46 protein-coding genes, 2 tRNA genes and 1 pseudogene (1 of these 49 running past the window's edge) are annotated in these 57,671 nt (G+C 70.6%); 33 read left to right on the forward strand and 16 right to left on the reverse strand.

Annotated elements, in window-relative coordinates; genetic code table 11:
• Nucleotides 1-275 precede the first annotated feature (275 nt).
• Both QP090_RS17470 and QP090_RS17475 read right to left on the reverse strand, forming a co-directional pair.
• Nucleotides 276-959, reverse strand: a complete 684-nt coding sequence (locus tag QP090_RS17470) for a response regulator (protein ID WP_285939976.1) — start codon at nt 957-959, stop codon at nt 276-278.
• Nucleotides 956-2,101 carry a sensor histidine kinase gene (locus QP090_RS17475; RefSeq protein WP_285939977.1) on the reverse strand — a complete coding sequence of 382 codons (1,146 nt, stop codon included), beginning with the start codon at nt 2,099-2,101 and terminating at the stop codon, nt 956-958. Before QP090_RS17475 ends, QP090_RS17470 begins: the two co-directional genes overlap by 4 nt.
• A 193-nt stretch (nt 2,102-2,294) precedes the next feature.
• On the opposite strand from QP090_RS17475, the gene QP090_RS17480 reads away from it, so the two are divergent.
• Together QP090_RS17480 and QP090_RS17485 are read left to right on the forward strand one after the other, a co-directional pair.
• Nucleotides 2,295-3,041 (forward strand): ABC transporter ATP-binding protein, encoded by a 747-nt coding sequence (locus QP090_RS17480; protein WP_285939978.1) that lies wholly within the window; start codon nt 2,295-2,297, stop codon nt 3,039-3,041.
• A gap of 145 nt (nt 3,042-3,186) precedes the next feature.
• Nucleotides 3,187-5,529 carry an ABC transporter permease gene (locus QP090_RS17485; RefSeq protein WP_285939979.1) on the forward strand — a complete coding sequence of 781 codons (2,343 nt, stop codon included), beginning with the start codon at nt 3,187-3,189 and terminating at the stop codon, nt 5,527-5,529.
• A 198-nt stretch (nt 5,530-5,727) separates the two neighbouring features.
• On the opposite strand, the gene QP090_RS17490 is transcribed toward QP090_RS17485, so the two are convergent.
• On the reverse strand, nt 5,728-6,201 hold the full coding sequence (locus QP090_RS17490) for a hypothetical protein (protein WP_285939980.1): 474 nt from the start codon (nt 6,199-6,201) through the stop codon (nt 5,728-5,730).
• Nucleotides 6,202-6,401: 200 nt separating this feature from the next.
• Between QP090_RS17490 and QP090_RS17495 the strand changes: the two genes are divergently transcribed.
• From QP090_RS17495 to QP090_RS17505, 3 genes are all read left to right on the forward strand, one after another.
• Nucleotides 6,402-7,040, forward strand: coding sequence for a hypothetical protein (locus QP090_RS17495; protein WP_285939981.1), 639 nt, complete (start codon nt 6,402-6,404; stop codon nt 7,038-7,040).
• Between the two features lie 1,135 nt (nt 7,041-8,175).
• On the forward strand, nt 8,176-10,308 hold the full coding sequence (locus QP090_RS17500) for a hypothetical protein (RefSeq protein ID WP_285939982.1): 2,133 nt from the start codon (nt 8,176-8,178) through the stop codon (nt 10,306-10,308).
• Nucleotides 10,309-10,386: 78 nt separating this feature from the next.
• A complete protein-coding gene (locus tag QP090_RS17505) occupies nt 10,387-11,538 on the forward strand; it encodes a glycosyltransferase family 4 protein (protein ID WP_285939983.1) in 1,152 nt (383 codons plus the stop codon).
• A 944-nt stretch (nt 11,539-12,482) separates the two neighbouring features.
• Here the strand turns inward: QP090_RS17505 and QP090_RS17510 are convergent.
• Nucleotides 12,483-12,713: pseudogene (locus tag QP090_RS17510) on the reverse strand (IS110 family transposase); the annotation flags it as partial.
• Nucleotides 12,714-12,773: 60 nt separating this feature from the next.
• On the opposite strand from QP090_RS17510, the gene QP090_RS17515 reads away from it, so the two are divergent.
• Nucleotides 12,774-14,558, forward strand: a complete 1,785-nt coding sequence (locus tag QP090_RS17515; protein WP_285939984.1) for a protein kinase family protein — start codon at nt 12,774-12,776, stop codon at nt 14,556-14,558.
• Here the strand turns inward: QP090_RS17515 and QP090_RS17520 are convergent.
• Nucleotides 14,542-15,291: an FkbM family methyltransferase gene (locus QP090_RS17520; protein ID WP_285939985.1), complete on the reverse strand. Its 750-nt coding sequence runs from the start codon at nt 15,289-15,291 to the stop codon at nt 14,542-14,544. The two genes, QP090_RS17515 and QP090_RS17520, sit on opposite strands and share 17 nt — an antisense overlap.
• Nucleotides 15,292-15,577: 286 nt before the next feature.
• On the opposite strand from QP090_RS17520, the gene QP090_RS17525 reads away from it, so the two are divergent.
• Nucleotides 15,578-17,875, forward strand: coding sequence for an NACHT domain-containing protein (locus QP090_RS17525; RefSeq protein WP_285939986.1), 2,298 nt, complete (start codon nt 15,578-15,580; stop codon nt 17,873-17,875).
• A 243-nt stretch (nt 17,876-18,118) separates the two neighbouring features.
• Here QP090_RS17525 and QP090_RS17530 read toward each other — a convergent pair whose 3' ends face one another.
• Nucleotides 18,119-18,352, reverse strand: a complete 234-nt coding sequence (locus QP090_RS17530; RefSeq protein WP_285939987.1) for a DUF397 domain-containing protein — start codon at nt 18,350-18,352, stop codon at nt 18,119-18,121.
• A 174-nt stretch (nt 18,353-18,526) separates the two neighbouring features.
• A tRNA-Leu gene (locus QP090_RS17535) sits at nt 18,527-18,612 on the reverse strand.
• An 82-nt stretch (nt 18,613-18,694) separates the two neighbouring features.
• Here QP090_RS17535 and QP090_RS17540 point away from each other — a divergent pair.
• The 3 genes from QP090_RS17540 to QP090_RS17550 all read left to right on the forward strand — a co-directional run bounded on the left by QP090_RS17540 (nt 18,695) and on the right by QP090_RS17550 (nt 22,543).
• Entirely contained in the window at nt 18,695-20,032 is a 1,338-nt protein-coding gene (locus QP090_RS17540) for a M20/M25/M40 family metallo-hydrolase (RefSeq protein WP_285939988.1), read from the forward strand.
• Nucleotides 20,033-20,160: 128 nt separating this feature from the next.
• Nucleotides 20,161-20,898, forward strand: a complete 738-nt coding sequence (locus QP090_RS17545; protein WP_285939989.1) for a hypothetical protein — start codon at nt 20,161-20,163, stop codon at nt 20,896-20,898.
• Between the two features lie 157 nt (nt 20,899-21,055).
• Entirely contained in the window at nt 21,056-22,543 is a 1,488-nt protein-coding gene (locus QP090_RS17550) for a chaplin family protein (protein ID WP_285939990.1), read from the forward strand.
• 250 nt (nt 22,544-22,793) lie between these two features.
• Here QP090_RS17550 and QP090_RS17555 read toward each other — a convergent pair whose 3' ends face one another.
• Nucleotides 22,794-22,979, reverse strand: a complete 186-nt coding sequence (locus tag QP090_RS17555; RefSeq protein WP_285939991.1) for a DUF5703 family protein — start codon at nt 22,977-22,979, stop codon at nt 22,794-22,796.
• Between the two features lie 221 nt (nt 22,980-23,200).
• On the opposite strand from QP090_RS17555, the gene topA reads away from it, so the two are divergent.
• The 9 genes from topA (at nt 23,201) to QP090_RS17600 (ending at nt 35,548) form a co-directional block, all read left to right on the forward strand.
• Nucleotides 23,201-25,933 carry a type I DNA topoisomerase gene (topA, locus tag QP090_RS17560; protein ID WP_285939992.1) on the forward strand — a complete coding sequence of 911 codons (2,733 nt, stop codon included), beginning with the start codon at nt 23,201-23,203 and terminating at the stop codon, nt 25,931-25,933.
• Nucleotides 25,934-25,961: 28 nt separating this feature from the next.
• Nucleotides 25,962-28,037, forward strand: coding sequence for a dTMP kinase (gene tmk / locus QP090_RS17565; protein ID WP_285939993.1), 2,076 nt, complete (start codon nt 25,962-25,964; stop codon nt 28,035-28,037).
• Between the two features lie 116 nt (nt 28,038-28,153).
• A complete protein-coding gene (locus QP090_RS17570; RefSeq protein ID WP_285939994.1) occupies nt 28,154-29,338 on the forward strand; it encodes a DNA polymerase III subunit delta' in 1,185 nt (394 codons plus the stop codon).
• 237 nt (nt 29,339-29,575) lie between these two features.
• Nucleotides 29,576-31,294, forward strand: a complete 1,719-nt coding sequence (locus QP090_RS17575) for a S8 family peptidase (RefSeq protein ID WP_285939995.1) — start codon at nt 29,576-29,578, stop codon at nt 31,292-31,294.
• Between the two features lie 183 nt (nt 31,295-31,477).
• A complete protein-coding gene (locus tag QP090_RS17580; protein ID WP_285939996.1) occupies nt 31,478-31,957 on the forward strand; it encodes a low molecular weight protein-tyrosine-phosphatase in 480 nt (159 codons plus the stop codon).
• 3 nt (nt 31,958-31,960) lie between these two features.
• Nucleotides 31,961-32,848: a fructosamine kinase family protein gene (locus QP090_RS17585; RefSeq protein ID WP_285939997.1), complete on the forward strand. Its 888-nt coding sequence runs from the start codon at nt 31,961-31,963 to the stop codon at nt 32,846-32,848.
• A 202-nt stretch (nt 32,849-33,050) separates the two neighbouring features.
• Nucleotides 33,051-34,073, forward strand: a complete 1,023-nt coding sequence (locus QP090_RS17590; RefSeq protein WP_285939998.1) for a hypothetical protein — start codon at nt 33,051-33,053, stop codon at nt 34,071-34,073.
• A 78-nt stretch (nt 34,074-34,151) separates the two neighbouring features.
• The gene (locus QP090_RS17595; RefSeq protein ID WP_285939999.1) at nt 34,152-35,069 is read left to right on the forward strand and encodes a PSP1 domain-containing protein; all 918 of its coding nucleotides are present in this window, start codon (nt 34,152-34,154) and stop codon (nt 35,067-35,069) included.
• 101 nt (nt 35,070-35,170) lie between these two features.
• Nucleotides 35,171-35,548, forward strand: a complete 378-nt coding sequence (locus QP090_RS17600) for a peptidase inhibitor family I36 protein (protein WP_285940000.1) — start codon at nt 35,171-35,173, stop codon at nt 35,546-35,548.
• A 172-nt stretch (nt 35,549-35,720) separates the two neighbouring features.
• On the opposite strand, the gene QP090_RS17605 is transcribed toward QP090_RS17600, so the two are convergent.
• Together QP090_RS17605 and QP090_RS17610 are read right to left on the reverse strand one after the other, a co-directional pair.
• Nucleotides 35,721-36,623: an AfsR/SARP family transcriptional regulator gene (locus tag QP090_RS17605; protein WP_285940001.1), complete on the reverse strand. Its 903-nt coding sequence runs from the start codon at nt 36,621-36,623 to the stop codon at nt 35,721-35,723.
• Nucleotides 36,624-36,880: 257 nt separating this feature from the next.
• A complete protein-coding gene (locus QP090_RS17610) occupies nt 36,881-37,969 on the reverse strand; it encodes a hypothetical protein (RefSeq protein ID WP_285940002.1) in 1,089 nt (362 codons plus the stop codon).
• 119 nt (nt 37,970-38,088) lie between these two features.
• On the opposite strand from QP090_RS17610, the gene QP090_RS17615 reads away from it, so the two are divergent.
• On the forward strand, nt 38,089-38,718 hold the full coding sequence (locus QP090_RS17615; RefSeq protein ID WP_285940003.1) for a M23 family metallopeptidase: 630 nt from the start codon (nt 38,089-38,091) through the stop codon (nt 38,716-38,718).
• 258 nt (nt 38,719-38,976) lie between these two features.
• On the opposite strand, the gene QP090_RS17620 is transcribed toward QP090_RS17615, so the two are convergent.
• Nucleotides 38,977-39,741, reverse strand: a complete 765-nt coding sequence (locus tag QP090_RS17620) for a DUF427 domain-containing protein (RefSeq protein WP_285940004.1) — start codon at nt 39,739-39,741, stop codon at nt 38,977-38,979.
• A 134-nt stretch (nt 39,742-39,875) separates the two neighbouring features.
• On the opposite strand from QP090_RS17620, the gene QP090_RS17625 reads away from it, so the two are divergent.
• From QP090_RS17625 to QP090_RS17640, 4 genes are read left to right on the forward strand one after another with little or no spacing between them, the layout of a single operon-like run.
• Complete coding sequence (locus QP090_RS17625) at nt 39,876-41,084, forward strand: efflux RND transporter periplasmic adaptor subunit (RefSeq protein WP_285940005.1); 1,209 nt, start codon at nt 39,876-39,878, stop codon at nt 41,082-41,084.
• Complete coding sequence (locus QP090_RS17630) at nt 41,081-41,809, forward strand: ABC transporter ATP-binding protein (protein ID WP_285940006.1); 729 nt, start codon at nt 41,081-41,083, stop codon at nt 41,807-41,809. Before QP090_RS17625 ends, QP090_RS17630 begins: the two co-directional genes overlap by 4 nt.
• Nucleotides 41,806-43,071 carry an ABC transporter permease gene (locus tag QP090_RS17635; RefSeq protein WP_285940007.1) on the forward strand — a complete coding sequence of 422 codons (1,266 nt, stop codon included), beginning with the start codon at nt 41,806-41,808 and terminating at the stop codon, nt 43,069-43,071. The genes QP090_RS17630 and QP090_RS17635 overlap by 4 nt, the downstream gene beginning before the upstream one ends.
• A gap of 13 nt (nt 43,072-43,084) precedes the next feature.
• A complete protein-coding gene (locus QP090_RS17640) occupies nt 43,085-43,801 on the forward strand; it encodes a hypothetical protein (protein WP_285940008.1) in 717 nt (238 codons plus the stop codon).
• 769 nt (nt 43,802-44,570) lie between these two features.
• Here QP090_RS17640 and QP090_RS17645 read toward each other — a convergent pair.
• Entirely contained in the window at nt 44,571-46,058 is a 1,488-nt protein-coding gene (locus QP090_RS17645; protein WP_285940009.1) for an MDR family MFS transporter, read from the reverse strand.
• A gap of 134 nt (nt 46,059-46,192) precedes the next feature.
• Here QP090_RS17645 and QP090_RS17650 point away from each other — a divergent pair, with 134 nt between their 5' ends.
• The 4 genes from QP090_RS17650 (at nt 46,193) to QP090_RS17665 (ending at nt 49,477) form a co-directional block, all read left to right on the forward strand.
• Nucleotides 46,193-46,918, forward strand: a complete 726-nt coding sequence (locus QP090_RS17650) for a TetR/AcrR family transcriptional regulator (RefSeq protein WP_285940010.1) — start codon at nt 46,193-46,195, stop codon at nt 46,916-46,918.
• 76 nt (nt 46,919-46,994) lie between these two features.
• Entirely contained in the window at nt 46,995-48,509 is a 1,515-nt protein-coding gene (locus QP090_RS17655) for an alpha/beta hydrolase (protein WP_285940011.1), read from the forward strand.
• A gap of 53 nt (nt 48,510-48,562) precedes the next feature.
• Nucleotides 48,563-48,638: transfer RNA gene (locus tag QP090_RS17660), tRNA-Thr, on the forward strand.
• A gap of 629 nt (nt 48,639-49,267) precedes the next feature.
• Entirely contained in the window at nt 49,268-49,477 is a 210-nt protein-coding gene (locus QP090_RS17665; protein ID WP_285940012.1) for a hypothetical protein, read from the forward strand.
• 161 nt (nt 49,478-49,638) lie between these two features.
• Here QP090_RS17665 and QP090_RS17670 read toward each other — a convergent pair whose 3' ends face one another.
• Nucleotides 49,639-50,526: a hypothetical protein gene (locus QP090_RS17670; RefSeq protein ID WP_285940013.1), complete on the reverse strand. Its 888-nt coding sequence runs from the start codon at nt 50,524-50,526 to the stop codon at nt 49,639-49,641.
• A gap of 253 nt (nt 50,527-50,779) precedes the next feature.
• Here QP090_RS17670 and QP090_RS17675 point away from each other — a divergent pair, with 253 nt between their 5' ends.
• On the forward strand, nt 50,780-51,160 hold the full coding sequence (locus QP090_RS17675) for a helix-turn-helix domain-containing protein (protein WP_285940014.1): 381 nt from the start codon (nt 50,780-50,782) through the stop codon (nt 51,158-51,160).
• 59 nt (nt 51,161-51,219) lie between these two features.
• Nucleotides 51,220-51,630 carry a VOC family protein gene (locus tag QP090_RS17680; RefSeq protein WP_285940015.1) on the forward strand — a complete coding sequence of 137 codons (411 nt, stop codon included), beginning with the start codon at nt 51,220-51,222 and terminating at the stop codon, nt 51,628-51,630.
• 71 nt (nt 51,631-51,701) lie between these two features.
• Here the strand turns inward: QP090_RS17680 and QP090_RS17685 are convergent, their stop codons facing one another.
• The gene (locus QP090_RS17685) at nt 51,702-51,878 is read right to left on the reverse strand and encodes a hypothetical protein (RefSeq protein WP_285940016.1); all 177 of its coding nucleotides are present in this window, start codon (nt 51,876-51,878) and stop codon (nt 51,702-51,704) included.
• A gap of 313 nt (nt 51,879-52,191) precedes the next feature.
• Between QP090_RS17685 and QP090_RS17690 the strand changes: the two genes are divergently transcribed.
• Both QP090_RS17690 and QP090_RS17695 read left to right on the forward strand, forming a co-directional pair.
• Entirely contained in the window at nt 52,192-52,653 is a 462-nt protein-coding gene (locus QP090_RS17690; RefSeq protein ID WP_285940017.1) for a pyridoxamine 5'-phosphate oxidase family protein, read from the forward strand.
• A gap of 53 nt (nt 52,654-52,706) precedes the next feature.
• Nucleotides 52,707-53,858 (forward strand): hypothetical protein, encoded by a 1,152-nt coding sequence (locus tag QP090_RS17695; protein ID WP_285940018.1) that lies wholly within the window; start codon nt 52,707-52,709, stop codon nt 53,856-53,858.
• A 227-nt stretch (nt 53,859-54,085) separates the two neighbouring features.
• On the opposite strand, the gene QP090_RS17700 is transcribed toward QP090_RS17695, so the two are convergent.
• Nucleotides 54,086-54,481, reverse strand: a complete 396-nt coding sequence (locus QP090_RS17700) for a MarR family winged helix-turn-helix transcriptional regulator (RefSeq protein WP_285940019.1) — start codon at nt 54,479-54,481, stop codon at nt 54,086-54,088.
• A gap of 74 nt (nt 54,482-54,555) precedes the next feature.
• Between QP090_RS17700 and QP090_RS17705 the strand changes: the two genes are divergently transcribed.
• A complete protein-coding gene (locus QP090_RS17705) occupies nt 54,556-56,025 on the forward strand; it encodes an MFS transporter (protein ID WP_432763047.1) in 1,470 nt (489 codons plus the stop codon).
• A 240-nt stretch (nt 56,026-56,265) separates the two neighbouring features.
• On the opposite strand, the gene QP090_RS17710 is transcribed toward QP090_RS17705, so the two are convergent.
• On the reverse strand, nt 56,266-57,671 hold the 3' portion of the coding sequence (locus QP090_RS17710; RefSeq protein ID WP_285940021.1) for a VIT domain-containing protein. It continues 1,240 nt past the right edge of the window; the window shows 1,406 of its 2,646 coding nt (coding positions 1,241-2,646); its start codon lies off the right edge, out of view; it ends in the stop codon at nt 56,266-56,268.

Genomic DNA, 57,671 nt, shown 5'->3' on the forward strand with positions numbered 1-57,671 from the left:
CTGACCTTGCTAAAGGTCTTCCCTTGGTCCGATCCTCCTCGGCCCGGAAGCGGGCTACCACGCTCTCGGTCTTCTGCCCGAGGTGACCTCCGGCACCAGACCCAGGTCTTACTGCATCGCCTCGGTGACGACCTGCAGCGCTTCACCGACACCCGCACCGGTCCGTGGCTTCCTGAACAACCTCGACTCGAATCCCGCTGCGGTCAGGTGGGTGAGCTGGCGCATCTGGCGAACGCGGCGAACTCGTGGTCGGCGATTGTCCTTCTCATCCTGCCCTACGGTCTATGCGGCGTGAGTCCGGTCTTGAAGGCGATGATCGCCAGGTGGACGCGGTCCCGAGCCTCGAGCTTGGCGAACAGCCGCGCGACATGAGTCTTCGCCGTCGCCGTGCTGATCACCAACCGCTCGGCTATCTCAGTGTTCGTCAGCCCCTGTCCGACCAGTGCCAGCACCTCGCGCTCCCGGTCGGTGATCCCCGCGATGAGACGTGAGTCCGCGGCGGGCTCGGCGTCCGGTTCGGGGGCCGTAGGGCCGGACGTTCCGGCGAAGTCCGCGATCAGCCGTCGGGTCACGCTCGGCGCGATCAACGCGTCGCCGGCCGCCACCACGCGGATCGCGTCCAGGATCGCGTTCAGGGCCATGCTCTTGAGCAGGAATCCGCTGGCCCCGGCGCGCAGTGCGCCGTAGACGTACTCGTCGTCGTCGAAGGTCGTCAGCACCAGCACCTTGGGCGGGTCCGGCTCGGCGGTCGCCTGCCGGGTCGCCTCGATCCCGTCCATGCCCGGCATCCGGATGTCCATCACCACGACGTCCGGCCGCAGCTCACGCACCAGGCGCACCGCCTCGCGGCCGTCGCCGGCCTCCCCGGCCACCTCCAGGTCGTCGGTGTCGCCGATCAGGATCCCGAGCCCGACCAGCATCAGCGGCTGGTCGTCGACCAGCAGCACCCGCACGCTCATGCCGGGAGCCTCGCCGCCACCCGGAATCCGCCCTCCGGACGCCGGCCCGCGCTGAACTGGCCGGACAGCAGCGTCACTCGCTCGCGCATGCCGAGCAGGCCGAAGCCGCTCCCGCCGGCCGCGGAGAGCCTCGGACGGCCCGGCCCGCCGGGACCGTCGTCCCCGTCGTCCACCACCTCGATCGTCACTCCTTTCGGCTCGTAGCCGACCGCGACCCGGCACGTCCGCGCCCCGGAATGCCGCACCACGTTCGTCACCGACTCCTGGATGATCCGGAACGCCGACAGTTCGATCTCCGGCGGCAGCGGACGCTGCTCGCCCTGCCAGCTCACGTGGACCCGCACTCCGGCGTCGGCCGTGCGTTCGGCGAGCTGCGGGACGTCGGCCAGGCTGCCGGCCGGCGCCAGCGGAGCGGCCGGCGGCATGGCGTCGTCCGGCTCGGCGCGGCGTAGCGCCCCGAGCATGCGCTGCAGCTCGAGCAGCGTCTGGCGGCTGGTGGTCTCGATGCCGGTCAGCGCCTGCCGCGCCTGCTCGGGCCTGGTCTCCACGACCCGCGCCGCCGCTCCCGACAGCACCGTGATGATCCCGATGCTGTGCGCGACGCTGTCGTGCAGTTCGCGGGCGATCCGCAGCCGCTCGGTCACGATGGCGCGGGCCGCGGTCTGCTCGTGCAGGGCTTTGCGGTATTCACGGCGTTTGCGGTTCACCCGTACGAAGACCAACGCGATTGCGACCCACAATGGGTACTGCCCGGCCCACTGGACCGCGTCGCCGACGGACTGCCCGGGGACGTGCATGTCGTTGACGAACGCGGCCGCGACGGCCGCGACGGAGCCGACGGCGGCGGCCTTCGGGCGCCGGACGGCGAGGTACCCGCCCAAGGCGATGATCAGGAAGAACGCGATCGAGGGCCGTGCGCCGAAGATGTCGCCGAGGACCGATTCGCCCAGGATCGTCGCGAAGACCGCCGTCGGCAGACGGCGCACCAGCAGAACCGGAAGGGCGAGCACGACGCACAGCCCCATCGTCCGGAAGACCCCGAGGCCGGAAAACTGGTACTGGTCGTCGTAGTGCGCAACCATCGACTTGTAGAGCGTCAGCGCGTAGAGGCAGGCGGTGGCCAGCACCACGGCCTGTGACATCAGCCAGATCACGCGCTTCGATGTCGAGAGACGCTGGAGAAGCCCTTCCATACGGAGATCGTATTCAGCGGCGTCGGCTCTGCGCGTCGCCCCGGGGATGTACGCGGGGTACACCGCCGGGCCGATGGCCTGGGGAACGGTGACATCCCCCGGCCGACGCGACGGACAGCGTTCCGTTCTTAGGTTCAGGGCCATGACGAATGCACCCTTGATCGATCTTGTCGATACGACAAAGAAATACGACGACGGCCCACCCGCGCTGGCCGGTGTGACCTTGTCCGTGGTGCCCGGTGATTGCGTGGCGATCCTCGGCCATTCCGGCAGCGGCAAGTCCACCCTGCTGAACCTGATCGCCGGTCTGGACAGGCCCTCCAGCGGCACCGTGACGGTCAACGGCACGCGCGTCGACCGGCTCGGTGAGGCCGGTTCGGCGAAGTACCGCCGGGAGTCCATCGGCATGGTCTTCCAGTTCTTCAACCTCCTCGACGATCTGACCGTCTTGGACAACGTCATGGTCCCGGCGCAGCTGGCCGGGATGGGCAAGGGCGAAGCGAAGCGCCGGGCCGTCGAGCTGCTCGGCTCGCTGGGCATCGAGCGGCATGCCAAGGCCTATCCGCAGCGGCTGTCGGGTGGTCAGCGGCAGCGGGTGGCGGTGGCCAGGGCCCTGATGAACAAGCCGGCGCTGCTGCTGGCCGACGAGCCCACCGGCGCGCTCGACTCGAGCTCGGCCGCCGACGTGCGCCAACTGCTACTGGACCTGAACAGCGAGGGTCAGACCATCCTGCTGGTGACCCACGACGTGCAGCTGGCCGCGAGCACCGCGCGTCGCACGATCGAGTTGGTGGACGGTGCGGTCGAGCGGGACGTCGTCAACAGCGACAGGGGTGCCGGCCTGGCCGCCTACTCGTCGCTGACCCGTCCGGCGGGAGCGGTCGAATGACGCTGCGCAAGCCTCCGCTGCCCCGGCGCCTCTCCGAGGTCGGATTCCACGCCATGGCCCGCCTGCCGCTGGTGGTGAGCCGGTGAGTGCCCTAGGCAAGGTCGTACGCTCCGGCGTGGGACGGCGTCGGGTCCAGTCCCTCGTCATGGCCCTGACAACGTTCGCCGCGGTGACGTCATCAGTACTCTCCCTCGGCCTGCTGACCGTCGTGCAGGCCCCGTTCGAGCACGCTTTCAGTGCTCGGAACGGGGCGCACCTGGCGGTCCAGTTCGACGGCTCGAAGGTCACGGCCGCGCGGGCCGCCGCCACCGCGCATGCCTCCGGCGTCACCGAGGCGGGCGGTCCGTACCCGATCGCCGCCGCCCTGGACACGACCGTCGGAACCGACTGCCCCAAGAAGGCTTGGGCCGGTCACGACAACGGTCCGATCACCGTCACCACCCGGCCCGACCTGGGGAGCACCTCCGGGATGGACCAGTTGGCGCTGACCCGGGGGCGCTGGCCGACCGGCCCAGGCGAGATCGCACTGCCGTGGCAGCACTACGCCATCGACTGCTTCGGCAGTTCGGTGGTGTTCTCCTCCCTGCCGGGCAAGCCGTCGTTCAAGGTCGTCGGCTTCGCCGACTCGGTGACCAACAGCGCGACCGCCTTCGCCACCGCCGACGGCTTCGCGCGGCTCACCGCCGCCGGGGCCAAATCCGACAAGCAGATGCTTTACCGGTTCGCCAAGGCCGGGACCAACGCCGACATCGCCACCGACAAGCGGGCGGTGGCCGCCGCCGCGCCACCCGGCACGGTCGAGGCCGGACAGTCGTACCTGACCGCGGAATGGCAGGTGACCGGCAACGCCAAGGCCTACGTGCCGTTCCTGGTCGCCTTCGGGATCTTCGGGCTGATCCTGTCGGTGCTGATCATCTCGATCGTGGTCAGCGGGGCCGTGTCCGCGGGAATCCGGCGCATCGGGATTCTGAAGTCGTTGGGCTTCACCCCCTCGCAGGTGGTCCGCGCCTACACCGCGCAGGCCATGATCCCGGCGACACTCGGCGTGGTGCTCGGCACGGTCTTCGGCAACCTCCTGGCCGTGCCGATCCTGGACGAGGCCACCAAGCAGCTCGGCGCGGCCAGTGCCACGATTCCGTTGTGGGTCAGCGCCGTGGTGGCGCTGGGCACCCTGCTGGTCGTCGGCGTCACGGCTTCGATCCCGGCACTGCGGGCCGGCCGCATGCCGGCGGTCCAGGCCCTGCTGGCCGGCCGCGTCCCCAAGGCCGGGCGCGGTCGGACGGCGCAACGTCTGGCCTCGCGGCTGCCGCTGCCCCGGGCCATGTCGCTGGGACTGGCACAGCCCTTCGCGAAGCCGGGCCGGGCCGTACTGGTCGGGGCGGCGGTGCTGCTCGGCGCGGTGACCCTCACCTTCGCGGTGGGGCTGGAGGTCGGGTTCAGCAAGTACCTGCAAGCCACCACCTCAGGCTTCAACCACGCGCCGGCGTACGTGATACCCACAGCCGACGTAGGCAAGCCCTGGGGTCTCTACGGCCCCAACGACCCGCGCCACCAGTACCTGGACGCCCCCAAGGTGGCCGCCGCGCTCGCCAAGACCCCGGGCACGAAGGCCGCGTTCGGCTGGGGCGACAGCGGCGCGACCATGGTCGGCGCGCCGACCGGCGGCGAAACGCCGAAGGTGTTCACGGTCAGCGGCGACTTCTCCTGGACGAACCTGGAGCTGCTATCGGGCCGCTGGTACTCGGCGCCCGGCGAGGCCGTCGTCGGCGACAAGCTGGCCACGACGGTGGGGATCCACGTCGGTGACGACGTCACCGTGATGCAGCGGAACAAGCGAACGTCACTGAAGGTCGTCGGCATCGAGTTCGACACCAATTTGGGCGACTACACGGTCATGACGGACGCGGATACTTTCAGCGCCGCCGGTCTGACTCCGCGCATCGACCAGTTCAACGTCGAGCTGGCCTCGAACGTCAAGGGATCGGACTGGTCCACCTCGGCCGCCGCCGCGCTGACCCCGCTGAACGCCTCGGTCCAGCCGAGCTCGGGCGGGAACAACCTCGTGGTGATCACCATGGGCGCCCTGGTGGCCACGCTCACGCTGATGCTGATCGCGGTCGCCGCGCTCGGAGTGCTGAACACCGTGGTGCAGGAAACCCGGGAGCGGGTCCATGACCTGGGGATCTTCAAGGCCCTCGGGATGACACCCAAGCAGACCATCGCGATGGTTCTGACCTCGGTGACATTCACCGGCCTGATCGCCGGGCTGATCGGGGTACCGATCGGGGTCGCGGTGGAGAAGGCGACACTGACCCCGATGGGGAACGCGATCGGCCGCCACCTGCCGCCGAGCGTGACCCACACCTACACAGCCGGGCTACTCCTCCCCCTGCTGGCCGGCGGGATCGTGATCGCCCTGCTCGGGGCGCTGCTGCCGGCAATTTGGGCGGCACGCTCCCGGACCGCCACCGCACTGCGGACCGAGTAAGGAGCCGCCGGTCGCCGCAGCAAAAGCGGTGCTGGGCACTGCACGGCGCGGCAAGAACAGAATGCCGACCTCCCCCGGTTGATAACTCGGGAGGTCGGCATTTCGGCGTTTTTCTCTCAACACAAAGGCGTGAGAGGCACCCAGCATGGCGGCCAGCGTTTTCGACCTGTTCTCGATCGGCATCGGCCCGCAAAAGCATCACTGCTGGTAGAGCCTGCGGCAACAGTTCGGCCGATGGGCGTCGGAAATGGAAAGGGCAAGCCTTTTGAGGGCGATGCCGCGGGTTGTCAACGGCCAACTGTTCCGGCCCGCTGGCGGCCAGATATTCAGCACGCTCGTGGCCAGTTTGCGGGCCCGGACGCGTTTGTGGACGGTGTTCAGCTCGGCCTGCTTGGCGAGCAGCTCACGGCCGTTGCGGGGGCCTACCGGGCCGCCCTGGACGCCGGAGCCGACCCCGCCGAGGTCACGGCCTGGATCAACGAGACCAAGGCGAAGCAGAAGCGGTTGAACCAGCAGATCCGGGCAACGCCCCGAGCGAAGCAGGGCAGAGACGAGATCACTGCCTTGATGGAACGCACGGGGGATCTGGTGAAGGTCATCAGCAAGGCTGACCCCGCCGACAAGGCCGATCTCCATCAGCAGCTCGGCCTCACGATGACGTACTACCCTCAAAAGCAAATAGTGGAGGCCCGGGTGATTCCCGAGCCCCCACATGTGCGAGCGGTACGTGTCCGAGGACCGCAACCAACCCCACATGCCCCACCGGGATCACGCGGCGCGGCCGTCCAACCCGTACATGAACGGCACGACGATGAAACGTGGGTGGGTGGCCCATATCCACACCGACACGACTACCCGCCCACCCGGATCTGGTGCGGTTCGCCGATGGGACACCACGCGGGCCATGTGCGGTCGGGTGCATTCGCCCCAGGGTCGTCTACCTGCGCGAAGCCGAGATCCTGGGGCCGGTCGAGGGCTGGCTCGCGACCGCGTTCAGCCCCGACCGGATCGCTACGGTGATCGAGGCCATGATGGAACAGGCAACCGATCCAACGGACGACCCGGGCGCGCGTCTGCGTAAGGAACTCGCCACCTGTGACCGCAGGCTCAACCAGTACCGCGGTGCGCTCGACGCCGGAGCCGACCCGGCGGAGGTGACCTGCTGGATCAACGATGTGAAGCGGGAACGAGCCCGTCTCGAAGCCCAGATGCGGACGGTTCCGCACCGAGATCGCGTCTCGCGGGACGAGATCACCGATCTGCTGGACCAGACCGGCGCCCTCGCGCAGATGGTGCTCAAGGCCCATCCACTCGACAAGGCCGACCTGTTCCAGGAACTCGGACTCGCGATGACGTACTACCCGCAGAAACGCGAAGTGGAGGTCCAGATCGTTCCTGAACCCCCACATGTGCGGTCGGTGCGTGTCCGAGGGGCGATCGCACCCGACCGCACATTTTTGTCCCGGTTGGGCTCGATTGGCGAGCCATGCCAGATCGTAATAGGCGCTTAATCCGACTCGACAATTCTATTTTAGCTCAGGCCACAGCGATTCGCCAGGTCGCAGCACCAAACCGCTGCGACCTCACGTCGCTTACCATCGCAAGTGGATCAGGCCCGTCACAGGGTTCGAATCCGGTGGCGGAAGCCACACAGATGGAACGGACATGACCTGCGTGTTCGTGTTTGCCAGTTCATGATCGATGGCCGCTTCACGGTCGGCTGATTGGACCCGGCCCACATGTGGCCAAGCGAGAAGCGCCGCAACCTGGGGCTTTGGTGACGTCGCTGCTGCTACCTGCAGCTCCGAGCCCGTGGATTACGAGTCCGCTGCTCTCGTATCGGACTGGCGCTCTCGGTATCGGTCTATGCCATTTCGTCCGAGATTCCGTCCGTTCGGCTACCGGCTTCTGTCGCCGTGTGACGGCGCGTACTGCGGCATACGAGCATCTGCCGAGCACCCACGATTCGCCGGCATGGTGATCACCGAACGCAGACCGCAGCGCACGGCGCCGTGTCCGAAACCCCGGAACGGCGAGGCCAGCCGCCTTGATCGCTGCGGCGGCGTCATCGAAGGATGTGCCAAGGTCACGCGACGTGGATGGGATTTCCGGCACCCGCAGAGTGCTCGAGCCGGACCGGCCGGTGAACCTCCAGTGATCTTCGCCGTCGAGGTCCGGGCGAAAGGTGCTGTTCTGCCCGTCACCGAGAGACTCCGGCGGAATTAATCGGATCAGGAGGGAACCGCTCGCGGCCGGCCGGGCAACAACGGGTGTCCTGACCCGAAGCCCGAGAGGCCGAAGTATGAGTGAGACGAGCCGAGCGGAGGCCGATGACGCTTCTGTCAGCGGACGGTCCCGGCGAGAGCCCGAGGCGGTCGCCGAGGTCTTCCGCCGGTACGCCCCGGACATCAAGCGCTGTGTCGTCCGCAGGCCGGGGGGAGAGGCCGCTCAGGTCGTGGTGGCGGAGACCTTCCTGAAGGCCCCCGTGGCAGGCCCCAGCGACCGGCAAGGACCACCGGCCCGGTCCGAACCCGCACTGCTGGATCTGCGACGAGGAGCGTCTTCGCGGCGATCTCCCGACGACATCACACGGACGTGATGGTGGCACAGTCACCGGCGGCGACGTATCGCCGAGTGAGCACGGTCGTGGCCGCTTTGCTGGTGTTCACGGCCGCGCTGCTGGGCTTCTTGCCCACGACGGCGTCCGCCGGGCGGGCGCCGGGGACGAAGGGGCGCGTAGTCTTGGTCGGCGTCCCGGGCCTGCGATGGAGCGACGTCCGTGAAAGCAGTACCCCCAACCTGTGGAAACTGACCGGCCGAGGCTCGACGGCCGCGATGTCGGCCAAGACGATCGGCTCGCGTACCTGCCCGATCGGCGGCTGGCTGACAGTATCCGCGGGTCAGCGAGCATGGCCGCGTCATCGTAGTTGCGGCCTGCCGGCGGCGCCGATTGACAACGTGGTCTCGGGTTACAGCCGGATGCGAGACGACAACGCGCACAACAAATATGGTGCCGAAATCGGCCTCCTCGGCGACGCGGTGCACCGCTCCGGGGCGTGCACGATGGCGGTGGGGCCCGGCGCCGCATTCGGCGCGGCCGACCGCAACGGGCGGGTGGACGCGTACGCCCCGTCAGTCGCTCGGATGCCCGCCGACGGATGGCTCCGTTGCGCGCTCACGATGGTCGACGTCGATGACATATTCCGCGCCCGCGTCAACACCGACGTCGACATGGGCCGCCAGCAGGCCAACGTCGCCGCAGAGAGGCGCACGGTGGCGGTCAGACGCGCCGACGACCAGGTCGGCCGAATCCTCGAGTCGGTCCCGCCGGGCACCACCGTGCTGTTGGCCGGGATGTCCGACGACAGGAGCGGTGTTCACCTACACGTCGCCCTCGCGGTCGGCCCCGGATACGGCTTCCGCTACTTGACTGCCGACTCGACGCACGCCCGCGGGCTCGTCACGCTCACCGATGTCACCTCGACGATCCTGCATGTCCTGCACATCGAACAGCCGGCGGACATGGTGGGCTCGCCCTGGTACGACGACGGTGGAGCTCGGGCGGCGTCTACCCGCCGTGTCGTGCACACGCTGAACGACAAGGACGTGGCCGCGCGTACATACCGAGGTCTGGCCCACCCCTTCTATCTCACGTTCGTCATCGTGCAGATCGCGTTGTACGCCTTCGCCACCGTGACGCTCCGACGCAAGCGGCCGCGAGCGCTCGCGGTAACCAGGATCCTGGCACTGGCCACTGCGTCCCTTCCGGTGACGACCTACCTGGCCAACCTGGTTCCGTGGTGGTCGAGTGCCCACCCGGCCGCCGAGCTGGTGCTGACCATGCTCGCCGCCATCGCCGTGATCACGGCGATAGCGGCGGCCGGTCCGTGGCGCCGGTCCGTGACCGGGCCCGGCGCGATCGTCGGCGGCTTGACCGCGCTGGTCCTCACCCTTGACGTGATGACCGGTAATCACCTGCAGACCTGCAGCATGCTCGGCTACACGCCGCTCATCGGCGGCCGCTTCTACGGCTTCGGCAACATCGCGTGGGCGCTTTGGATCACCGGCGTCATCGTCGCGACCGGCGCGGTGGCAGACCGTCTGCTGCACACCTCCCGCAACCGCCGCCTCCCGGCGATCGCACTGGTCGTCGCCGCCGGGCTCGCGGCACTGGTGATCGATGGCGCCCCTGTGTGGGGGGCCGACTTCGGCGGCATCATCGCGACCTGCCCCGGGTTCGTCATCTATGCGTGGATGGTGAGCGGGCAGCGAATCCGACGTTCGCGGCTACTCGCCGTGCTGGCGATCGGGGCGGTGTTCGTGCTGGGCGTGTCTTTCCTGGATTCGCTTCGCCCCCATCCGACTCACATCGGGGAGTTCTGGAACAGCCTCACGAGCGGGGGCAGCGGGACCGTCATCACTCGTAAGTTCCACGCGATGCAGGCCAGCTTCGACAACCTGAAACTCGGTCTCGTCACGGTGGCGTCTGTCGGTTTCCTCTTCTTCGTGCTGCTGCGGCCGCTCGCATGGCGTGCGGCCGCGCTGCACACGGCTTGTGAACGTGCCCCTGCCCTGCGAGCCACGCTTGCCGCCGTCCTGGTGACGGCGGGGGTGGGGATGCTGGTCAACGACTCCGGCATGACGATCCCGGCGCTGGCGTTCACGACCGCGATTCCGCTGACGCTCGCGGCCGGCATCCAGGGTCTGGAACTCGACGGGAACGACTCGCCACGGCCGTCGCAGCAATCAGAAAGAGCGTCAGCACCTAGTGCTTTGTAGGTGGCTGAGAGGCCGCGCGGATCGGCGAGACGGCGGCCCGGCGCGGCGAAGATCCACCCCCCAACGGAGAAGTCAGGTATGAAGATCACGTTTCTTCTCAAGGCCGCGCACGGTATGGGCGGCACGATCCGCGCCACCCTTACCCTCGCCAACCATCTCGCGGATCGTCACGACGTCGAGATCATCACCTTGCAGCGGCAGCGCGATGATCCGTTCTTCGCGATCGATGAGCGCATCGGCGTTCGCACGCTGATGGATCTGCGTGAGGGAGTGCGTCCGGGTCGGTTCGAGGCGCGGCTGGGGCGGCACAACAGCCGGCTGGTACCGCGCGGCGATCGGATCTGGTCGCAGGTCACGCTGCGCGGGGACCATCAGATGCGGCGGGCGTTGCGCAGGCTGGAGACCGACGTGCTGATCACCACCCGCCCGGCGTTCAACCTGCTGGCCGCCCGCTTCGCCCCACGCGATGTGGCCGTGGTCGGTCAAGAGCACCTTCATCTGGACGCGCACCGCCCCGACCTGAAGGAACACATACACCGCTGGTATCCACGCCTGGATGCGCTGGTGACGCTCACCGAAGCCGACCGGCGCGCCTACACCGACTTCCTTACCCCGTCGCCCACGCGCCTGCAGGTCATCCCCAACGCGCTGCCCGCCGGTGCCAAGCCGGTCTCCGGCCTGGACGCGCCGCTGATCGCCGCGGCTGGCCGGATGGCCAAAGTCAAACACTACGAACGGCTCATCACCGCCTTCGCCAAGGTCCACGCGACCCACCCCGACTGGATCTTGCGCCTGTACGGGAGCGGACCCGAACTCAAGAACCTGCGTGCCGTCGCCGCCGACCACAACCTGGGGGAGAACGTCGCGTTCATGGGCCGGACCAGCGACATCCACGCGGCCTTCGCCCAAGCCTCCATCGTCGCGCTGTCCTCTTCCTTCGAAGGCTTTGGCATGACCATCATCGAAGCCTTCGCCTGCGGCGTCCCGGTCGTCAGCTTCGACTGCCCCCAAGGCCCCGGCGAGATCATCACCCACGGCCGCAACGGACTCCTCGTACCATCGGGCGACACCGACGCCCTGGCCGACGCGCTCTGCGAACTCATCACCGACCCCGCCAGACGCCAGGTCATGGGCGCAACCGCGCACCAGACCGCCGGCCGCTATGACCTCGCCGCCATCGCCTGGCAATGGGAGAACCTGCTCACCGACCTTGCGGGGTGCGGAAACTGATTCCGACTGGCGGATCTGCAGGTTCCGTCCCCGAAGGGTCTCGGTAGTGGGCATCGTGTGTGTTCTGGCCCTTGCTCTATGTCGTCATGGGTGATCTGTTCCGGTTCGTGGCTCTGTTGACGCGCGGCGACCGGTGCGGGGCACGCGCCACATCCGCAACGCTGGGTCCTGCGGCTTCGACGGGGCGGCTGGTTGTAGAAGCTCGGGTTGACCTTGGATAGGTCGCTAACCTAGTTGCGGGTCTGGAGTGAGTGCCGAGCCGCCCTGACCTGTCGACTTTCTGTTTTGTGTCGCTACATGCAGTTTGGTCCACGTCGGCTGGTTCATCTTCGCCCAATTGGCTTCCGCGGTGTCGGATGCTGTCTCTGTGTCCGAGGGACGCGAATCAAACGCACTCCGGCGAAATGCGAAGCCGAGACGAAACGCAGACGACGATCACGCGAATCCAAGAACGGCGGGGGCGTCGAAAATACGAGAGAGCCTAATCGCAGTTAGTAGATGAAGCGACTGGTGGCCTGGGCCGAAAAGCCTCATGGCCGCACTATCACCTGAGACGAATACGACGTCGGAGCCCCACATCGCCGCGATCGGATGAAGACGCCCTGAGACGTGGCCTGATTCTGGAACCAGGCCAACGGCTCGCGGCCGTCGGCTGCACCCTCAACGTGGACCAGTTCCTTCCTCTCGCCGACGCTCAGCCCTTCGGCAGCCTTCTTCGATGTCAGCTCGATGAGGTTCCCCTGTAGCACGGCCACGTGGGGTGAGACGGGTCAGCCGGCCGGTGGTGAGGTGCGATGTTGTTCCCAGAAGGCGACCGGGCTCACTCGTCTTGATTCCGCAGGTGAGCGCCTGCCAGGCGGCAGCGCCAAGGATCAACCTCGGGCCGTCCGGCTCCTTAAGGTTCGTTCGTCCCGTGTGTCACACGAGTCTGGCAGAGAGGGCTCGGCCCGGGCGACCACGACCGGTAGAGCACCGATCGAGGTGGGCTGGTCGACCAGCACCAGCACCAGCACCCGCCCGTGCCTGCCGAGCTGGGCGGACAGGACTCGCAGCCGCTGCTCGTCGTTGGGGAGTGGCTTGTCGTGCAGTTTCTTGCCGGGCGGGTCCAGGGCGCAGGCGTGGTGTTCGCCCTTGCCAACGTCCAAGCCCAGGAACACCGTGTACTCGGGGCCCAATGCCCGGGACCGGTCGGGGCTGGGCTGCGGAGTGGCTTGGGGGGTGGCCGTTGAAGGACGATGTTGGACGTTGCGCGTCGGGTGAGGGGTGGTTGGCGGCGTGGAGACGTCAACGCCGAGGACCGCTACCAGGCGCTGCGCGGGTTGGTCGGTGAACCGGACGGCCCGTTCGCGGACTACTACCGGCATGAACTGGTGGATCGGGCGCACATCATCGGTCGGGTCGAGGAAGCCGCCGACCACCTGTCCGGCATCGAGCCCGCATCGCTGATCGGCGCGAGTGCGCGGTTCGGCCTGGCCGACAACGCACTACGCCGCAGCGACTACCGGTCCGTCGTACAGCTGATGGGCGGCGCATCCCAGACAGGGCCCGATCAGGTGCGGGCCGCCGACCTGCTCGGCCACGCCCACCTGCAAAACGCCAGGTTCGCCGAGGCGGCCCAGTTTTTCGAGGCAACGTTGCAAGCGGCACGCCAAGCCAATGCGCCGCTGTGGGAGGCGCGTGCGCTGCGGCACCTGCTGCTGGCGGTGATGTGGTACGACCCGGACCAGACGCTGTCGCTGCTTGCGCGGGCGCGTGAGTTGAACAGCTCGGCCGGCGAACCGATCGGGCTCGCCCAGTGCGACATGGCCGAGGCGATGGCGCGGACGCAGCGCGGCGAACACCGCGCGGCCTCCAGACTGCTGGAGGCGGCGGCGCGCCGGTTCGGTGAACTCGGGGCCTCCCGTGAACTGCTGCCCGTCGAGGCGTTGCAGGTTCTGCTGGACGCCTCCGGTGGCCGGACGGCACAGGCCGCGCGCACCGCACGACGTCTGGGTGAGGACTGCCTGCCCGTCTGGGCACCGGTGACCCGGTCGTGGGCCGGGCTGGACGCCGACTTCGAGAGCATCGAGTGGTTGGACGATCCCGACTCCGCGCGGCATCGCTGGTCGCAGGTCCTCGCCCGGCTGCGGGCGCCGATCTGCCGACCTTTGGACGCCGGTGACCGCAGCGCGCTGATCCTGACCGGCCGCGTGCCCGACGCGCTCGTCGAGGCCGCGATCGGGAGCGCGCTGGCCAGCTTGGCGTTCGACGGCCCGCACGACTTGGCCGCCGCGCTGGCGACGCTCGGTACCGAAGGTGTCGTGCCGGGCGTCCGGACGGTCATCAAGGTGCGCCGACGGCGGCACGAACGGCTGGAGACTGTCCGCAACTTCGAGGAACTGCGCGCGGCAACAGGCGTTCGGGCGCCTCGGCTGCTGGACGCAGGCACAACCGGGGAGGAATGGTGGGCCGTCCTGGAACGTCTTCCCGGCGTTGCCGCGGACCACCCGACGCCCGCACGGCAGCGGGAACTGGGCCACCAGCTTCGGCTATGGCACTCCCAGCCCCCCGGCGAGGGTCAGTGTCTGGATGATCCCGGCGCGCTGGGAGTCCTGCTCGGCTGGGCACGGACCACTGCTCCAGACGCCTACCCCGCCATCGCCGAGCACTTCGATGCAGCCTGCCAAGGGCTCCCGATGACCGCGATCCATGGCGACGTCGCGGTCTGTCACAACGCGCTGTTCGACGGCGACGTCCTCACCGGGTTGATCGATCCGGGCGCGACCGAGGCCGCACCGCCGATGCTCGACCTCGCCTGGTCCCTGGCCGTCGACATGCCGCGCGGCGCAGAACCCGGCCCTCTTCTCGACGGCTACGGCCAGGACGCGGTCGACCAGGACGCCCTGAACGCGCTGCTGCCGCTGATGATGCTGCGTCGCCTCATCGACGCGCCGTCCCTTGGGCTTGCCGGAAGCGACGGGGCGTGGATCGCGCGGTGGCTGCACGATCACCGCCCTGACCTGCTCACTCTGGCCCGATAAGCCCGGCCCGGCGGGCACACGCGTAAGGAATGTAGTTGTCCAGCACGTTCGCGGGCACTGCGAGTCGCTCACGGAGGTCAGCCTCGTCGTCGCGCGCGTAGAAGCGGTTGACGCCGTCGAACAGTGCCAGCCGGTACCCGGCCGCGAGGACACCAGGCTCCCACTCCTGGTGGCTGGGCCGGGTCGTCAGCGGGACGGTCGCCTCGACCACGATCACCCGAGGCCGCCACGTCAGCAGGTCGGCCGACCGCAGCACGGCGGACTCAGCCCCCTCCACATCGACCTTCAGCAGGTCGAAGCCCGGTTCCGCATGCGCGCCGAGAATCGTCTCTAGAGTGACGACCTCGACGCGCAGTTCCTCATGGCGCCACCCGTTCGTAAGATGCCCCTCCAGGACATCCCTGCGCAGGGTGCTGAGGCCGCCGCCGCCCGTCTGGCCCCGCCCAGGGATGACCCGAAAGAACCTCGCGGTCCCCGGTTCGTCGCCCACGGCTACGCGCAGGTTGACGTCACCCGGCCGGGCCTGCTGAAGACGTGCGTGGCGCTCAGGCAACGGCTCGACGTTGACCCCCTGCCAGCCCAGGCCATTTACCAGATTCTTGGTGAGCGAGCCGCTGACGGGCTCGCCGGCACCGACATCCACGAAGAACCCGTCCCTTTGGCCAGCGAAGGCGCGCATCAACACGACGTCCTCCGCGTTGCCCGGGTACGCGATCAAGTCATAACCGCTCACACACGCCAACCTACGGGCCGATCCGCTGACCCCAACCAAATCGTCAAGGCATCCGTGGAGTCACCACGCCTTTAGCAAGCTGGACGTGGGCGCCTATCGCGCAGCTCTTGCCCTGCAACCTCACCACCGACCGGCTGACCCAGCTCACCCCAGGTGGCCGTGCTACGGGGGAAAGCTCAGAGTTTGATGACGATTCGCTTAATCGTGTGTACAGCCGCCGCTGGCGGGACCATCCTGCTGTCTTATGAGTGAACGTAGATCGGGCCGCCTGTGGGGTGTGGCGTGTGTGGGCTTTCTGATCACAGCTGTCGCGGTACTGGCGCGCTTCCTGGGCATTGGGACGTTCAAGCCGGCTGAACCCGATCTTTTGGGGGCAACCATCGGCCTGGTCTCGCTGACGGTCTCGATCTGGTCGGGGGCGCTGGCCTACCGGGCCTTGCGTTTCAGCGAATATGACCCCGCGACCTGGGCCGACCGTCTGGCTACGGAGGTGAAGAAGAACGAGGAGCTGCAGTTCCTGCAACTGCTGGGCGCCGCCGCACGGACGATCAACGTGAGATTCACGCTGGTCTCCACACACGAGGTCGACGGCGCCGCCGACGCCGGCACGCTGAAGGGCGTGGCCGCCTACTTTCAAGCCCTTCATCCGCAGCGGCTGGTTATCACCGGTGCGCCCGGCGCCGGGAAAACCGTCCTGGGGATCAAACTGATCCTGGAATTGCTGGAGACTCGCAAACCCGGTGCCGCGGTCCCGGTGCGGATCTCCGCCGCTGGCTGGGACCCCGGGACCGGGCTGAAGGACCCCAAGACCGGGCGGCGGGATCAGGGGCCGGAGGTGGAGGCCCTGCTGATCGACCACCTGGTCCGAACGTTCGAGTTGCGTGAGGTCACAGCCCGGGAGCTGGTGCGGCACGACAAGGTACTGCCGGTCATCGACGGGCTCGACGAGATGGACCGCACCGACCTGCCCGGCTTCAACTCCGCCGCGGGCCGCGCACTGGAGAAACTCAACCGCTACCAGGACGGTCAGCACAAGGCCGGGCTGATCCTGACCTGCCGCACCGGCCAATACCAGGCCCTGACCAGCGGTCATACCCAGGCCCGCGACGCCGCCCGTGTCGACCTGGTCCCCGTCACCATCGAACAGGCGTCAGAGTTCATCGTGACCACGGCCGGAGACGACCAGCTCCCGCGCTGGCAACCCGTCCTGCGCGTCCTCAACCAGCCCGGCCACCCCCTGTCCCACGCACTGGCGACCCCCTGGCGGCTGACCCTCGCCGTCACCGCCTACCAACAGCGCTCCGACACCACCGGCGACTACCTGCGCGACCCCGCAGACCTGGTCGACTACGGCAGCGCCGACGACATCCACCGCCACCTACTGCAAGAGTTCATCCCCGCATCCGTCGCCGCGGCTGCCCTCAACAAACGCAACCCCCGCAACTACCGGCCCGTCCAGGTCCACGCCTGGCTGACCGTCCTGGCCCGCTACCTTGACGACAACACCACCAGACCACCCTTCGCCGGCCGCACCCTGTCCGGCACCGACATCGTCCTACACGAACTCTGGCCACTCGCCGGCAACCGCCCCCGCATCCTCACCACCCTCCTCACCACCCTCCTCACCGCCCTGCCAATCACCACGCTTCTGGCTGTGCTGCTCGCTACTTCCACATCACCGCCTGCCGTCTGGTTCGCCGAGATCTTCGTTTTGATCCCAGGGGTCTTTGCGTGGAGACAGCGGTGGCCCGTACCCACACGCATCGACTTTTCCCGACTCAAGACACGCGCTGGCCTTCGGAAAAGCATCATCGGGCTCGCGGTCGGGCTCGCGGTCGGGCTCTGGTTCGGGCTCGCGGGCGGGCTCGCGGTCGGGCTCGCGTATGGGCTCGCATACGGGCTCGCGGTCGGGCTCGCGCTCGGGCTCACGAGCGGACTCGATCCTTCCGACAACACCACCGCGAGAGATTCTCGTGGCCTCATCCGCAAGGACCTCATCAGATGGTTCACAGTCGGGTTCGTGTCCGGGTTTGCGGGCGGGTTCGTGTCCGGGTTCGCGGCCGCGTTCCAGGCCGGGCACACGGTCGGGCCCACAGCCAGGCTCGGGGTCGGGCTCGTCGGCGGGCTCGCGGGCGGGCTCGCGGGCGGGCTCGCGGGCGGGCTCGGGGTCGGGCTCGCGGCTGGCCTCGCGGGCGGGCCCGCGGTCGGGCTCGCGGTCGGGCTCGCGGCCGGGCTCACGTACGGGCTCTCTGATGAAGCAGGGGAAGGAATCGCGTTCGGGCTCGCGGTCGCGCTCATGGTTGGGCTCATGCTCTGGGCGGCGGTCGGGTTCACAGTCAGGCCCGCCGGGCTCGCGGCAGCGCGCTACTTCATGCTTCTGATCATCATGAGACGGCGCCTTCCGCTACGACTCGGCCGTTTCCTGGACTGGTGCTACACCGACGCCGGACTGATCCGCACCGCGGGCATCGCCTACCAATTCCGCCACCGCGAACTCCAAAACCACCTGAGCCACGCGCCTGGAGACACAGCACGCCCAGACCGACCGCCTTCGAGGAGGGCCCGAGCAGGTTCCGGGCGGTAGCCGTCAGGGAGAGTTCCGCCGAAGGCCAGCACCGTTCGGGGCCGGCCCCAGGGCAACGATGTCGACTGGGCGCTGGCCGGAGCCGCTGCCGGCACCAGCCCGGCGATGGAGGCCGCCCAGACAGGCACCCGGATGCTAGACGTGCTGCAACAGCGCTCGCATCGGCGACGCAGACCAGGGAAGGCCGACCATTCACGGCGAGTGGGCTGCTGGTCTGTGAGTGAGAGGCGCGGTTACCGTGGCCTATCTCAGGTCGAATGAGCCGGCCTTGGCGGCCTTGATGAAGGTCGTCCACTCGGCCGGGGCGAAGGCGAGCACGGGGCCGGCGGGGTCCTTGGAGTCGCGGGCCAGATGCGCCCGGCCCAAGGTCGCGGCTTCGACGCAGCTTCCGCCGTTGTTGCTCGGACTGCTCTTGCGCCAGCGCACTCCTGGAAGGTCGGCGCCCGTCACGCTGTGCATCTCGTGTGCTGAAATCATGTAATTTCCCGGATCTTCTGCGTGATCAGGGCGCCGGACTGGTCCGGGTCGAGCGCCTTCGCTCGCAGAGGCCGACCTGTTCCAGGAACTCGGCCTTGCGATGACGTACTACCCGCAGAAACGCGAAGTGGAGGTTCAGATCGTTCCTGAACCCCCACATGTGCGGTCGGTGCGTGTCCGAGGGGGGACTTGAACCCCCATGCCCCGTAAAGGGCACTAGCACCTCAAGCTAGCGCGTCTGCCTATTCCGCCACCCGGACTTGGTCGCAGGCCGCAGCTCGGCTGCGGCGGGTTCACCATACCAAAGGTCCCGACTCGCGGCGAAGTCGATGGAGGGGCACCATGGTCGGGTACGTGAACCCGGGCGTGAAGGTGATCACTGTGACTGCTGAGGACGAGGTCGTCCGGCTCTGCCAGGAGCTGATCCGGATCGATACCAGTAACCCTGGGGACCACTCCGGGCCAGGGGAGCGGGTGGCGGCGGAGTACGTCGCGGAGCAGCTGGCCGAGGTGGGGGTGGAGTCGCAGATCTTCGAGTCGCACCCGAAGCGGGCGAGCCTGGTGGCGCGGATCGAGGGCGAGGACCGGAGCCGGGACGCGCTGTTGCTGCACGGGCACCTGGACGTGGTGCCGGCCCGTGCGGAGGACTGGACGCGGGATCCGTTCGGGGGAGAGATCGCAGACGGGTGCGTCTGGGGGCGCGGGGCCGTCGACATGAAGAACATGGACGCGATGATCCTCGCGGTCGTGCGGAAGCGGCTGCGTGAGGGGCGCAAGCCTCCGCGGGACGTCGTGCTGGCCTTTCTCGCGGACGAGGAGGCCGGGGGCAAGTGGGGGGCGCGATGGCTCGTGGACGAGAAGCCGGAGCTGTTCGAGGGGTGCACCGAGGCCGTGGGGGAGGTCGGCGGGTTCAGCCTGACGGTTCCCGGTGATCGGCGGATGTACCTCATCGAGACGGCGGAGAAGGGCATCGCGTGGATGAACCTGACCGCGCGGGGGACCGCCGGGCACGGGTCGATGGTGCATCCGGACAACGCGGTGACGGCGCTGGCGGCGGCGGTCGGGCGGCTGGGGTCGCACGAGTTCCCGGTGCAGTTGACCAAGACCGTGCGGTCCTTTCTCGAGCGTGCGTGCCTGGCCTACGGGGTGGAGTTCGACCCGGACGATCCAGAGAAATGCCTCGACGAGATCGGGCCGCTGGCGCGGATGATCGGGGCGACGCTGAGGCACACCCTGAACCCGTCGGTGCTGGAAGCGGGATATAAGGCGAACGTCATTCCGCAGACCGCGACCGCCCAGGTGGACGGGCGGTTCCTGCCGGGGTACGAGGACGACTTCTTCGCGACCGTGGACGGGCTGCTCGGCCCGGACGTCGAGCGTGGGTTCGTCCACCATGACCAGGCGCTTGAGGCCGACTACGAGGGTGCCCTGGTGGAGGCCATGGAGGCCGCGCTGCTCTCGGAGGACGCCGGTGCGCTGCCGGTGCCCTACTGCCTGAGCGGCGGGACGGACGGCAAGTCGTTCGCCCGGCTGGGGATGCGCTGCTACGGATTTGCGCCCTTGCGACTCCCCCCAGAATTGGACTTTTCCGGAATGTTCCATGGTGTCGACGAGCGCGTCCCGGTGGACGGGCTGCACTTCGGCGTGCGGGTGCTCGACCAATTCCTGGACCGCTCCTGACGTTTTCCACGGATTACCGTCGCATGTGCGATCCGTGGTGCTACGGTCACTATCCGTAGAGGGCGACTCGGGTCGTTCTCTGGGTCCCCGTCCGGGGGCGGACGGGGATCGTGGCGGAGGGCAGTCGAGTGGCAGGTACGGCATGCGCGGGTGTGGTGCCCGTCCCGCTGCGCCGTGCCGTCGCCGGCCGGACGATCCGCCGGATCCTGGTGATCGTCGGCCTGATCGCGGCGGGCTGGCTGCTCGGCGGCGCCGCGCAGGCGTGCGCCGCCGAACAGCCCGCCCCCGCCGATGTCGTGAAGGGCGCGACCGTGCTGAACGGCACGGTCCGCGCCGCCCGGAACGTCGTCCTGCCCGGTGCCCGCAAGGGCATCCGCGGTGTGGTCGTGAAGCCCCGCACGGTCGCGCCGCCGCCTGAGAGCGGCGGCGCCGGGGCCCCTCATGCGGTCTCACCCCCTGAGGAGACCGTGCGCAAACGCGTGCGGGCCGTCGCACCGGTGCCCGTCCGGGCAGGACGTGTTTCCCGGGCTCCGGCGCGTCCCCGATCCGGGACGTCCGCCGAACGTTCGCCAAGAAAGGGCCTGGCGGCGATCGTGGCCCGACCGGGGGCGTCCGAGGGTGTTCAAGCCCGTTCGGCCCCGAGGCCCGCGCCGGTTCCCCGTGAGCGGGTCCCCGCTCCCGATCCGCATCGGGCCGGGGCGTCCGGACCCGTCGCCGGGCCTGTTCTGCTCGGCGGCCTCAGTGGCCTGCCCGCCGGCCGGCCCTGGATCCCAGCCCGGCCTCGGCCGGTGCTGCTCCACGCCCCTGGCGCGGTTCCCCCGGCCGTCCGCACCGCCGCGGACGAGCCCTCCTTCGCCCCTGACTGATCACTGATCACAGACCCCGGCGCTGGACCCGTGCGGCTCGGGTCCAGGCCGAGACGCGCCGTCCCCCCGACGGCCGTCGCCCCCACGAGATCGGCGCTCCGGCGATCCCGCATCTCTGCACGTCATTCATCACCTATCACCTCCCGAACGGAGCATCATGCGAACGTGGGTCAAGAGCACCTCCCGTGCCGTCCTGCTCACCGCGGGCTTTGTCGCTCTCGGTGTCACCGCCGTCCCGGCCTCCGCGGCCTTCGCCGGCACCACCAACGGCGACTCCAGCGTGCTTGGTGGCAACCAGGCCAACCTGCCGATCTCGGCGCCGGTCAACGCCTGCGGCAACTCCGCCACCGTCCTCGGCAAGGCCGCGGCCGGCTGCGAGGGCGGCGCGGCGGTCCACAAGGGCGGCCACAAGGGTCACAAGGGGCCGAAGGGCAAGCACAAGCCCGGCAAGCACAAGCCTGGCAAGCACAAGCCCGGCAAGCACAAGGGCGGTCACGGGGGTGGCGGGCAGTCGACCTCCGGCAAGGCCGGGATCGGTTCCGGCAATCAGGTGAACGCGCCGGTCAAGGCGCCCGTGAACGCCTGCGGCAACGCGGTCGCGGTCGCAGGGAAGGCGGACGCGGGCTGCAAGGGCGGCTCCGCCGCTCACAGCGGCCACGGGAAGGCGCCCGGGAAGGGCCACGGAAAGGCGCCCGGGAAGGGCCATGGGAAGGGCGCGCAGCACCACTCTGGTGGGAAGCGGCCTGCCGGGCAGCAGACCAGCGGGAAGCACGGGATTCTGGCCGGAAACCAGGTGAACGCGCCGATCTCGATCCCCGTGAACGTGTGCGGCAACGCCGTGGCGATCCTCGGCAAGGCCGTCGCCGGGTGCGAGGGCGGGGCCGCGGTCACCGGCGGTGCGCGGCCCGGTGGCCGTCAGGTCACCTCCGGGGCGTTCAGCGTGCTCGGCGGCAACCAGGTGAACGCGCCGATCAGCGTTCCCGTCAACGTCTGCGGCAACGCCGTGGCCGTACTGGGCAAGGCGGGCGCGGTCTGCGAGGGCGGCGCGCGGGTGGCGGGCGGCCACGGTCGCGGCGGTGCCGGCCAGAAGACCTCGGGCGCCCACGGCGTCCTGGCGGGGAATCAGGTGAACGCGCCGATCTCGGTGCCGGTGAACGTCTGCGGCAACGCGGTGGCGGTCGCCGGTCGCGCCGAGGCCGGGTGCAAGGGCGCGGCCGTGGCCGGACGCCCCGGGCGGCAGCGCGGTGACGCCGCGAGCCGCGGGCGGGACGGTTCGTCCGCGCGCGTTGGGCGGGGGACGCCCGGACCGGGCGACCTCGGCTCCCTGGCCAAGCTGCCCACGTTGCCCAAGACCCCGGTCAAGGTGCTGCCCAAGCTGTCGGAGCGGTCCGCGCCGGCGACCGGGGGCCGGAGCGCCCAGGGTGGACCCGGTACGGACGGGCTGCCGGGGGCCAAGGTGCTCACCGGGGCCGGTGGGGTGAAGGTCCCCGAGGTGGGGAAGCTCGGTGCGATCAAGCCGGTGGCCGCGGTGGAGCCGCTGGCCGACACCCCCAAGGCCGGCTCGGTGTGGGGGCTCGGCATGGCCGTGGTGTTCGTGTCGGGGGCGTTCGCGCTGACCCGCAAGGCCCGTCCCGGCCGCAGGTGAGCTAGGGGCCGGTTCCGCCGGCCTCGCCCCCGTCCGGCGGGGTGCCGCTTGACCAGGCTGGACGCGCCCGCCACGGCGGTGTGCGGCCCCGCCTTCCGAGCGCCGCCGGCGGGGGCCCAGGAACGCTTTGCCCGTCCCGGAAGCGCGGTCCGGGGCGGGCAAAGCTCTATGCAAGGCGGTTATGATTACGGCACGTCATAAATCTCGTACGTAGTGCTACGCTCCGGCCGGGGAAGCGGGGCGGGCGACGTCAGAAGGTACGGATCTGGCGGATGATCTTGCGCCGGAGTTGGATTCGGCGGCTACCGTCGGGGTAGAGCCGCAATCGATCGAGCTCCCAGCCGCCGTGCTCGGCGTGCTCGGTCATGATCTGCCGGGCGGTGTCACGGGTGGTGCCGCGCGGCAGTCGCAGGACGAGGTAGGTGTACTGCGCCATCGTGACCATTATGGCCTGGCCTCCCGGCGGCCGGGGATCGTACGGTGGCGGCCTTGTGTCCCGGTCCCGAGGGTGACGTGTCATCCTGTCGGAGGTTCACCGTGGTGGACGGTGACGGCCGACGGGGGCGGGCCAGACCGCGGACGCGGGCATGAACGCGTCGTCGTGCAACGTTGTACGAAGCTCGGGTAAGAAGACCAGACTGCGAGGTTGGAGCGACTGTGCCAGCCAAGAACGGCACTGCGAAGCGTGGCCAGGACGGGGGCACCGGGACCCGCCTGGTGATCGTCGAGTCGCCTGCGAAGGCGAAGACGATCGCCGGCTACCTGGGCCGTGGCTACATCGTGGAGTCCAGTATCGGCCATATCCGGGACCTGCCCGGGAGCGCCTCGGAGGTGCCGGCCAAGTACAAGGGCGAGTCGTGGGCCAAGCTCGGCGTGAACGTCGACCACGGCTTCGAGCCGCTCTATGTCGTCAACACCGACAAGCGGCAGCAGGTGGCCAAGCTCAAGAAGCTGCTGGCCGAGGCCGACGAGCTCTTCCTCGCGACGGACGAGGACCGGGAGGGCGAGGCGATCGCCTGGCACCTGCTGAAGGTGCTCAACCCCAAGGTCCCGGTGCACCGGATGGTCTTCAACGAGATCACCAAGGACGCCATCCAGCGGGCCGCGGCCAATCCGCGCGAGCTCAACCTGCGGCTGGTCGACGCGCAGGAGACCCGCCGCATCCTCGACCGGCTGTACGGCTACGAGGTCAGCCCGGTGCTGTGGAAGAAGGTCATGCCGAAGCTGTCGGCGGGCCGGGTGCAGTCCGTGGCGACCCGGCTGGTCGTCGAGCGGGAGCGGGAGCGGATCGCGTTCGTCCCGGCGCACTACTGGGACATCGCGGGCGCCTTCTCCGTGAGCGGCGGGCCGGACGAGGCCGGGGGCGAGGAGCCCAAGGCGTTCAAGGCCGGGCTGGTCTCGGTCGACGGCAAGCGCGTCGCGCAGGGCCGCGACTTCGCCTCCGACGGCACCCTCAAGACCCGTGACGTGCTGCACCTCGACGAGGACGCCGCGCGCGGGCTGGCGGCCCGGCTGGACGGACGGCCGTACGCGGTCAAGTCGGTCGAGCGCAAGCCGTACACCCGCAAGCCGTACCCGCCGTTCCGCACGACCACGTTGCAGCAGGAGGCCAGCCGCAAGCTGAGCTACTCCGCCAAGTACACGATGTCGGTGGCGCAGAAGCTGTACGAGAACGGCTTCATCACCTACATGCGCACCGACTCGATCACGCTGTCGGAGACCGCGATCACCGCGGCCCGGCGGCAGGCCGGCACGCTGTTCGGCGCCGAGTACGTGCCGGACAAGCCGCGCGTCTACACCTCCAAGGTCAAGAATGCGCAGGAGGCGCACGAGGCGATCCGCCCGGCCGGCGAGAGCTTCCGCACGCCCGCCGAGACGGGCCTGCGCGGCGACCAGTTCCGGCTGTACGAGCTGATCTGGAAGCGGACGATCGCCAGCCAGATGAAGGACGCCGCGGGGCAGTCGGTGTCGGTGCGCGTCACCGGGACCTCCACGGGGGACGAGGTCGCCGAGTTCGGCGCGACCGGCAAGACGATCACGTTCTGGGGCTTCCTGAAGGCGTACGTGGAGAGCGCCGACGACCCGTCCACCGACCGCGACGACCAGGAGCGGCGGCTGCCGAACCTCGACGAGGGCCGGCCGCTGAGCGCGCTGTCGATCGAGGCCGAGGGGCACTCGACCCGGCCGCCGGCCCGGTACACCGAGGCCAGCCTGGTCAAGGAGCTGGAGGAGCGGGAGATCGGGCGCCCGTCCACCTACGCCTCGATCATCGGCACCATCCTCGACCGCGGCTACGTGTTCAAGAAGGGCACCGCGCTGGTCCCGTCCTTCCTGGCGTTCGCGGTGGTCAACCTGCTGGAGCAGCACTTCGGCAACCTGGTCGACTACGACTTCACCGCGCACATGGAGGACGGTCTCGACGAGATCGCCCGGGGTGAGGCCGAGCGGGTCCGCTGGCTCGGCCGGTTCTACTTCGGCACCGAGGGCGAGGACGGCGAGGGCGGTGAGGAGGGACTCAAGGAGCTGGTCGGCGACATCGGCGACATCGACGCCAAGGGGATCAGCTCGTTCCCGGTCAAGGGCACCGACATCATGGTGCGCGTCGGCCGGTACGGGCCCTACCTCGACCGCGACGGCGAGCGGGTCAACATTCCCGAGGACATCGCGCCGGACGAGCTGACCGGGGAGAAGGCCGAGGAGCTGTTCGCGCAGCCGAGCGGCGACCGCGAGCTCGGCACCGACCCGGAGACCGGTCGCACGATCGTGGCCAAGTCGGGCCGGTTCGGCCCGTACGTCACCGAGATCCTGCCCGAGCCGGCGGCGCCCGCCGAGGGCGAGAAGAAGAAGCGCACCAAGAAGGCCGACGCGGTCAAGCCGCGCACCGGCTCGCTGTTCAAGTCGATGTCGCTCGACACGATCACGCTGGACGACGCGCTGAAGCTGCTGTCCCTGCCGCGGACGCTGGGCGAGCTCGACGGGGAGCCGGTGACCGCGCAGAACGGGCGGTTTGGGCCCTATATCAAGCGGGGCACCGACAGCCGCTCGCTCGGCTCGGAGGAGGACCTGTTCACCGTCACGCTGGAGCAGGCCAAGGAGTTGTTCGCCCAGCCCAAGCAGCGGGGCCGGGGCCGTGCCGCGGCGCCGCCGCTGCGCGAGATCGGCGACGACCCGGCCAGCGGCAAGCCGGTGGTGGTGAAGGAGGGCCGGTTCGGCCCGTACGTCACCGACGGTGAGACCAACGCCAGCCTGCGCAAGGGCGACGAGGTCGAGTCGGTGACGATCCAGCGCGCCGCCGAGCTGCTCGCCGAGCGGCGGGAGAAGGTGGCCGCGGGCGGCGGGAAGAAGAAGCCGGCACCGCGCCGACGAACCTCCGCGAAGTCGGGCTCCTAAGGACAACTACGCCGATACCCTGACCGACATGACCAGAACGGACGCCACCCGGCCGCACCCCGCCGCGCCGCCGGGCGTTTCGTCGAACAGGCCCTCCAGGCGGCTGTGGCTGGTGCTCTCGCTGTCCGGCCTCGGCCACTGGCTGAGCGTCGCGGCGCTCACCGCGATGGCCGGCGTGCTCACCCAGGACGACGCGATGGCCGGCCGCGCGCAGGCCGTCGGCGGCGTGCTGGTCCTGATGCTGCTGCCGGCGGTGCTGCTGGCGCCGCTGGCGGGCCCGGTCACCGCCCGGCTCGACCGGCGGCTGACCATGCTCGTCGCCGATCTGCTGCGGTTCGCGCTGGTGGTGTCGGTGCCGCTGGTCGACATGCTGCCGTGGACGCTCGGGGTCGCGTTCCTGGTCGCCTGCCTGACGCTGCTGTGGGTGCCGGCCGCGGGCGCGTCGGTGCCAGCGCTGGCGCCCGCGGAACGGCGGGCCGAGGCCGGCCGGTCGGCGCTGCGCGGCGTGTCCGGGGCGGCGCCGGTCGCGGCCGTGCTGTTCACCGTGCTGGCGCTGCTCGGCGACACGCTGGCCGGTACCGAGCGCCGGGCCGATCTCGCGCTGTACGTCACCGCCGCGGTCTTCCTCGTCGCCGGTGCCGCGGTCGCGCTGCTGCGCGGCCTGCCCGGCCCGGGGCCGGACGGGTTCCCGGTCCCGGCGCCCTTGAAGCTGATCGTCCGGGGGCCGCGCACCGCCGCCGGCGCGCCGGCCGCGCGCGGCCTCGGCCTCGCGATCACCGGCGTCGCGCTCGCGGCCGGCGCGGTCGTCGCGGTCGCCCGGGTGTACGCCCGCGACCTCGGCGGCGGCGACGCCGGTTACGGCTGCGTCCTCGCCGGGCTCGCGGTCGGGCTGCCGTTCGGGCTGTTCCTCGGCCCGCGCGTGCTCGGCCCGTTCAGCCGCCGCCGCCTGCTCGGGCTGACGGTCGTGGCGACGGCGCTGGCGCTGGTCCTGGTCTCGCTGGTGCACAACCTGGTCGTGGTGGTGTTCGTGACCGCGTTCCTCGGCGTCGCCGCCGGGGCCGCCTGGTCGACCGCGTCCGCGGCGCTCCTGCCGGGCGACGACGCCGAGGACGAGAGCGCGTTCGCGTACCTGCGGTCGGTGGCGCTGGTCGCCGTCCTGGTCGCGTTCGCCGCCGTGCCGCCGCTGGCCGGGGTGCTCGGCACGCACCGGATCAAGGTCGGCGACGGCTCCTACACCTTCGGCGGCGCGGGCGCGGCGCTCCTCATCGTCGCCGTGGTCGCGCTGGTCGCGGGCCTGCTCGCGTACCGGCGGCTGGACGACCGGCGCGGCGTCCCGCTGCTCCCCGACCTCGCCGCCGCGCTCCAGGGGCAGGTGTACGTCCCGCCCGCCGAGGCCGAGGCCGAGGCCGCCGCGACGCCGGTCAAGCGCGAGCGCGGCGTGTTCGTCGCGTTCGAGGGCGGCGAGGGCGCGGGCAAGACCACCCAGGCGCGGCTCGCCGCGATCTGGCTGCGCGACCACGGCTACGACGTGGTCACCACGCACGAGCCGGGCGCCACCAAGATCGGAATGCGGCTGCGCGCGATGCTGCTCGACCGCGACACCACCGGGCTGTCCACCCGCGCCGAGACGCTGCTGTACGCCGCCGACCGCGCCGACCACGTCGCCAACGTGATCCGGCCCGCGATGGACCGCGGCGCCATCGTGGTCAGCGACCGGTACGTCGACTCCTCGCTGGCCTACCAGGGTTTCGGCCGGCAGCAGCCGGTCGAGGACATCGCCCGGGTCAACGCGTGGGCCACCGGCGGGCTGATCCCCGACCTGACCGTCCTGCTGGAGGTGCCGCCGGAGACCGGTCTCGGCCGGCTCCGCTCGCCGGCCGACCGGATCGAGTCCGAGCCGCAGGAGTTCCACGAGCGGGTGCGTGAGGGGTTCCGGGCGCTGGCCGAGGCCTACCCGGACCGCTACCTGATCCTCGACGCGGGCCGTTCGCAGGCCGAGCTGAGCCGCGAGATCCAGTACCGGATCCGGGAGATCCTGCCCGACCCGATCCCGGCGGGCACCGAGGACGTCACCAGCACCTTCCCCGTCATCACCGACGGCTGACCGCCGCCCGGCGGCGACCCACGGCGCGCCGGCCGCCGGGCGCCCGTGCCGCGGGCGGGCGCGGCCCGGCCGGTGATTCGGGCGGGGGACCGGGCCGGAGGCAATAGCCTGGACGCATGAGCGTGTGGGATGACCTGGTGGGGCAGGATCCGGTCGTCGCGCAGCTGCGGTCGGCCGCCGACGGGACCGTGGGCACGGCCACCTCGGCGGGCCGTCCGGCGGGCGCCCCCGGCGGCAACATGGCGCACGCGTGGCTGTTCACCGGGCCGCCCGGCGCGGGCCGCTCGACCGCCGCGCGGGCCTTCGGCGCCGCCCTCCAGTGCACCGAGACGCCTCGCGGCTGCGGGCACTGCGCCTCCTGCCACCAGGTCCTCCAGGGCACGCACGCCGACGTGGAGGTGGTGCGTCCCGCCGGGCTGTCGTACGGCGTGAAGGAGACCCGCGAGCTGGTGCTGCGCGCGTCGTCGTCGCCGAGCGGGGGCCGCTGGCAGATCGTGCTGTTCGAGGACGCCGACCGGGCCACCGAGGCCGCCGCCAACGCGCTGCTGAAGGCGATCGAGGAGCCCCCGCCGCGGACGGTCTGGCTGCTGTGCACGCCGTCCCCGGACGACCTGCTGGTCACCATCAGGTCGCGCTGCCGGCTGGTGACGCTGCGCACGCCGCCGGTCGCGGCCGTCGCCGACGTGCTCGTCCAGCGGGACGGCGTCGACCGCGACACCGCCGAGGTCGTGGCGCGCGCGGCGCAGGGCCACATCAGCCGGGCGCGGCGGCTGGCCACCGATCCGGGCGCGCGCCGGGTCCGCGCCGAGGTGATGGCGGTGCCGCGCCGGCTGACGTCGGTCGGCCCGGCGGTGCTGGCCGCCGAGACGCTGGTCAAGGCGGCCGAGGCGGAGGCCAAGACGATGGCCGAGGAGCTCAACGAGACCGAGACGTCGGCGCTGCGGCAGGCGCTCGGCGAGAGCGCCAAGGGACGGATGCCGCGCGGCACCGCCGGGGCGCTGAAGGACCTGGAGGACCGGCAGAAGTCCCGCGCGACGCGGGTCAAGCGCGACTCCCTCGACCGGGCGCTGCTCGACCTGGCCTCCTACTACCGCGACGTGCTGACGCTCCAGCTCGGCGCGGGCGCCGAGCTGGTCAACACCGAGTTGGCGGCCGAGCTGCGCACCGCCGCCGCCCAGGGCCCGCCCGAGGGCACCCTCCGGCGGCTCGACGCGATCATGAAGTGCAGGGAGCGGCTGGGCGCCAGCGTCAACCCCCTGCTGGCCGTCGAGGCCCTCACCATGGCCCTGCGCACCGGCTGACCGTCCCCGCCCGCCGGCTGGCCGTCCCCGCGCAGCGGCTGACCATCCCCGCCCGCCGGCCGGCCGTCCTGTGCCGGCCGGCGTCCCGGCACGTCGGCTGACCGTCCCGCGAGTGCCGTCCTAACGCAAAATGCCCCATTTCGTTATTTACTCGTTCGCTCGCCTCGACAACAACTCCCGTACCGTCGCGAGGGTTGAGCCCAAAATCGGGCATTCCCCCCATGCAGGAGGTGTGCATTGCGGCGCGCCATCATCGCTGCCGCCTGCGCCGTCGTCACCACGACGGCGCTGGCGTTCCCAGCGTCTGCGGCACCCAACCCCACGCAGGCCAAGGGTCAGGTCTCGGAGTACGTCGTCCTCTACAAGGAGGGCGCCTCCCCAAGTAAGGCCCACGCGGCCGTGAAGGCGGCAGGAGGCTCGATCGTCCACGAGAACACCGACGTGGGCGTGGCCACGGTGCGGTCGGAGAACCCCGGGTTCACCGCCGCCGCCATGGCCCAGCGGGCCCTGGAGGGCGTCGCGCACAACCGGGTGATCGGCAAGGCGCCGAAGACCGCCAAGAGCGCGGGCAAGCAGGTGGAGGCGGTGAAGGGCACGGGGGCCGGCAGCGCCAAGCCGGCCCGGCCGTCCAAGCCGGCCAAGGGCGCCGAGCCGCTCGCGGACCTGCAATGGGACATGAAGCAGATGAACGCGACCGCCGACGGCTCCTACAAGGTGGAGCCGGGCGACCGGCGGGTGCTGGTCGGCATCCTGGACACCGGCGTCGACGGCAGTCACCCCGACGTCAAGCCGAACTTCAACCGCGGGCTCAGCCGCAACTTCACCACCGACGTCCCGGTGGACGCCGACGGCAACGAGCTGGACGGGCCCTGCGAGTTCAAGTCCTGCGTCGACCCGGTCGACTGGGACGACAACGACCACGGCACGCACGTGGCGTCCACGATCGCCTCGCCGCGCAACGGGCTCGGCATGGCCGGCGTCGCGCCGAACGTGTCGCTGGTCAACCTGCGGGTCGGGCAGGACTCGGGGAACTTCTACCTCGGGCCGACAGTGGACGGCCTCACCTACGCGGCCAAGCACGGCATCGACGTGGTCAACATGTCGTACTACATCGACCCGTGGCTGTGGAACTGCGGCGACAACCCGGCGGACTCGGCGACCGAGCGGCTGGAGCAGCGGACCATCATCAAGGCCACCCAGCGGGCGCTGGACTTCGCGCACGAGCGCGGCGTCACGCTGATCTCCGCGGCGGGCAACGAGAAGGTCGACTACACCAAGACCAACCTCGACGAGACCAGCCCGAACTTCGCGTCGCTGCCCGGTGAGAAGCCGCACTCGCGCAGCGTCCCGGCGAGCTGCATGTCGATGCCGACCGAGGGCGAGCACGTCATTCCGGTCTCGGCGACCGGGATCAGCAAGCGCAAGTCGTACTACTCCAGCTACGGCGCCGGCTTCACCACGATCGCGGCGCCCGGCGGCGACAAGGTCGACAACGCCGAGGGCAAGGCGGACGACAACCTCGGCATCTGGGCCGCCTACCCCGAGCGGCTCGCGCGCGAGCGCGGTGAGCTGAACGCCGACGGGACGCCGAAGGTGTCGTACGTGGTCCGGCAGTGCACCGGCAAGACCTGCGCGTACTACCAGTCCTTGCAGGGGACGTCGATGGCCTCGCCGCACGCGGTGGGCGTCGCGGCGCTGATCGTCAGCAAGTACGGCACGTCGGACCGCAAGCGGGGCGGCCTGACGATGGACCCGAACGCCGTGGAGCGCACGCTGCGCGGGACCGCGACGGCCACGCCCTGCCCGAGCCCCGCCACCGTCGACTACGTCTGGTACACCAAGGTCGACGGCGAGTGGGTGAAGAACACCTCCAAGCAGACCTGTGAGGGCTCCAAGTCCAACAACGGGTTCTACGGGGCGGGCATCGTCGACGCGCTGCACGCCGTCCAGCGGTGATGACCCGCTGACCCGCTGACCCGCTGACGCGGTGACGCGGTGACGCGCTGACCGATCGTTCGAGGTGCGGCCCCCGGCTCCGGCCGGGGGCCGCGTTCGGCTGCGAGGGCCCATTCCGGTGGCCCTGGCCGTGGGGCGGCCCGGGTGGGTGAGGGGCCGAGTGGATTCGGGCAGGATGGGCGTATGCCGTACCGCGTCACGTTCGTCTGCACGGGCAACATCTGCCGCTCGCCGATGGCCGAGTCGGTCTTCCGCCACCACGTGGAGGAAGAGGGCCTGGACGTCGAGGTCGACAGCTCCGGGACCGGGGGCTGGCACGCCGGCGACGCCGCCGACTCCCGCACGGTCGCGGCGCTGAGCCGCGCCGGCTACCGGTCGGCGCACGTCGCGCGGCAGTTCGAGGACGGCTGGTTCGCCGACTACGACCTGGTCATCGCGCTGGACCAGGGGCATCGGCGGGCGCTGCGCGCGATGGCCCCGGACGCGGGGGCGCGCGAGAAGGTGCGGCTGCTGCGCGAGTTCGACCCGGCCGCCGGCGCCGACCTGGACGTGCCCGACCCGTACTACGGCGGCCGGTCCGACTTCGACCACGCGCTGGAGCTGGTGGAGGCGGCGATGCCCGGCCTGCTCGGCGAGGTCCGCGCGGCGGTCAAGGACGGCTGAGCCATGCGCGAGCGCGTCGCGGCACTGCTCGGCACACGGGTCGAGCGGGTCTCCGACCTGGGCTCCAGTCATTCCTGGACACTGCACCGCGTCGCGCTCGCCGATGGCCGCGAGGTGTTCGTCAAGGCCGCCTCCGGACGCGCGGGCGGCTTCCCGGGCGGCTTCCCGGGCGGGTTCGCGGGTGTGTTCGCGGCCGAGGCGGCGGGGCTGCGCTGGCTGGCCGAGGCCGGTCCGGGCAGCCCGGTGCCGGCGGTCCTGGCCGTGGACGACGACCTGCTGGTCCTGCCGTGGCTGCCGTCCGGGCCGCCCACCCCGGAGGCCGCCGAACGTCTCGGGCGCGAGCTCGCGGTGCTGCACACCGCCGCGCCGCCGTCCGCGTACGGGGCGCCGTGGGAGGGCTACATCGCCGATCTCCCCCTCGACAACACGCCGGACGGCCGCGACTGGCCACGCTGGTACGCCGAGCGGCGGCTCGAACCGTTCCTCCGCCGTGCCGCCCGCCACCTCGGCCCGGACGGGACGCGGCTGGTCGAGCAGGTCGCCGACGGGATCGACGGCCTGGCCGGCCCGCCCGAGCCGCGCGCCCGTGTCCACGGCGACCTGTGGTCGGGCAACGTCCGGTGGGGGGCCGGCGGCCGGGCGCTGGTGATCGACCCGGCGGCGCACGGCGGACATCGCGAGACCGACCTGGCCATGCTGGCGCTTTTCGGCGCCCCCGGCCTCGACCGCGTGCTCGCCGCCTACGATGAGACCGCGCCGCTCGCGCCGGGGTGGCGGGAGCGGGTCCCGCTGCACCAGCTTTATCCGCTGCTCGTCCACGTGGCGCTCTTCGGAACTTCGTACAGCGGTGCGACGATCGAGGCCGCCATGGCCGCGCTCGCGGCGGGGTAGGCGCGCCGGAAAGTACCTGAGCGTCCCGGAACGTGCCGGAACGCGTGCCGGAGTGGGCGTCCCGACGGGCGCCGGAGCGACGCAATGTTCGCTTCGACCAGACAAGTCCGCAATCATGGCTGTTTGTCGCGTGGTAGATGAGATAGAAACGACGGGTCGACACGACGGTCGAGACTCGGAAGGCGGGTGCGGGGTCATCCCCATGGACGGCAAGCACAAGGAGTCGGCGCCGGCCTCGCGGATCAGGGCGGTCTGGAAGCGGACCGTTCCGCTCGGACTGGCCACCGCCGCCGCCGTGACGGTCGGCGCGGGCCTGGACGTGGTGCACCGCCACCAGCGCGCCGGCGAGGAGCAGCACGACGCCCAGCCGGCGGCCAAGCAGGAGCGGACCGAGCCGCGCTACGTCGTCGGCGTCCGCGGCACGGGGGCCGCCCTCGTCGTCCGCGACGTCCGCACCGGGAACGACGTCGGGCTGCCCGTGGCCGCGCCGCAGGGGCGCCGTTTCCAGCGGGTCGCGGCGAAGGGCGACGGCTCGTACGTCGTCGCGTCCTACGGCGCCCGGAAGGTCACCTTCCAGCACCTGCTCCTCGACAAGCAGGGGCGGCCGAAGGAGCTGACCGAGATCCCCGAGGCGACCGTCCCCGGCGTCTCCACCTCCTGGTCCGACCTGGCGGTGAGCGCCGACGGCGACCGGATCGCCTACGTGACGTACAAGGGCACCGCCGGACGGGTCGAGGTCCTGTCGCTGAAGACCGGGACGCGCAAGACCTGGACGGCCAGATCGCCCGCCCGGATCGGCAGCCTGTCCTGGTCGGGCGGCACGCTCTGCCTGGTGTGGAGCCCGCTGCGCACGACGGCCGGCCGGACGACCGTGCCCCGGCACCAGGTGCGCGCGCTCAACACCGCGGGCCCGTCCGGCGACCTCAAGGCGAGCAGGCCCGTCCTCATGCTGCCGAAGGGCGCCGGTGCGGCGTTCATGAGCCGGGACGGCCGCACCATCGTCGCCGGTGCGCAGCAGGACACGCAGCTCACCTTGCAGGCGTACTCCGTCCAGACCGGGAAGCCGACCAAGGTGCTGTGGCGGCAGAAGGTCGGCGGCGACCTGTCCAGGCTCGACCCCGACCACACCGGACGGCACGTGCTCGCCTCGGTGAGCGACGGCCGGATCTACGCCCAGGGGACCGGCACACTGCCCGCCGCCGACCTCACCGACGCCGCGTGGTGAGCACGCCGCGCGCGGCGACATTCCGGACGACATAGGGTTGGTCCCACGGAACCGGGCGAACGGAGCAAAACCGTGGGCATGGTGATGGCAGTCAGCTTCACCCGTTACGGCCGGCTCTACTATCTCGATCCCGGTTCGCACACTCCCCGGGTCGGCGACAAGGTCCTGGTCCCGACCGACTCCGGCGCCGAGGTGGCCGAGTGCGTGTGGGCGCCGCAGTGGGTCTCCGACGACATCGGCGGCCTGCCCGAGTGCGCCGGGCCCGCCACCGACGAGGACCTCGCCCGCGACGAGGGCAACCGGCGCCGCCGCGCCGAGGGGCGGAGCGTCGCCAAGCGGCTGATCCGCAAGCACGAGCTGCCGATGAAGGTCATCGGGGTCGACTTCCTCGACCGCGACAACATCTTCAAGATCTACTTCTCCGCGCCGCACCGGGTCGACTTCCGCGCGCTGGTCCGCGACCTCGCCCGCAACATCAAGGCCCGGGTCGAGCTGCGGCAGGTCGGCCCGCGCGACGAGGCCCGCCTCCAGGGCGGCATCGGCCCCTGCGGGCGCGACCTGTGCTGCGCCACGTTCCTCAAGGACTTCGAGCCCGTCTCGGTGCGGATGGCCAAGGAGCAGGACCTCCCGGTCAACCCGCTGCGCATCGCCGGTGCCTGCGGCCGGCTCATGTGCTGCCTGAAGTACGAGCACCCGCTGTACGTCAAGGCGCACGAGCGCATGCCCGCGCTCGGCGAGCGCGTCGAGACCCCCAGCGGCCCCGGCCAGGTGGTGGGGCGCAACGTGCCGTCCGACACGGTGTCGGTGCGGCTGAGCAGCGGTGGGCGCTGCGCCTGCCCGTCCGCCTCGGTGTGCTCGCCCCGCCGGCAGCACGAGGCCGTGTACGGCGACAAGGAGCCCGACACCGGGGCGTCCGATGGTGCTGCGGCCGGGGGCGGGGAGTCGGGCGAGGGGTCCGGTGGTGAGCCTTCCGGGGGCGAGTCGTCTCCGTCCTGAACGTGCCATAGTCGGCCACGCACGGTGGTCAAAGGGTGACGGATATGCCTACCGTTGGTTCGTCAGCCCCGGCAGCGGGGTTCCGGCGGAACGGGGAGCACATGGACTGGGTCAGGACCGGAGCGGTGTCCGCGGTGGTGGTCGGCGCCGCCCTCCTCACCGCGCCGAGCGCCGCCGGCGCGGTGGCGGTGGAGGCGTCGTGCGCCAAGGGCGATGTCTGCGTGTGGAGCGGCAAGGCCGGCCAGGGGACGCGCTGCCACTGGCGCGGGAACGACCCCGACTGGCGGGGCGGCGCCGTCCGGTGCGGCATCAAGGTCAGGTCGATCTGGAACAACGGCCGGACGAACGACCCCTACAACAAGGTCAGGTTCTACCGGCAGAAGGACTACCAGAGCCAGATCTCCGACCCGGTGCCCGTCACGGCCAAGCCGATCACCGCCGGCGGCCTCACGATCCGTTCGCACCGCTGGACCAGGTAGGCGGACGGCGCGGCGCGCGCCAGGCGGGCGCGATTTCGCGGTCGAGGTGACCGCCCGGTCGAGGTGACCGCGCGGCGGAGGTGACCGCGCGGCGGCGGATGCGGCCGAACCGTCCGGCCTCGCCGCCGTGGCGGCTGGCGGGGCCGGACGCGGCGGCGGTCCGTCGCGGTGGTCAGCGGCGCGGGCGGGGACGGGTGGGACGGCGGGCTCCGCCCCCGCCGCGCCGCCGGTGCCGGGCCCGCGGTACGCGTCCCGTGCACGTGGTCGGGCCGATGGGCGGCGCGGGCGCCTCACGGGGCGCGGCGGCCCGCTGGTACATGGACGGGTCGTCGCGCAGGATCGCCTCGTGTAGCTCCCTCAGCCCGCGGCCGGGTTCCAGCCCCAGCTCGTCGGCGATGATCCGGCGGCCGTCCCGGTAGACGGCGAGGGCCTCGCTCTGCCGTCCGGCCCTGACCAGCGCCATCATCAGCAGCGCGCGCAGCCGCTCGCGGAACGGATGCTCGGAGACCGGCCCCATCAGCTCGCCGACCAGCTCGTGGTGCCGGCCGAGCGCGAGGTCGACCTGGGCCGCCTCCTCGATCACGGTGAGCCGCAGCTCCTCCCAGCGCAGCGCGCCGGCGGTGATCACCGAGCGGTCCAGCCCGGCGAGGACCGGCCCCTCCCAGAGGCCGAGGGCGGTGCGGAACCGCGCGGACGCCTCCTCTCCGCGCCCTTCTCGCAGGGCCGTGCGGGCGGCCGTGACATGCCGCTCGGCCGACAGGGCGTCGATGCCCGCGACCGCGGTCTGGAGCCGGTAGCCCGGCCGCACCGTCTCGATCACGCCCGGCGCGCAGCCCGCCTGCTTGAACGTGCGCCGCAGGTGCGAGACGGCGATGGCGATCTGGGTGCGGGCCGAGACGGGCGGCCCGTCGTCCCAGACCGCGGCGACGAGCCGGTCGGTCGGTATCACCCGGTCGGGTTCCAGCAGGAGTGCCGCCAGGACGAGCTGGGGGCGTTGCCCACCGATATCGATGGCATGCCGCTGGACGCTGGTCTGTAGGGGACCCAAAATCTGGAAGCTCACGCGGTCCGTCACCCGATCCGTCACCCTTTCTGCGGCGGGTCTGCATTCGACGTTCGCGGGGCTGCGACACCGGGGGACCGGCGTCTCGTTGTGTCCCGCACGAAGTTAGACACCGATCCGGCTGCGGTGTTCACGAATGCGGGTTCAAGGACCGTTCGGATCCGTTCTGAACTTTGAACGCCCAGGTGACAGGCTTGCGAGTGGCAGGGCCGCAAACGAGGCCCGATGTGCGAGCCGATACCGGCTGTGCAGCGCGATACCGGCGGGTATCAGAGTTGGCCGCACTCCCGGGCCACCCGCGAGTCCGGATGCCGGCCGACGTGCAGCTCGTACGCGGGCACGTATCCCCACGAGTTCAGGTCGGGCCGGGCGGTCTCCGTGTCGCCCTGGGTGTAGTACCAGATGTCGTTGCCGCCGGAGTGCGGCCGGCCGTGCGTCCAGCAGATGAACCAGCTCGGGTCGGTCTTCAGCACGCCGATCCTCATCGCGTCGGCGCGCGGCTCCGCGTACACGTCGGCGTTCGGCCGGTTGGGGCACTGGTACAGATGCGGCCAGGTCCGCTTCGTCCGCGAGTCCGCGACGTTACCCCTGATGAACTGGCAGCTGGTCGCCGGGTCGGACCGGTCCCCGCCCGGAACGACGAGGAACGCCACCACGGCCGCGGTGACGGCCGCCGTCACGATCGCGATCGTGAGCAGCGCGAGGCGGCGGGCACGCCCGTCGAACGGCGCGGACGACGCCGGGGGTGCGGGCGGCGTGGGCGACACGGATGGCTCGGACACGGTGGTCGTGGCGGACGAGGTGTGCTGCGGTGTCGTGTCCGAGTCGTCCGCGTACTCGGTGTCGGACGCGTCGTTGTCGTGAGCCTCCGCAGACGGGGCGCGGGTCGCGGTGCCGGACGGCGTGCCGCCGGACGATGCATCACGCGAGGCGTCCGACGAGACGTCGTGCGACGCGCCCGACGGTGCGTTCACGACGGGTGCGGGTGCGGGGGCGGGTGGCGCTGCCGCCGTGGCCGGTGGGACGGGCCGGGGCTCGTTGAGGTGTTTCCAGTGGGCCCGCCAGCGTGCCATTTCGGATTCGGCGTCCGGCCATTCCTGATAGCCCAGGCAGGCCGAGACGAAACGGGCGGTGGCGGTTTCCGGAGGCCGGGTCAGCGGATTCTTGCCGATGAGCGTCGAGATGGCGGCAGGGGAGAGCCCGGCGTTCCTGCCGCACAGCGCACGGTACTTCGGCGCTCCGCACCAGTCGTACAGTTCGCGCAGGCGGGCGGTGAACTCGGCCCAGGAGGCCGCTTCCTGTGGGGACGGAGGAGGGGTGGACACGTGCACGCTCCAGTGGGCGAGGGGTTCGTTCATTGTGACGGCAGGCGAAGGCGGCCTCCTACCCGGAATCGGGCGTCGATAAGGGATCGATAACGCCCCGGCCTATCGTCTGGACGGGGTCGGACGTTCGGCAGGATTGAACGGGGAGAGAGATGCAGAGAACTCGTACCGTACTCGCCGGCACGGTGGCCGCAACGGTCTCGGCCGCCGTCGTGGCGTCCGTCGCCGCACCGGCCCCGGCGGGCGCCGCGCTGGTCTCGCCGACCGCGGCGACCGCGGCGACCGCGGCGGTCTCGCCGGTCTCGGCGGGCGAGGATCCCTATCCCGACAGGCCGGACTTCCGGCTCCCGTTCGGCTGCGACGTGAAGGTCCTCGCGCAGACCTACGAGGGGCACGACACGACCGGCAAGAAGATCGACATGTACCGGTACGGGATGACGACGGGCAGCCCGATCCGCGCGTCCGCCGACGGCGTGGTGCACGAGCTCTTCGCCCCCGGTGGCCTGGAGATCAGGCATGGCGAGGGGTGGTTCACCACCTACATGCACATGACCCGACGGGTGAAGGCGGGCACGAAGGTCAAGCGGCACCAGGTCATCGGCTACATGAGCGACGTCGGCGCCGAGGGCCGCCCGCACCTGCACTACGAGCAGCTCTACAACCCCGGGCACGACGACGCCGACAACGAGGACATGGTCAACGCGATCATCCAGGGCCGGGGCCCGATCAACATGCTCGACGAGACGCCGATCGAGAACTGGACGAGCACCAACTGCGTCTGACGACGCCCTCGCGCGCCGCCGGCGGGGGCCGGTCGGGCGCGCACCTCCAACGGCGGTGTACGGGCTGTGTAGGGGCAGCCCGCGCACCGCACATTTGCGGCCGGGTGCGGCCGGATTCGGACGCAGGGCCGTACGCCCTATGCGGCCCGGGACTTCTGCGCGCGGTGGCCGCGCCGGGGCCTCGTGCCGCACCGCCTCGACCCGGCCGCGCCGTTCGCCCGCGGTCCACAGCGGGTTGGCCAGGGAGAGGTAGAACCCTCAGAACTTGGTCTTGGGCCGCTCCTGCCGTACGCCGTCCACGAAGACGTCGACCTTCTCGTCGTAGAAGCAGACGAGCCCGGTGACCTGCCGGCTCTCCTCCAGCGGCGCGCTGTAGGACCACGCCAGATCCTGGTGCACCCGGCCGCCCGCCCGGATCGACCAGTACTCCGCCCGGCCCTTGTAGGGGCACCCGGTCACGGTGTCGCTCGGCTCCAGCAGGTCCATCCGGACGTGCGTCTTCGGCAGGTAGTAGCGGACCGGCAGCCCCGTCTCGAACAGCAGGCGCGGGCTGCTCGACTCCGCCACCGTCACCCCCTCCACCTCGATCCGGACGTTCCGCGAGCTGGCCAGGATGTCGATCCGCGCGTACGGGCTCCGCGGGTGGACGAACACCTCCTCGTCCTCCTCGAACCACGCGTCCATCGCGTCCCAGTCGATCCGGACGAGGCCGCGCAGCTCCTCGACCGGCGAGTCCTCGTACCGGACGGCCGCGCCCGGGGCCGTGGCCCCGTCCACCTTCACCGTGTGGACGGACGCGTCGCCCCGGGCCGGCGAATGCTCGCCCGGCCCGTCCGGCACGAGGTCCGCCCGCACGTCGGCCACCGGGAAGTAGTAGGTGGGGTAGTAGGGGATCTCCCAGACGAGCGACGGCCGAACCGTGTCGGCCACCAGCCGGCCGCCCAGATACGCCCGCACCCGCTTGGCGCTCTGCTCGATCTTCACGTGCGTCCGCTGTGCTGCATTGTCCTGTTGTGGGCCCATGTCCGGGGAAACACCCCCCTCGCCGGACCTATTTCAGGCCCGAGGGACGTCGGGCCGCCGCGCCCTCCCGCTCTCTCATGGAAATCTCAGACTCGGCTCAGGAGAGGTCAAGACGGGTCCACCAGCCTCTCCTCATGAACCGGCCGTCCCCACGTCGCTCTCTGCTGGTCAACGGCACGCTCGGCGTGCTGCTCGCCGGCGGTGCGGGTCTCGGGTACCTCACTCTCGCGGGCGGCGGCGACGATGCCGCCGCGGCCACCCGGACCGCCCAGGTCGCGCGCGGCACCGTGGTCTCCTCCGTGTCGGCCTCCGGCTCGGTGGCGAGCCGCCGCAGCCGGTCGCTCTCGTTCGACGCCTCCGGCACCGTCGCCAAGATCTACGTCAAGGCCGGTGAAAAGGTCTCCGCGGGCGAGTCGCTGGCGCGGCTGGACCAGACCGAGGCGCTGGAGGAGCTCACGGCGGCCAAGGCGAACCTGGCCGTCGCGGCGCAGAAGGACACCTCCACCGATCAGGGATACGCCGAGTACGTCAAGGTGAAGAACTCCTACAACGCCGCCGTCCGTAAGGTCTCCGGGACGGTGCTCAAAGCGCCGTTCTCCGCGACCGTGACCAGCGTCAACGGGACGGTCGGCGGCTCGTCGAGCGGTTCGGGGTCGTCGCCGTCCGGGACGTCCGCGTCCGGGGCGTCCGGCTCGGGAGGGGCGGGGGTCTCCGGGGCGTCGGGCTCCTCCTCGTCCTCGTCGTCGTCCGGATCGGGCTTCATCGAACTCGCCGACACCGGCCGGCTCCAGGTCGAGGGGCAGTTCACCGAGGCCGACACCACCCGGCTCAAGGTCGGCCAGTCCGCCTCGGTGACCTTCGACGCGCTCACCGGCAAGACCGCCACCGGCACGATCACCGGCATCGGCGCCACCCCGACGACCACCGACAACGTGGTGAAGTTCGCCGCGCAGATCGGCCTCACCGGCGTCCCGTCCGGCGTCCGGATCGGCCAGACCGCCACCGTGGAGATCACCGTGGCGAAGGCGTCCGACGTGCTCTACGTGCCCACCGCCGCCGTCCGCACCGCGGGCGGGCAGAGCACGGTCACCGTCGTCCGCGCGGGCGAGCGGCAGCAGGTCCAGGTGGAGACCGGCGTCAAGGGCGACCAGGGCACCGAGATCAAATCCGGGGTCCAGGAGGGCGACCAGATCGCGCTCACGACCACGACGGGCTCCGGCACCAAGACGGGCGGCACCAAGACGGGCGGTACCAGGACGGGCGGCGGCATGCCCGGCGGTGGCGGCGGTATGCCGGGCGGTGGGATGCCCGGCGGCGGCGGCCCCGGCGGAGGCCGACGATGACCTCACCGCCGGTCCTCGATATCCGTGCGGTGACCAAGGTCTACGGCGAAGGTGACACCGCCGTGCACGCGCTGCGCGGCATCACCCTCACCGTGGAGCGCGGCGACTACGTGGCGATCATGGGGGCGTCCGGCTCCGGCAAGTCCACGCTGATGAACATCATCGGCTGCCTGGACGTCCCGAGCGCCGGTCACTACCTCCTGGACGGCACCGACGTCCGCGGCCTGGACGAGCGCCGCCTGGCGATCCTGCGCAACCGCCGCATCGGGTTCGTCTTCCAGTCGTTCAATCTGATCCCCCGGATGAGCGCGCAGGCCAACGTGGAACTGCCGCTCGCCTACGGCGGGGTGCGCGGCGCCGACCGGCGCCGCCGCGCGCTCGCCGCGCTGGGCGAGGTGGGCCTCGCCGACCGGACCCGGCACGAGCCGAACGAGCTGTCCGGAGGACAGCAGCAGCGGGTCGCCGTGGCCCGCGCGCTGGTCACCGCCCCGACGCTGCTGCTGGCCGACGAGCCGACCGGCGCCCTGGACAGCGCGTCCACCGCCGACATGCTGGGCCTGTTCGACCGCCTCAGCCGCAGCGGCCGGACCATCGTCCTGATCACCCACGAGGACGACGTCGCCGCGCACGCCCAGCGCCTGGTCCGGCTCGTGGACGGCCGCGTCGTCGAGGACCGCAGGCGGACCACGGGCGCGCGGCACCGGATGCCGGAGGGCGCCCGGTGAGCGCGCTGGAGGTGCTCCGGTTCGCGCTGCGCGGGCTGATGGCCAACAAACTGCGCAGCTCTCTCACCACGCTGGGCGTCCTCATCGGCGTCGGCGCGGTGATCCTGCTCGTCGCCGTCGGCAACGGCTCCTCGGAACAGATCAAGAAGAGCATCCAGCGGCTCGGCGCCGACTCGCTGACCGTCACCCAGTCGACGACCGGCGGACGCCCCGGCATGCCGGGCGGCAGGTCCGGCGGCCAGAGCGAGCAGAGCTCCGGGCCGCGCACGCAGGCCCACGACCTCACCGCCCAGGACGCCGCCGCGCTCGTGGACCCGGTCAACGCCCCCTCGGTCGAGACCGCCTCACCGGTGGTGACGTCACCGTCGGTGACCGCCGGCTATGCGGGGACGAGCGCCACGATCGACCAGTTCGTCGGCACCACCCCGTCCTACTTCGCCGCCGCGAACAAGACCGTGGCCTCCGGTTCGGCCTTCACCGGCGACGACGTGACCGCCGCGGGCAAGACCGTGGTCATCGGCAGCTCCCTCGCCGAGGACCTGTTCGGCCGGGTGGACCCGCTCGGCAAGCGCATCGACGTGGACGGGATCCGCTTCACCGTCACCGGCGTGCTCAAGGAGTCGGGCTCGTCCTCGTCGAGCTTCACCGACCCCGACAGCATCGCGATCGCGCCCCTGACCGCCGTCCAGCAGAGCCTGACCGGGTACGGCGGCCTCGACCAGGTCATCGTCCAGGCCAAGGACAGCGGTGCGGTGGACGCCGCCGAGGCCGAGATCACCGAGATCCTCAACGGACGGCACGACGTCGCCTCCTCCGGCGCCGCCGACTTCTCGGTCTCCAGCCAGGCCAGCATTCAGTCGGCGGTCGGCGAGTCCAGCCGCACCTTCACCGTCCTGCTCGGCGCGGTGGCCGCGATCAGCCTGCTCGTCGGCGGCATCGGCATCACCAACATCATGCTCGTCACCGTCACCGAGCGGACCAGGGAGATCGGCATCCGCAAGGCCATCGGCGCCCCCCGCGGCGCCATCCTCGGCCAGTTCATGGCCGAGGCCACCGTCCTCAGCCTGCTCGGCGGCCTGCTCGGCGTCGCCGCCGGGGTGATCGGCAGCCGCTTCACCATCGTCGGCGTCAGACCCGTCCTGGTGCCGTCGTCGATCGCCCTCGCGCTGGGCGTCTCGATCGCCATCGGCCTGTTCTTCGGCAGCTACCCGGCGAACCGCGCGGCCAAGCTGCGCCCCATCGAGGCGCTCCGGCATGAGTGAGAAGGAGACCCGCGTGACCGCCCCCCACCCCACCGCCTCAGGCCGCGTCGGCTCATCGCCGCCCGACGAGCCTGGTCCAGGCTCCACCTCCGATGCGGCCGATCTCCTGGCGACCTCACCCTTCGAGGGGGACCTCGATGCCGAGCTGGCGGCGCCGCCCCGGCAACGGGTGTTGCCCGGCCCGACGCTCTACCTCGTCGCCGGGCTCATCCTGGTCGCCGGATTCATCGGCGGAGTACAGGCGCAGAAGTGGAGATCCGACGGTGGCGGTTCCGAGCCCAGGTCCGGCGCCCCCGGCGGCATGACCGCTGCCGGCGGCTACGGCCGTGCGGGCGGCTACGGCGGAGTCCCCGGAGGCGGCGCCGCCCCAGAAGGCGGAGCCATGCCCGGAGGCGGAGGAGCACCCGGGGGCGGGGGAGCATCCGGAGGCGGAGGAATACCGGGCGCGGGGGGCGCACCTGACAACGGCGCCGCCGGCGCCGGCGGCGGCGGGATGACGGTCGGGACCGTCACCAAGATCGAGGGAAACACGGTCTACCTCCGTACCTCGTCGGGCCAGACCGTCACGGTCAAGACCAGCGGCTCCACCAAGATCCGCGTCACCAAGGCGGGCACGGTGAAGGACCTCTCCTCGGGAGCGGGCCTCGTCGTGAGCGGGACCACGGCCGAGGACGGCTCCGTCATCGCGACCGCCATCGGCGAGGGCACCCGGCCCGGCCGCGGAAACTGATCAGGAAGGGCGAGCCGATGAGGGTTTCCACACGCGCAGGCCGCGCGCTGAGCGGTGCCGGCATCGTGGGGGCGCTGCTGTGCTGCGCGGCATGCGGGAACGCGGGCGACACGGCCAAGGCCGCGCGATCCGCTCCGGCGGACCCGATGGCGGCCTTCCAAGCGTGCATGGAGAAACAGGGCGTGAAGATGCCCGAGCGCGGCAGTCGCGGCGCCACCCCGCCCAGCGGAGCACCCTCGGCCCGCCCCAGCGGACCGCCTTCGGCCCGCCCCAGTGGCGCGCCGTCCGGCCGTCCCAGCGGAGCACCGACGGACCGCGCCAGCGGAGCGCCTTCGGATCGTCCCAGTGGTGCGCCGTCCGGCCCCCCGAGCGGCCGGCCGTCCCGGTCGGCGGCCGAGCAGAAGGCGATGACGGCGTGCTCGTCGCTGGCTCCGCAACGAGGACAGGGCGGCCCAGGTAGCGGCCCGCCCGGCGAGAGGCCGAGCGGTCAGCCGAGCGGCGGTGCGTCCACCGGCTCCTGATCCGTCCAGAGACCGGGCGGTCCCCACAGCCGCCCATACGCGCGTGACGCAAGCCCCCTTGCCAACCCACGCGCGCAACCTCACCCACCCATCCCATCGCCCGCCCGCCGCGCTGCCGATCGTGCACCTGCCGGGGACTCATGTCCGAGAGTGCGTTGGTGGGGAGGTGAGGCGGGCGAGGTGCCGCCCACCTCACCCTCGGCGTTCGTCGCTGGACGGCGGTGCGGCAGGGACCCGCGGGGGGACGGCTATGCGGTCGGCGCTTCGGCCGCGGGCTTGCGGCGCGAGAGGGTCAGGACGGGGACCAGTGCCAGCAACATGATCGCGGCGGCCCATCCGAACGTGTGCGTGAACGCGGTGGTCAGCAGGGTTGGGGTCGGTGCGGTGTGGTCTGCGGCGGCCTCCTTCAGATTGCCGCTCGCCCCCGGGATCTCGGCGCGGATCGCCAGTTGCAGGACGACGGCCAGCGCGGCCGTGCCGAACGAGCTGCCGACCCGGATCAGGATGTTGGCGCCGGTGGTCGCCGCCGGCATCGAGGTGCGGGGGAGGCCCTGGTAGCTCGCGGCCATCAGGGACGGGGCGACCAAGCCGTGCCCGATGCCGATGACCAGGGTCGCTCCCATGAGCACAAGGCGTCCGGTCGACGCCTCGACGAAGCTGAGCAGGACCGTGCCGGCGAGCACGATCGCGATGCCCCCGGCAGCGACCCAGCGGGCGCCGTACCGGTCGGTCAGCCGTCCTGCGAGCAGCATCGTGACCATGGCGCCGAGCCCCAGCGGGGCCAGCAGCCAGCCGGACTCCAGCGCCGAATCGCCCCGGACGATCCCGGCGAACAGCGGGATGAGGATCATCAACCCGAACAGGGACGCGCTGTAGAGGAAGAACCCGCCGGTCGCGGTGGTGAACGACCGGGTGTGCAGCAGCCGCAGGTCGATCAGCGCGTCGGAACCCTTGCGCAGTGCGTGGACGACGAAGGCGGCCACCAGCACCGCGCCGCCGACGGCGCTGACCAGGAAGCGGGGGCCGGACAGGTCGGCGCCGTTCCCGGCCTCCGACAGTCCGTACACCATGGCGGCGACGCCCGGTGAGAGCAGCACCATGCCGACGACGTCCAGGCGGGCGGAGGAGTCGCGCTCGGTGTCGCGCGGCAGCAACCGGACGGCGGTCAGCAGGGCCACCGCGCAGAACGGGATGTTGACGTAGAACAGCCAGCGCCAGCTCAGGTTGTCGACGATCACTCCGCCCAGCAGTGGGCCGAGCACCGGCGCGAGCATCGCGGGGACCGAGACGATGCTCATCACGCGGCCCATCCGGTCGGGGCCGGCCGCGCGGGCCAGCATGGTCTGCCCGACCGGCATCAGCATGCCGCCGCCGAGCCCCTGGAGCGCGCGGAACGCGATCAGCGAGGGCACCGACCAGGCGAGCCCGCACAGTAGGGAGCCCGCGATGAACAGGCAGAGCGACGTCAGCCACATCGTGCGGGAGCCGAACCGCCGCACCGACCAGCCGGTCAGGGGGATCGCCACGGACAGGGCGAGCGTGTAGCCGGTCACCACCCACTGGATGGTCGACAGCGAGGTGTCGAAGTCCTTTCCGAGGGTGTTGACCGCGACGTTCACGATCGTGGTGTCGAGGACGGTCATGATCGTGCCGAGGACGACGACGATCGCCAGGCGCTTCAGGTGCGGGTCGGTCCCAGCCCGGACGGCCGGGGCCTGGGTCTCTGCGGTGGTCATCAAGCCGCCTTCCGGATCAGTGAACGTACACCGTATCGGCATCACCGTACACCGTATCGCTTGATCCGTACAGTGTCTCGGTTCGGCGTACGCCGTATCGCCCACTCCGTACGCCGTATGGGTACGATCGGGATGTGCCTGGATCAGCGACCGGCGACCGTGGGGACCTGCCGGCGAGATACGACGTGTGGGAGCGCCCCCGCGGGGGTCGCCGTTCGAAGCTGTCGCGGGAGGCGATCGTCGCCGCCGCGATCAAGCTCGCCGACGCCGAGGGGATGGCGGCGGTGTCCATCCGCCGCGTGGCCGGTGAACTGGGCGTCCGCGCGATGAGCCTTTACGGGCATATCGACCGCAAGGAGGATCTGCTCGACCTCATGTACGACGAGGTCGCGGCCGACGTCCTGATCGAGGGGGAGTTGCCGTCCGACTGGCGCGAGGCGTTCCTCCAGATCACCCGCAGGGAGCGCGCGACCGGCCTGGAGCACCCGTGGATGTTCCAGCTCGCCGGACGTTCGTCCAGGATCGGCCCGAACGGGCTGCGGCACGCCGACCAGTCGCTGCGGGCCGCGTCCAAGCTCACCGACGACCCGCGCAGCCAGATGGAGATCGTCATCACCATCGACCACTACATGCTCGGCGTCATGACCCAAGAGCAGCGGATCCGGGAGAGGGGCGTGCACGACCTGAAGGTCGTCGAACACAGCCTGCTGGAGCAGTCCTACGTCCGGGACCTTCTGGCGGGCGGCGAGTTCCCCTACCTCAGATCGGTCGTCGAGACCGGCGTCTACGGTGAGGACGACTTCGAGAAGGGGCTCAACTGGCTGCTGGACGGCATCGAGCGCGAGCACGCCGGAAGCTGAAGGCGCTGGCCCCGCACCCCGATGGGGACATAGCGTAGGCGCGGGCATACAGACAGCTACGACGAGATGGGGCCAAGTGCGGGCAGCGAGGTTCATCAGCGCGGTCGGGGCGCTCACATTGGCGGCGGCGTGCAGCGGCGGCGGTGGTGGCGGCAGTCGTACGCAGCAGCAGGCGGCCTCGTCCGACGCCAAATCCGGGATGGACGCCTTCTACCAGCAGAAGCCGACCTGGAAGGACTGCGGCGACGGATTCCAGTGCACGGCCGTCGAAGTCCCCCTCGACTACGCCAAACCGAACGGCTCCAGGCTCAAGCTGTCCCTCATCAGGCTGCCCGCGAGCGACCCCTCCAAGCGGGTCGGCTCCCTGTTCACCAACCCCGGCGGGCCTGGCGGTTCGGGCGTGGGGTTCGCCCGCAGCGTGGCCCGTACGTTCGGCGCCGACCTGCGCCGGCGCTTCGACATCGTCGGGTTCGACCCCCGCGGTGTCGGCGCCAGCGCCCCCGTCCGCTGCATGACCGGCCCCCAGCTCGACGCCTTCTTCGGCGCGGACTCGTCGCCCGACGACAAGAGGGAGGTCGACGCGTTCGCCGCGGAGAGCAAGGCGTACGCGCAGGCCTGCCAGGCGAAGGCCGCGCAGATGCTCCCGCACATGGGCACCGTCGACGCGTCCCACGACATCGACGTCCTCCGCGCCGCCGTGGGCGACCGGAAGCTCACCTACTACGGCGCCTCCTACGGCACCTACCTGGGCGCGCTCTACGCCGAGCAGTTCCCGAAGAACGTCCGCGCCCTGGTCCTCGACGGCGCGCTCGACCCCAAGGAGTCCTCGACCGGAACCCTGGTCGAGCAGTCGAAGGGCTTCGAGACCGCCTTCCGCGCGTTCGTCGCCGACTGCGTCAAGAGGACCTGCCCGCTCGGCACCACGGCCGGCGCCGCGAAGGCCAAGGTCGCCGACCTTCTCCGCAAGACGGACGAGACCCCCCTCACCAACACCCTCGACACCCGGAAGATCAACGAATCCTGGGTCACGATGGGCATCGCCACGGCCCTCTACGCCAAGGAGTCCTGGCCCGTCCTGCGGCAGGCGCTGGCCCAGGCCGTCCAGAACGGCGACGGCACCCTCCTCCTGCGCCTGGCCGACCAGATGGTCGAACGCGGGCCTGACGGCACCTACAGCAACCAGACCGACGCCAACATGGCGGTGAACTGCGTCGACAAGCCCAATCCGCCTGACGCCGCCACCTACGGCACGTCCGCCGACGAGGCCAAGAGGAGCTCGCCGCTCTTCGGCCCGTTCGTCGTCTGGGGCGGCCTCCCCTGCGTCTACTGGCCCGTCCAGACCAAGCGGCGGCCCGAGCCCGTCACGGCCAAGGGCGCCGCGCCCATCCTGGTGATCGGCACCCTCCGCGACCCCGCCACGCCGTACAAGTGGGCCGAGAGCCTCGCCTCCCAGCTCGACTCCGGCGTCCTGCTCAGCCTGGACGGCGACGGCCACACGGCCTACCTCCAGGGCAACACCTGCATCACCCGGGCCACCGACCGCTACCTGACCACGGCCGAGCCGCCCAAGAACGGCACCCTCTGCCACTGATGCACGCACTGCCCGGGACCCGGTAGACTTCATCCCGCCGTGCCCCACGGCAGGCCGCCTTAGCTCAGTCGGTAGAGCGATTCACTCGTAATGAATAGGTCAACGGTTCGATTCCGTTAGGCGGCTCCACCTCAGAGGCCCCTTGCGATCACTCGCAAGGGGCCTTTGTCAACGGGTCTGCTAACAGCGCGGTCCACGCTGTGCTCATCGCGGCGAACACGTCAGCCGCAACGGCCTCTGCGGACCGGACGACATGGGCCGAGCGTGGGAAGCGGTTCCACCGGGCGCGGCCCGGTCTTCGGAGCGTGTACGCCCGGACGGTCTTCGTCATGAGCCAGCCGACCGAGTCCGGATGGATCGGCTCACCCATCCGGCCGCGAACACGTGGCCGTCTTCGGTGCCGTGCCACTTGCCGCCCATCGAGGGCCCCGCGGCGATGCCGAACCGTGTCCTTCGGCGAGCGCTCGGACGGCCGCGACCGAAAGCCCATGAACCTTGGGCACGCCGGTGGCCAGAACGCCGGTGGCCGGAACGCCGGTGAGCCCGACTCCGACCGGACAGGTCCACGGCCGGGTACTGCACGTGGCTCGCGCATGCGACCCCTAGGGGCACCAGAACGGCCATCTTCTTTCGGATACTGGATATTCAGACCCAAGTGCACGAGGACCGCTTGACGGGAGAGGCGATCCCCAACGCGGTGCGCGCACTGCGGAACGATCCGAGCTACCCCGGGCGGCCCGCGGGAGCAGCTCAAGAAGGTGGACGGGATCGGGGACGAGGCATATCTCGGCTACCAGCCCAGGACAGGCGGTTCGGTCACCGTACGGGTGGGGAACGTCATTCTGTTCGTCACCTACAACGGGTCGGTTCACCGGACGAATCCGAAGACCTCGCTCATCCCCGCGCAGACCGCTATGGACGGTGCCAAGTACGCGGTGACCGAAGCGGCAAGGAAATTGACCGGATAGGCGGCGATGGTGGGGGAAACGTGACCTCGGCATGCCATCCGGAAGCACCACCTCGACCCCCAAGCGGTCACCAGATGGTCGACGACCGAGCCCAGCGACGACGCGCCGGACAGCACGAGCGACACATTCGGCGGTTGAAAACGGCCTTCTGTCGAGGGTTCTCAGTGCTGGAGAGGTGCGTACATCGGGAGCATCGTTTCGAGTCGGGTTGCGAGTTGGGGACGGTCGAGGTCGTGGTAGGCGCGCGCCCACAGGGGGTGTAGGTGGGTGAAGCGGTCGTGGTCGTCGTGGAAGGCGTCGGTGAGTTCTAGCAGGGCGGTTGCCGGGTATCCGGTGTCCAGCAGTCGATCGGTATGGGCGAGGATCTCGTCCAGGCATCCGCCGGCGTACATGTGGCCGCGGTCTGTGAACGCGCCGGCGGGGGCCAGTACGCCGACTCCGGCCCCGTTCACGTCGGGTTCGTGTCTCCATCCGGCCGGGACGGTGAGCTCAAGGGGCACGATCGTGTCGAAGCCGTCTGGGGTGATGCCGTGCTCGGGGGTGGGGTGGAGGTCGAGCTCGGTGGCGAGGCGGGCGATGAGAGCACGGTCGTCGTCCCGGAGGTTCTTCTTGCGGAGTCCGAGGGAGAGCATCCATTCCAGACCGGCGCGGGTGTCTGCGCCGATGATGCGTGCGCCGGGTTCCTGGCCGAAGAGGGCGACGGGGTGATCGGTCCCTCGCAGTTCCGGGGCGGGCACCACCCAGCCCACGCAGGTGCCATTGCCCAGGTGGCCGAACTGCACCAACTCGGGTGTGGCGAACATCGGCACGTGGTCCTGTCGCACGCCTTTCGTTAGCGAGGGGCCCGGATAGGCGTACTCCCAGCCGTCGGGTGCGCCGGGAGCGGCTTCAAGGTCGAACATGAAGTCGTAGTGGGTCGCCAGGAGGGCTTCGTCGTACTCGTCTTCGTCGGTAAAGGCATCTGCCCAGGCGATGTCGACCAGCCTGGCGAGCCCGGGTGGGGTGGGGAACGGGAACAGGTCGTCGACCCAAGGTGGAGGCGCAGTCATGACGATCAAGTTTGCAGCGTCTGTTCACCGCCGCAAGCGGTCCGGGTGACACCCGCCGTGATGCGGGTCGAGCCAAGGTCTGTCCCGTGGATCGCGATCGGCCGGCCTGCTTCGGCGCTGGCCGCCGCTGCCATTCGAGACGGTGTGACGCCCACCCGGCCGGAGCGTCCTCCGGAGCCGTGTGCGGATTGGCCACCCGGAACCGGCACGGATCGGCGGAGAATCGTGGTGTGATGGCGCCGTGAGTCGCGCTGTGGAGGAGACCAACCGTCGCATGCTCCGGGCGCGGGACGCGATGGACCGTGCTTACGCGCAGCCGCTGGACGTCCCGACCCTGGCTCAGATCGCCCATGTGTCGGCGGCGCATTTCACGCGTACCTTCCGGGCCACGTTCGGCGAGACGCCGCACCGTTATCTGCGACGCCGCCGAGTCGAGCGCGCGATGTTCCTGCTTCGGGAGACCGATCGAAGTGTGACCGACATCTGTTTCCAGGTCGGCTTCGGCAGCCCGGGAACCTTCAGCCGCACGTTCCACGACATCGTCGGCCGGTCACCGAGGACGTACCGCAAGGAAGTGGCGGCCACGGGCGTACCGACGTGCTTCACGATGGCGTGGACGCGGCCGGGCGACTGACCGTCGACTCAGTCGTTTCGGATAAGTTTCCGTCCGGCCCGCTCGGTAGCGTGATGCACATGTTCAATGGGATCACGCACTCACAGATCTACGTTCTCGACCAGGACAAGGCCCTCGACTTCTACGTCGGCAAGCTCGGTTTGGAGGTGAACACCGACGTCGACCTGGGCCTCATGCGCTGGCTGACCGTCAACGTCCCCGGCCACCCGGAACGCCAGATCATGCTGGAGGAGCCGGGCGGGCCGATGATGTCCGAGGAGACGGCGCAGCAGGTCCGCGAGTTGGTGACCAAGGGTGCGATGGGCGGCCAGCTCATCTTCAGCACCGACGACTGCCGCAAGACGTATACGACGCTGCTGGGCCGGGGCGTCGAGTTCACCGAAGAACCCACCGACCGCCCGTTCGGAACCGACTGCGGCCTCCGCGACCCCTTCGGCAACCACATTCGCTTCACCGAGCCGAAGGCGTAGAAGGCCGAGCCGACGCTGATAGCCGGACTGGATAGATCTCTTCTCCGTGCACGGCAGGTCGCGCGCCGAGATCAGCTCAGCGAGTCCCGATGGAGGATCTCGACAAACTGGATCTCGTCATGGACGACGTCCAGCACGATCATGCTGTCGCCCGGCCACAAAGAGACGCAACGATGCCCGTCACCGTAGGCTCCTTCGGAGGGGGAGCCGTATAGAAGCTCTTGCAGAATTCGTCCGAGCAGGGACACCACTCCGTGAGGCGCAGGAAGGGCACCGATGCGGCAAGCCCATTCTCGCCCTCCGCATGGAGCAGGTCGACGAGCTCGCCGACGAACTCTGGAAAGAGGTCTCCGACTCTTGGGGGCCCCTGATCCATTCGGACACTGTAGGCCGTTGTGGTGGCCGCGGATAGTGGGAGTCATTCTGGACGGGTCTCGTCGCTGATAGCAGGCGGACCGGGGGTGAGCGACCCGGTCCGCCGGCGGCTTGGTGGGAGCAGTCCGCGCCCTGTCGGAGGGTGGGCGTAGGGTCGGCAGTCACGAACAGCGGGGAGGTCGGGGCATGGTGTCACCTCGGAGCAAGCAGCAGCGCAGGCAGGACGTTCTCGAGCGTCTTGAGTGCGATGTAGATGTTTGGGTTGCTTCGGCCGACACGAGCGGCACCCCGTATCTCGTGCCGCTGTCGTTCCTGTGGGACGGCACCGACGTGTTCATCGCGACCTCGGTGGGGAACCCCACGGGGCGTAACCTGCGTGACTCGGGCGGTGTTCGGCTGGGCTTCGGGCTGACCCGCGACGTGGTCCTCGCCGAGGGCGTGGTGGCCGAGGTGCTGAACACGGTGGACGTCTCCGAGGAGTGGGGGGACGCGTTCGCGGCGAAGGCCGGGTTCGACCCGCGCAAGGCGGGTGACTCCTATCGGTATTTCCGTGTTCGACTGGATCGCGTCCAGGCGTGGCGTGAGGAGAACGAGCTGAAGGACCGGGAGTTGATGCGCGACGGCCGCTGGCTGACCGGCGGAGCATGAGGGTGATCGGCGGACCGCGCCCCCGCCGACGGTGAGCTATTGAGGTTGTGGTCGTGCAACTCCGGGACGAGATCGAGACGGCGCTCCGCGCCTGGCATGCGTACGAGATCGGCCGCGGCGGTCCGGCCGTCATCGACTTCGACTGCCGTCCGGGGGACGGCGCGCCCGAAGCGGCGCGGAGCAGGGTCGAGATCTACCGCAGGCTCATCGGTCTGCGCGAGTCCGCCGGGACGCAATGCCTGGTCGAACGCCTCGACGCCGACATCGCCTATCTCGGCGCGCTGCTCGGCGAACGCGTCCCGCTCGCCGGATACGTCCGGGCCACCCAGGGATGCGGGAGTGCGGGCTGGCCTGACGAGTACATCGTCGCGTGCGGCGAGCGCGCGCGTCGCGACCTCGCGGCCCTCGGTGTCGGCTGGGGTGCGGAGACCGTCGCCGAAATGCACGAGGCGGAAGGGACGATCAAGGCCGCGGACGCGCCGGACGCCATCCGGCAGGCCGCCGCCGAGTACGAGGACGCGGTGCGCGCGGCCACGGGCAGCCAAGCCCCGTTCGAGCTCGCCATCGAGACCGCCGACGTCGACGCGTACTGGGCCTACTGGCTCGACGGCGCCGGACACGACGTCCGGCTGCGCCTCAACCTGCGCAGCGCCGTCTTCACGGAGGTCGGCGTCCGGCGATTCGCGCTGCACGAGGTGCTCGGCCACGGGCTCCAGAGTTCGAGCTGGACGGTCACCGCGAAAGACCGCGTTCCGTGGGTGCGGCTGATGTCGGTGCACGCGCTGCATCAGGTGCTCCTGGAGGGGCTGGCTCAAGCGCTCCCGCTGTTCGTCGCGCCCGACGATCCCGCGCTCGCCGCGCAGGTGCGGGTCGATCACTACATCCAGCTCGTCCGTGCCGAGCTCCACCTGGGGATCGAGCGCGGTGCGCCGATCGTCGACCTTGCCGACCACGCGCGCCGGCGCGTGCCCTGGTGGGGGGACGCCGCGATCGCCGAGATCCTGGTCGATCGGGGCACCGATCCGCAGCTCCGGACCTACCTGTGGGCCTATCCGGCGGGCATCGACTGGTTCGTCCAGCTGGCGGAGGCTCCGCATCAGGTGAGGGACGAGGTTCTCCGGGCGGCCTACCGGACGCCGCTGACACCCGCCGACCTCACCGCCCTCTGGCCGTCCGGCCCCGCGATCGGCGGACCGGGCCGCTAGACATCACCCGGACGCGGCCTTCGGTGGCAGGGCAGGCGGGCCGGACGTAGGGACTTGGTCGTCCGCCCCAGCGCGCGGGCCGGACGCCCCGGCCGGGCATGCGCCGCCTTGGTGTATGCGTGGCGCTCGGGGAGCGTGCGCCGCGGAGACCGGGCCGGATACCGCTCGTGGCGCCCAGACCAGAAGGGCGCCCGTGGTGTCCTCAACGGGGTGAGGCGGCCCCGTCGTCAGGCGGGCGGACGGTCCGCCTCGGGGGCCAGGTGGCGGGTGAGCACCGTCATGTGGGTCTTGCGGGCCTCGGTGTGCAGGGCGCGCCCGGCCTCGGTGATGCTGACGAACACGCCGCGACGGTCGGACTCGCACATGCCGCGTCCGGCCAGGCCGTGCTTCTCCAGCCGTGCGACCGTGCGGGAGAGCGCGCTCTGGCTCAGGTACATGACGGCGGCGATCTCTTGCATACGGAGTTGCTCACAGTCGCCCTCGGCGAGGCGATCGAGCGTCTCGAACTCGCTCAGATTCAGCCCGTGGGCGTCCTGAAGTTCGCGATCGAGATCGCACGCGATCGTGTTGTACGAGGTCAGCAGCTCGCGCCACCGGCCGATCAGAGCAGCCTCCGACTCCATGCCGGGATCCTAGCATGCGCACGCATCTGATGCTCATGCATTAGATGTGAACGAATTTAGTGCTTAGACATTTGATGCATGTGCATGTAGTGTCCTCCGCCGTGACTATCACCGACCCTTCACCGGTCTCCACCGTCCGTGTGTCCGCCGGTCCGGCCGAACAGGCTTGGACCCCCCGTATGTGGGGCGTGCTGGCGGTGCTGTGCGCCGTGCTGTTCCTGGACGGGCTCGACGTGTCCATGGTGGGTGTGGCGCTGCCGTCCATCGGTTCCGAGCTGGGCCTGTCGACCACCTCGTTGCAGTGGATCGTGAACGGATACGTGCTCGGCTACGGCGGACTGCTGCTCCTCGGGGGCCGGACGGCCGACCTGCTCGGACGGCGCCGCGTGTTCCTGATCGCGTTGGCCGTGTTCGCGGTGGCGTCGCTGGTCGGAGGCATGGTCTCCGACGGGCCGCTGCTCATCGCCACCCGCTTCGTCAAGGGCCTGGCCGCCGCGTTCACCGCGCCGACCGCCCTGTCCATCCTGACCACCACCTTCCACGAGGGACGGGCGCGCAACCGGGCGCTCTCGGTCTTCTCGGTGTTCGGCGCCAGCGGCTACTCGTCCGGACTGATCCTCGGCGGGCTGCTGACCAGCTTCGGCTGGCGCTGGACGTTCCTGACCCCGGTGCCGCTCGCGCTGATCGCCCTGGCCGCGGGCGTCGCGCTGATCCCCCGGGACCGTCCCGCGGCGGGCGGCGGTCACGACCTTGTCGGCGCCGCCACGCTGACCGGCGGGATGCTGCTCGCCGTCTACACGGTGGTCTCGGCCCCCGACCGCGGCTGGCTGGACCCGTTCACCATCGGCTCCATCGTGGTCGCCGCGGCCCTGCTGATCGGCTTCGTCGCCACCGAGAAGAGGGTCGCGCACCCGCTGATCCGGCTCGGCATCCTGCGGATCGGCGGCATCGTCCGCGCCAACCTGAGCATGGTCGCGCTGTTCGGGTCGTATCTGAGCTTCCAGTTCATGATGACGCTCTACCTCCAGGACGTTCTGCACTGGTCGCCGCTGAAGATGGCCATGGCGCTGCTTCCGGCCGGTCTGCTGGTCGCCCTCGGGTCGCCGTTCGTCGGACGCCTGGTCGACCGGTACGGCACACCGCGCCTGATCATCAGCTCGATGGTCTCGCTCAGCCTCGGATACGTGTGGTTCCTCGCCACAGCCGGCGACACCCCGCACTACCTCGTCACGATCCTGCCCACCATGCTGCTGCTCGGCGGCGGGTTCGCGTTCGGGTTCAGCTCGATCATGGGACAGGCCACCGAGGGCATCGACGACTCCGAGCAGGGCCTGGCGTCCGGCCTGGTGCAGACGTCGGGCCAGGTGGGCGCCGCCCTCGTCCTGGCCGTCGTCACCGCCCTGGTCGCGGGCGGCGCCCACCCGACGAGCGCCGGATTCGCCCCCTTCCACCCGGGCGTCAACCTGGTCAGCGGTGTCGCCGTGGTCGGACTGGCACTCAACCTGATCCCGCTCCTTCGCCGCCATCACCCGAAGCGCACCTGACCACCGGAGTCCGCCTCACCAACAGCCACCCAGGCACCCGACGAGCCATCTCGGCGCCATGCGCCCGGCGCATTCACCTGTGTGCGCCGGGCGCATTGCCGAGCGTTCGCCGTGGTGCGTCGGGCCGTCATGCGACCCGTGCGGCGCGCCGCCTCGGCACTGTGAGCCCGGCCCGTCCACTCGTGTACGCCGGGCCTGCGCGGTGGGGCGTCCGGTGGTGTGCGGACGCCCCACCGGTGGTCAGCCGGATCGCTTCCAGAAGGCTCGGCGGGGTGCGGCCGGCTGTGTCGGGGGGTTCTGGGCGATGAAGCCGCTGATCACTCGGACCGTCCGGTGCCAGAGCTCATCGAGACGGGTCGTCGACAGCGGGAGCCGTTCGGTGCGGAGTTCGGTGAGCAACTGGGCGAGCGGGGCCACCCGTGTCGCGTCCACGCCGCCGCGTTCGAGCTGGCGGATGTTCAGCTCCAGCATGTCGGCCACCCAGCGAAGCAGGTGATGCTGCCGCTGGTCTTGGGCCCCGGTGCTGATCCGGGTCAGGCGGTCGAGCTCGCCCGAGAGCCGCTCGCAGGCGTCGGCGAGTTCCTGCCGGACGTCGCTCGGTGCGGGTGCTCCGGTGTGCTGCGCCTCGTCGTCCGGTGGGGGGCCGGCCGGGGCGGGCCTCCCGTAGCCACCCTGGGCCGGGCGCGGCTTCCTGTAGCCGCCCCGGTGCGGGCGCGACGAGCCGTGCACGGGACCGCCGCCCGGGACCGGTGGGCCGCCGGGGGCACCTGGAGAGGGCGGGCCACCCGGCATGTATGGGCCGCTCGGGGCAGGGGGTGCGCTCGGAGCCGGCGGAGCACCCGCCGTGGACGGGGCGACGGGACTCGGCGAGCTGCCTGGGGCCGGTACCCCGCTTGGCGTGAACTCCGCGACGTCATCCGGTAGGGGAGATGCGGAGCGGCGGCGCGCGCGGGTGCGCATCGCCGTCCGGACCGCCATGGTCTCGTCCGGTGCCGCCCAGCCGTTCGGGAGGTCGACCGGCTGGGTGACCTGGTGCGGGATGCCGCCCGCGGTGACGACGTGGCTGTCGATGGCCACGAACGCGGTGAAGCGGCACAGGACTCCGAACCGCAGCGACGTGTCGACGATGCGGTGTTCCAGCTCGGGGGTGCCGCTGACGGTGAAGCGGTCCTCCAGGTCGCGAAGATGGGCGCGGGCCCAGATCGATCCGGCGGCCGGGTTCTTGGCCACCGTGCCGGCGGCGTGCCGCTCCCACGCGGTGCCGTTCGCTGCGGCGCCCCGGATCGCGAGGGTTCCCTCGGGGACGCCCCGGAAGCGGCCCGCGACCACCAGCGGCACGCCGGGGAACAGCGCGCCGATGCGGCGGGGCGCCACCGAGTCGGGGACGATCTCGAGCCCGTCGGCGTGCAGGGTCAGCCCGGTCGCCAGGGGCGCGCCGATCCGATGATGGATCTGCTCCATCGCCTCGTCGAGGCGGTCCTCGGACTCGACCAGCTCGCAGCGCCCCTGGCCGATGGAGGCGAGCCGCTCGAGGAAGCTCGCGTTGACGGCGCGATCGATGCCGACCGTGTGCACGCGCACTCCGCGCAGCCGGGGCTCCAGCCGGGCCAGGATCTGGTCTTCGTTGCCCACCTGCCCGTCGGTGA

The sequence above is a fragment of the Actinomadura xylanilytica genome (genome assembly GCF_030283145.1).
GTDB classification, from domain to species: domain Bacteria; phylum Actinomycetota; class Actinomycetes; order Streptosporangiales; family Streptosporangiaceae; genus Spirillospora; species Spirillospora xylanilytica.

Bases quoted from the DNA above. Each gene is read 5' to 3' on its own strand.
- QP090_RS17470 (WP_285939976.1), bottom strand. From the start codon at position 959: ATGAGCGTGCGGGTGCTGCTGGTCGACGACCAGCCGCTGATGCTGGTC.
- QP090_RS17475 (WP_285939977.1), bottom strand. From the start codon at position 2,101: ATGTCACAGGCCGTGGTGCTGGCCACCGCCTGCCTCTACGCGCTGACG.
- QP090_RS17480 (WP_285939978.1), top strand. From the start codon at position 2,295: ATGACGAATGCACCCTTGATCGATCTTGTCGATACGACAAAGAAATAC.
- QP090_RS17485 (WP_285939979.1), top strand. From the start codon at position 3,187: ATGGCCCTGACAACGTTCGCCGCGGTGACGTCATCAGTACTCTCCCTC.
- QP090_RS17505 (WP_285939983.1), top strand. From the start codon at position 10,387: ATGAAGATCACGTTTCTTCTCAAGGCCGCGCACGGTATGGGCGGCACG.
- QP090_RS17515 (WP_285939984.1), top strand. From the start codon at position 12,774: ATGTTGGACGTTGCGCGTCGGGTGAGGGGTGGTTGGCGGCGTGGAGAC.
- QP090_RS17530 (WP_285939987.1), bottom strand. From the start codon at position 18,352: ATGATTTCAGCACACGAGATGCACAGCGTGACGGGCGCCGACCTTCCA.
- QP090_RS17540 (WP_285939988.1), top strand. From the start codon at position 18,695: ATGGTCGGGTACGTGAACCCGGGCGTGAAGGTGATCACTGTGACTGCT.
- QP090_RS17550 (WP_285939990.1), top strand. From the start codon at position 21,056: ATGCGAACGTGGGTCAAGAGCACCTCCCGTGCCGTCCTGCTCACCGCG.
- QP090_RS17555 (WP_285939991.1), bottom strand. From the start codon at position 22,979: ATGGCGCAGTACACCTACCTCGTCCTGCGACTGCCGCGCGGCACCACC.
- tmk (WP_285939993.1), top strand. From the start codon at position 25,962: ATGACCAGAACGGACGCCACCCGGCCGCACCCCGCCGCGCCGCCGGGC.
- QP090_RS17570 (WP_285939994.1), top strand. From the start codon at position 28,154: ATGAGCGTGTGGGATGACCTGGTGGGGCAGGATCCGGTCGTCGCGCAG.
- QP090_RS17580 (WP_285939996.1), top strand. From the start codon at position 31,478: ATGCCGTACCGCGTCACGTTCGTCTGCACGGGCAACATCTGCCGCTCG.
- QP090_RS17585 (WP_285939997.1), top strand. From the start codon at position 31,961: ATGCGCGAGCGCGTCGCGGCACTGCTCGGCACACGGGTCGAGCGGGTC.
- QP090_RS17590 (WP_285939998.1), top strand. From the start codon at position 33,051: ATGGACGGCAAGCACAAGGAGTCGGCGCCGGCCTCGCGGATCAGGGCG.
- QP090_RS17595 (WP_285939999.1), top strand. From the start codon at position 34,152: ATGGTGATGGCAGTCAGCTTCACCCGTTACGGCCGGCTCTACTATCTC.
- QP090_RS17600 (WP_285940000.1), top strand. From the start codon at position 35,171: ATGGACTGGGTCAGGACCGGAGCGGTGTCCGCGGTGGTGGTCGGCGCC.
- QP090_RS17610 (WP_285940002.1), bottom strand. From the start codon at position 37,969: ATGAACGAACCCCTCGCCCACTGGAGCGTGCACGTGTCCACCCCTCCT.
- QP090_RS17615 (WP_285940003.1), top strand. From the start codon at position 38,089: ATGCAGAGAACTCGTACCGTACTCGCCGGCACGGTGGCCGCAACGGTC.
- QP090_RS17620 (WP_285940004.1), bottom strand. From the start codon at position 39,741: ATGGGCCCACAACAGGACAATGCAGCACAGCGGACGCACGTGAAGATC.
- QP090_RS17625 (WP_285940005.1), top strand. From the start codon at position 39,876: ATGAACCGGCCGTCCCCACGTCGCTCTCTGCTGGTCAACGGCACGCTC.
- QP090_RS17630 (WP_285940006.1), top strand. From the start codon at position 41,081: ATGACCTCACCGCCGGTCCTCGATATCCGTGCGGTGACCAAGGTCTAC.
- QP090_RS17645 (WP_285940009.1), bottom strand. From the start codon at position 46,058: ATGACCACCGCAGAGACCCAGGCCCCGGCCGTCCGGGCTGGGACCGAC.
- QP090_RS17670 (WP_285940013.1), bottom strand. From the start codon at position 50,526: ATGACTGCGCCTCCACCTTGGGTCGACGACCTGTTCCCGTTCCCCACC.
- QP090_RS17680 (WP_285940015.1), top strand. From the start codon at position 51,220: ATGTTCAATGGGATCACGCACTCACAGATCTACGTTCTCGACCAGGAC.
- QP090_RS17690 (WP_285940017.1), top strand. From the start codon at position 52,192: ATGGTGTCACCTCGGAGCAAGCAGCAGCGCAGGCAGGACGTTCTCGAG.
- QP090_RS17700 (WP_285940019.1), bottom strand. From the start codon at position 54,481: ATGGAGTCGGAGGCTGCTCTGATCGGCCGGTGGCGCGAGCTGCTGACC.
- QP090_RS17705 (WP_432763047.1), top strand. From the start codon at position 54,556: ATGCATGTGCATGTAGTGTCCTCCGCCGTGACTATCACCGACCCTTCA.